This window comes from Streptomyces sp. M41, assembly GCF_043673425.1.
GTDB lineage: Bacteria > Actinomycetota > Actinomycetes > Streptomycetales > Streptomycetaceae > Streptomyces.
In genome coordinates this window covers 1-56375 of sequence record NZ_JBIMKE010000034.1, presented here as the reverse complement: position 1 = coordinate 56375, position 56375 = coordinate 1, and the positions used below count along the sequence as shown (strand labels likewise).

Here is a 56375-nt window from a genome sequence, read left to right as displayed (position 1 = left end):
ATGCAGCTCCACGTCGTCGACGAACACGCCGTAGCCGCCGCCGTGGTGCTGGTGCGCGTCACCGGAGGCCGGCCGGCCCTGTATCCGGCGGCCCTTGTAGACCTCGTCGAAGGAGGCGGGGGCGTGGTGGTCGTGCCCGGAGGCGGACGCGGCCGAGGCGGTCGAGGTGTTCTTCGTGCTCGTCGTGGTCGACGCGGTGGGGGCGACGACGGCCTGGACGCCGGCCGCGGTGGCGAGTGCGCACGCCGCGGTGAGCGCGCGGCGACGGGTGAGTTCCGGCATGCGGACCTCCTGGGTCGGTTGGTTCGGATGAGGACCCGGCATGACTATCGGGCTGGAGGACCGGTGAAGAAATCGCGGGGGATTGGTGGCGCGCGATCCGGACAAGTGGCCACATGTCATGCAGAGTTGAACCAAGATGATCTTGCCGACGCTGGGGTACGGCGCCACCCGGAACGGGAAATTCCTCCTCCGGGAGGCGGTATTCGGGGTGGTACTTCGCCCACGGTGGCGCCATCAGTGGTCTGCCTCACCCGCTGAAGCTGACGCGATCCGGAGTGTGTCGCGGCATGGCGCGCACACCCTGGTACGCTGCGAATCCGAAATGACCGATTTACATGTTTTCAAGGGGTATGTGTGAAGGTCGCCTGCGTCGGCGGCGGGCCCGCCGGTCTGTATCTCTCGATCCTGCTGAAGCTCCGGGACCCCTCCCATGAGGTCACCGTCCACGAGCGCAATCCGGAAGGCTCCACCTACGGCTGGGGCGTCACCTACTGGCACGGCCTGCTCGACCAACTGCGCTCACACGACCCCGAAACGGCCCGCGCCGTCGCCGAGAGCTCGGTCCGCTGGCGCGAAGGCGTGGCCCATGTACGGGACCTGACGACCCGTCGGCCCGGCGACGAGGGGCACGGCATCGGCCGTCACCGACTCCTGGAGATCCTCGCCGCCCGCGCCCGCTCGCTCGGCGTACGGCTGGAGTACGAGCACGAGATCACCCCGGCCGACCCACCCGACGCCGACCTGGTCGTGGCCGCCGACGGCGTCCACAGCGCCCTGCGCGCCCAGCACGCCGACCACTTCGGCACGCTGAGCACACAGGGCCGCAACCGCTACATCTGGCTCGGCACCAGCAAGGGCTTCGACGCCTTCACCTTCGCGTTCGTCGAGACCGACCACGGCTGGATCTGGTGCTACGGCTACGGCTTCGGCCCCGATGCCGGCACCGTCGTCGTCGAATGCGCCCCCGGCACCTGGACCGGCCTCGGCCTCGACACCGCGAGCGAGCCCGACGGCCTGGCCCTCCTGGAGAAGCTCTTCGCCGGCATCCTCGACGGCCACCCCCTCATCGGCCGCGCCGGCACCGGCGGCCGAGCCCAGTGGCTGAACTTCCGCACCCTCACCAACCGCACCTGGCACCGCGGCAACCTCGTCCTGCTCGGCGACGCCGCCCACACCACGCACTACTCCATCGGCGCCGGCACGACCCTCGCCCTGGAGGACGCCATCGCGCTGACCGGCGCCCTGCACGAGCACGCCGCTCTCCCGCAGGCCCTGGCCGCCTACGAACGGCGGCGCCGGCAGGCCCTGCTGTCCGCCCAGAGCGCGGCCCGCTACAGCGCCCAGTGGTACGAGCACCTGCCCCGCTACATCGACCTGCCCCCGCAGCAGATGTTCGCCCTGCTCGGCCAGCGCCACTCACCCCTGCTGCCCCATGTGCCGCCCCAGCTGTACTACCGGATCGACCGGGCCGCCGGGCAGCTGGAGACGCTGCGCCGCCTCAAGCGCTGGCTGGGTCCCAGGGTCGCGCGCACGGTGCACGCACGGACACTCGCCGCCCGGGACACCACCCCGTGCTGAGCACACCGGTCACGCGGCCGGGCCGGAGACCGGCCAGGCGAATGACACACTGACGCCATGGACGAGCGTGTGATGGGCAGGTCGGGCCTGCGGGCATCCGTCGTCGGTCTCGGGACCTGGCAACTGGGCGCCGACTGGGGAGACGTCGACGACAAGGAAGCCCTGGCGGTACTGGACGCGGCGGCCGAGTCGGGCGTCACCTTCTTCGACACCGCCGACGTGTACGGCGACGGCCGCAGCGAGCAGACCATCGCCACGTTCCTGCGCGCGAGGCCCGAACTGGACATCGTCGTGGCGACCAAGATGGGCCGCCGCATCGACCAGATCCCCGAGAACTACGTCCTCGACAACTTCCGCGCCTGGAACGACCGTTCCCGCCGCAACCTCGGCGTTGACCGTCTCGACCTGGTCCAGCTGCACTGCCCGCCGACGCCGGTCTACTCGAGCGACGAGGTGTTCGACGCCCTGGACACCCTGGTGGCCGAGGAGCGCATCGGCCGCTACGGCGTCAGCGTGGAGACCTGCGAGGAGGCCCTGACGGCGATCGCCCGCCCGGGCGTCGCGAGCGTGCAGATCATCCTCAACCCGTTCCGCAGGAAGCCCCTGCGCGAGGTGCTGCCCGCCGCCCGGGAAGCGGGCGTCGGCATCATCGCCCGCGTCCCGCTGGCCTCCGGTCTGCTGTCGGGCAAGTACACCAAGGACACCGTCTTCGCGGCCGACGACCACCGCTCCTACAACCGGCACGGCGAATCCTTCGACCAGGGGGAGACCTTCTCCGGCGTCGACTACGAGTCCGGCCTGGAGGCAGCCGCCGAGTTCGCCGGCCTCGCCCCCGAGGGCTGCACACCGGCCCAGCTGGCGCTGCGCTGGATCATCCAGCAGCCGGGGGTCACCACCGTGATCCCGGGCGCCCGCTCACCCGAGCAGGCCCGCGCCAACGCGGCAGCCGCCGCCCTGCCGGACCTGTCCGCCGAGACCCTCACCGCGATCAGGGACCTCTACGACCGGCGCATCGCGGACCAGGTGGAGAGCCGCTGGTAGCCGCCCGGAGTGCCGCCGCGCGCCCGGCGGGACACAATGCCCGCCGGGCGGGGTACTCGAAAGGCGGAGAACTCACGTTCGTGCTAGCTCGGGAGGACACGGTGACGGAGACCGAAGGCGGTGCCACCAGACGCAGGGGGCGCAACGAGACCGAGGAGGAGAGAGCCGACCGCATGTGGGGCGAGCTCCTCCAGGAGGTCCGTGTGGCGCAGATGGGCGTGCAGATCCTCTTCGGATTTCTGCTCACCGTCGTGTTCACCTCGAAGTACGACGACCTGGAATCCACGGACCAGACCATCTACATCGTGACCGTCGTCCTCGGCGCCGCCGCCACCGGCGCCCTCATCGGACCGGTCTCCCTGCACCGGCTGGTGTCCGGGCGGCGCATCAAACCCAAAGCGGTGGAGTGGGCGTCCCGGCTGACCCTGCTCGGCCTCGTCCTGCTCCTCGTCACGATGGCGGCCTCGCTGCTGCTGATCCTGCGGGTCGCCACCCACGACGGCTATGTGCCCTGGCTGGTCACCGGCATGGTCGTCTGGTACGTCGTGTGCTGGTTCGTGCTACCGCTGTGGACGCGCCGCCGCTACACCGAGTGAGCGGCGGCGCGTCCACAGTCGTCGGCACGAGACCGGCTACCCGGCCGGCGTCGAGCCGCCCCGGGCCCCGCGCAGGGCCTCGATGCACGTGGCGATGGCATGCTGGAGATCCTCCAGCTGCTGCACCATGTCGTCCTCGACGAACTCCTGCACGTCGTCGAAGGTCAGCTCGTCGAAGACCTTCGTCGCGCGTTGAAGACTGTTGTAGAACTTCGTCCGCCGCTCCTGCACCCGCAGCTCGGGGTCGGCCTCCACGGCCTCGACGACCAGGGACTTCATGGCGCCGTATGCCTCGGTGGCCCACTCGCCGGGGTCCTCGTCGCCCTCCAGCTCGTCGATCAGCGACAGGTGCCGCTCGGCCTCCTGACGCAGATCCACGGGTGCGTCCACGGTCTGCCCCGCCGGGGTCTTGATCTGGCCGGACTCGGCGATCTGACGGACGTAGTCGATCCGGTCGGCCGCGCGGTTCTCGCCCGCGACGGCCTTCTTCAGCTCCTCGGTGCGCACCACGTCACGCGCCAACTCCGCCTGGAGGTCCAGGTCTTCACGCACCCGGTCCAGCAGAGCCTGGCGGGCCGCGCGGGCCGTCGACGGGTCGGCGAGGATCGCGGCACGCAGCGCGGTGGGGTTCTCGGCGACCTCCAGGGCCTTCGTCGGGCGGATGCCCTCGGCCTCGGCGGCCTCGACGATGGCGGTGCCGCGCTCGGAGGTGGCGCTGTTGCGGGAGACGTAGTAGCCGAGCCACACCTCGGCGTCCGGCAGCTCCACCTCCTGGCCCGGCACGAGGGCCTCGAAATGAGGGACGAGACCGTCGTCGGCGGCCCGGTCCCACGCCTTGTAGAAGCGCATGACCCGCTCCGGGGAGCACCCGGCGAGCGCGGCGAACTCCTTCGCGGACACCTTGGGTGTCTCCTCCGCGCCCTGACCGCCGGGACGTACGCTGCGCGCCACCATCAGCCCGAAGGCCCAGCCTCCGGTCCGCGCGTAGACGCCGAACTCGCGTGCGTCACGCGCGATGAGATCGGACAGCGGTGCGGGGGAAGCGGGGGACGTCTCGGGCGGGAGGAACGCCAGGGTCACGGATGACTCTCCTGTACGGGGTACGGGCTGCCGGCAGGCAGAAGTGCAGACCGGCAGCTTATGGCACCCGAGGCAGGCCATCGCGCGCGTTCTGCGCGGATCCCTGCACGGCGGCGCGCGTACGTCAGCCGAGGGCGCTGCGCAGCGCGGGCAGCAGCGTCTTCTCCGACCAGTCGAGATAGGCCGGCTGCGAATCGCCGCCGATCTGCACCAGGGCGATCTCGGTGAAGCCCGCTTCGGCGTACGGGCGCACGGCCTCGACGAAGGTGTCCGGGTCGTCACCGCAGGCGATCGCCTCGGCGACGTCGTCCTGGGTGACGAACCGGGTCGCCGCCTCGAAGGAATCGGGGTGCGGCAGCTCGGAGTTCACCTTCCAGCCGCTGGCGAACCAGCGGAACTGCGCGTGGGCGCGCTCGATCGCGGTGTCCCGGTCGGGGTCGTAGCAGATCGGCAGCTGCCCCACGCGCGGCTTGCCCCGCCCGCCGTGCCGGTCGAACGCCTCCAGCAGATCCGCCCCGGGCTCCGTGGCGATCACCAGGTCGCCGAGCCGGCCCGCGAGCTCGCAGGACTGCTCACCGGACACGGCGATGCCGATGGGCGGCGGCTGGTCCGGAAGGTCCCACAGCCGTGCCGACTCCACGTCGAAGTGGGTGCCGCGATGGTTCACATGGCCGCCCTCGAAGAGCGCCCGGATGATCTCGACCGCCTCCTCGAGCATCTCGTGCCGCACATCCACGGCCGGCCAACCACCGCCCACGACATGCTCGTTGAGGTTCTCGCCCGAGCCGAGCCCCAGCCGGAACCGGCCCTCGGACAGCAACTGCATCGTGGCCGCCTTCTGCGCCACCACCGCCGGGTGATAGCGGACCGTAGGACACGTCACGTAGGTCATCAGCGGAATCCGCGAGGTGGCCTGGGCGGCGGCGCCGAGCACACTCCATGCGTACGGGGAGTGACCTTGCGAACGCAGCCACGGAAAGTAGTGGTCCGAGGTCACGGAGAAGTCGAATCCCGCCTCCTCGGCGCGGACCACATGGTCCACCAGCTCACGGGGGCCGGCCTGCTCGGTCATCATCGTGTATCCGATCTGCACCATGCGCCCCGAGTCCCCGGACCCGGGTCACCGAAAACGGGACGGAGGGGACAGGCTCACGGCGCGTCGGCGCACCGACCCGCTGCGGGACCGTCCCTGTGGGTGATGCGCGCGCCCCGCGCCGCCGTCCGGTCAGTCCTCGGGCACCCGGAAGGTGCGCAGAACGACATCCAGGGCCTCACGGTTGGCGGGGTCGTCCCAGTCGCCCTCGGGAGTCGTCCAGCGCAGCGAGTAGCCGCGGGGCTCGGCGACGACGAATCCGCGGCCCAGGGTGCGGACCTGGGTGCCGTCGTCCTCGGAGAGCCATTGCATGTCGGCGGCCTCGAACCCCTGGTACGTCGTCGCCTCGATGTCGCCGATCCGCCGGAACCCGTCCTGTCGCTCCAGATCGGGCTGGACGTCCTCGCGCCAGACGGTGACCGGATCCGGGCGGACGCGTTCGCTGTAGGTGACGGCCAGTCTGCGTGGATCGCCGTCGGCGCCGAAGGTCACGCGGTAGGCCAGGTCCGCGGCGCGCTGGGTGGCCTGCGCCTCCCAGCCGACGGGCAGCGCCACGGAGAAGCCCTCCGGTGACTTGTACGTCCGGTAGCCGGGAGGCAGGGCGCCGCCCGACGGCGACGCGGGGGGCGTCCCCGTCTCCGACCCCTCCGACCCTTCCCCGGTGGGGGAGGAGCCGGGAGCGGGAGCGGTGGAGGGGCTGGTGGGCGTCCCGGCCGAGGTGGCGGGGGCGGGCGCGGTGTCCTTGGCCGACGACGCGGAGTCGTCCGACTGCCCGCTGGTCACCACGAGGACGGCGGCGGCGACGGTGACGACGGCCAGCGCGGTGCCGACGACCATCGCGCGTCTGCTCCAGCCCGGCCCCACGGCGTACCGGTCGCGCACCCGGGGGCGGGGCGCCGGCTGAAGGGACGCCTCGGGGTCCTCGTTCAGGACGCGCAGGAACGCCTCGCGCACCACCGGCCTGCTCAGCCGCTCCCGGGAGTCCTTGCGCAGCAGCCCCTGCACGGCCTGGGTGAGCGGCCCGGCCCGCACCGGGGCGCGCAACGGAAGCCGGTCCACGCCCTTCAACGTGGTCTCGGGCCGGTCCCGTTCGCGGTACGGCGGGCGGCCCTCCACCATCGTGTACACGATCGCACCGAGCGCCCACAGGTCGGACGCGGGCCCGATGCGCTCGTCGCGGGCCTGCTCCGGAGCGGCGTACGACGGCGCCGCGACCCGGGGTGCGAGGGTCGCGCCGGCCATCCCGAAGCCGGTGACCACGACCGAACCCTCGCCGCCCACGAACACCTGGCCGGGGCTCAGCTCGCCGTGCGTGATGCCCGCAACGTGCGCCGCCTCCAGCACGTCGAGCAGTTCGAGACCGATGCGGGCGGCCCGCACATAGTTCAACGTGCCCTGTTTCTCGAGGAGTTCGCCGAGCGGCGTGCCCTCGACCCACTCGGTCACGATCCACAGGTTCCCGGACTCCTCGACCGCGTCCAGGACGGCGGCGACGCGGCCCGGACGCAAGAGTCCCATCCGTTCGGACGTGCGCAGGACCCGTGAGGTCGCCCGGCGCCTGTCGTCCGGGCCCATGTCGTCGGGCAGACCGATCTGTGTGAGAAGGCACGGACGGTCTGTTTCCGTGTCCTCGCCGGAGTAACTGACGCGATTCGTCTCACGATGGACGACATCGACGAGCCGGTACCTTCCGGCGACCGACTCGGCAGTGGAGACACGCGCCTTGACCATGGTCATCCCTCGCTGAACCCCTGATTCTCATTTCCCACAGGAAGTACGAGAGACGTGACGGGAAGCGTTCAACGAAATCCTCGACCAGAGCCGCTTCTTTTCATTTCTTTCTGACGCGTCAGTAAGCTGACGAAAATTTAAGGGAATTGAACAGAACTCGTTTCAGTCCAGATCGAAATCCGCCGCCCAGCGCAGTACGTCCGCGATCGTGGCGTTGCCCCCGCACACGACCAGTCCGAGCCGGGCGCCGTCCCCGACCCGCTCCAGCACCCGCCGGGCCGCGGGCAGCAGACAGCCGGCGGCCGGCTCGGCCCACAGCTTGGCGTGCTCGGCGAGGTCGAGCACGCCCCGCACCGCCTCCCGGTCCGGGACCACGAGCACCTCGTCGACCAGGGCGGACACATGGTCGTACGTCAACTGCGAGACGGCCGGGGCGCTGAGCGTGGACACGATCGACGACAGCGCCACCGGCACCGGCCCGCCCGCCGCGAGCGCCTCGGACATGGCCTCGGCTCCCTCGGTCTCCACGCCCCAGATCCGTACGTCCGGACGGCGGGCCCGCAGCGCCGCCGCGACGCCCGCGATCAGGCCGCCGCCCCCGATGCTGACGAGCACGTCCGTGAGGTCACCGGCGTCGTCGGCCAGCTCCAGCCCGACGGTGCCCTGGCCGGCGATCACCAACGGGTCGTCGAAGGGATGCACGAGCGTCAGGCCCTCGTCCCGCAGCGTGGTGACGAGCGAGAACGCCCCGTCCATGTCGTCCGTCAGGCGCACGTTCGCCCCCGCGTCCCGGGCGATCTCGACCGCGCGGGCCGGCGCCGAACGCGGCATCACCACGGTGGCCTTCACGTCCAGGACCGCGGCCGTCATCGCCAGCGCGATCCCGTGGTTGCCGCCGCTGACCGCCACCACCCCGGCGGCCCGCTGGGCGTCGTCGAGCGAGAGCAGCTTCGCCGTGGCGCCGCGGGCCTTGAACGAACCGGTGCGCTGGAGGAGTTCGAGCTTCGCGGTGACCGGCACACCGAGCAGGGCGGACAGCCCGGGGCTGGGGACGGTCGGGGTGTGCACGACGTGTCCGGTGATGAGGCCGGCAGCGGCTTCGACGTCCGAGATCCCGATCAAGGCACTCACCTCTCCGGCACGGGACGGTGATCCGCGCCGCTTCGCACCCTGACGCGGGACGGGCCGCAGGTCAACCCGGCTCCGCCGTAGATCCGGACCGGCGCCGGCCGACCTGCGCGCCGCGGAGACGTCGAGCCGGGTCGGCAGCCGCGCGGCAGCGGTGCCTTGCGCACGGACGGCCCCAAGACACGTCGGCTTCGAGACGTGTCGGCCTTGCGCGGCAGCGGCCTTGCGGCGGCGCGCGCCGAGCCAGGTCGGTCCCGGGCGACGTCGGCCCGGCGGCGGGCGGCCCGGCTCATGCCTTGTGGCCTTGTGGCCTTGTGGCCTCGTGTCGGTCGGGTGCAGTGCTGCGTCGGCTGTGGTCGGGCCGGTCTGGTGCGCGCGGCCTCGCGCCCTCGCGACGGGTCGGACCTGCGCTGCTCCGGCCCGGCGTCGCTCCGGCCCGGCGTCGCTCCGGCCCGGCGTCGCACCGGCCCGGCATCGCGCCGGCCCTGCCTCACAGGTCAGGCGTCGCCTCGGGCTCGCGCCCAGCCGCCGATGGTCGGCGGCGCCGCCCGGCGCCGTGGCGGCCTCGGCCCCCGCCGACACGGCACCGCCACCTCATCGCCGTACGGCCTCGGACCCCCCGCTCACAGATCCCGCCGCACGAGAAAGTCCAGCAGCGACCGCAGTTCCGTGACCGCGCCCGGCGTCAGCGGTACGGCGCTGAGGGCCGTGTCGGCGGCTCGTATGTGGCGCCGTGCCGCGGCCAGGCCGGCCGCACGGCCACCCGATTCCTCGATCAGCGTGGCTGCGGTGCCGGGGTCGGTGGCCGACTCCAGCAGAGCGGGCAGCCGGCCGTCGGCGGGGGAGTCGAGCGCGGCCAGCACCGGGAAGGTCTTCTTCCGTTCCCGCAGATCGCCGTGCACGGGTTTGCCGGTGACGGCCGGGTCGCCCCAGATGCCCAGCAGATCGTCGACCACCTGGAAGGCGATGCCCAGATGGCGCCCCGCGCGGTCGAGGGCCGAGATCGTGGCGGGCGGTGCGCCGCCGAGCAGAGCGCCCAGCGCCGCCGCACAGCCCAGCAGGGCGCCCGTCTTGTGCTCGGCCATCCGCCGGTACTCCGCCGGCCGCACCCGCTCCGGGCCTGTCCACGGCCGCGTGGTGAACAGCAGGTCGTCCGCCTGCCCGCGCACCAGGTCCTGCAACGCCCCGGACAGCAGCCGCACCGCCTGCGGCCCGCCCGGGGCAACGGCGAGCGTCTCGACGGCGAGCGCGAACAACGCGTCCCCGGCGAGGACGGCGGGTCCCGTGCCGTACGCCTTCCACACGGTGGGGCGCCGCCGCCGGGCCGTGTCGCCGTCCATGATGTCGTCGTGCAGCAGGGAGAAGGCGTGCACCAGTTCCACCGCGACCGCGCCGGGCACCGCGGTCCGCCCGGGCGCACCGGCCGCCTCCGCCCCGAGCACGGCCAGCGCCTGCCGCACCCCCTTCCCGCCGGAGCCGTCGGCCGGTGTGCCACCCACCTCGCACCAGCCGAAGGAGTACGCGGCCATCTCGCCGACCCACGGATGCGTGCGCCCCACCGCCTCCCGCAGCGCGGGCCGTACCAAGGCACGGCAGCGGTCGAGGACTTGGCGGGCGTCGACGTCCGACGGGGTGCCCACCGGTGCGGCGGCGTCGTGGGCGTCGCGGGATTCCCGAACCGCCGAGGGGAGGGCCGTCACCGTACGCCCACCGCCTCGACGCCCGCGACGAGATGGTCCGCCGCTGCCTCTCCCCGCTCAGCGGACGCCCCGGCCAGGCCGAACTCGTCCTGCGCCCGCGCCACCATCTCCCGCGCGTGCCGCAGCCCGATCTGCTCCAACACCCCGGCCAGTTCGGCCAGTTCGGCGGCGGTCTCGGCACGGTCGCGCCCCAGCCGCGCGCGGGACTTGGCCAGCCCCAGCCGGGACAGCGCCTCCCCGCGCGGCTCGCTCATGTCGCGGAACTCCGAGAGGGCCAGCTCGTACAGCTCCCGGGCCTCGGCGTAACGCCCGGCGCGGTAGCAGACGTTGCCGCGCATCTTGTGGTTGTAGGCCAGCGCACTCGACAGCTTCATCGCGCGGCAGCTGGCCTCCGCCTCGGAGAGCAGCTCCAGCGCCCGCTCCACGTCACCGTCGCGCACGGACACGATGTCGGCGAGTCCGCGCAGCGCCCAGGCGTGACCACGCCGGTCCTCGGCCCGCGCTGCGATCTCGGCGGCCTCCTCGAACAGGGCGTACGCCGTGTCGTAGGACCCGGTGTTGCGATGAATCTGGGCGATGCCCTCCAGCGCCCACACCGTGTGCCGGGCCTCGCCGCGCCGCCGGGCCTCGGCCAGCAACTGCTCGTGCAGTCGTCGGACGGCCTCGTAGTCGCCCTGGATCCGACCGGTCTCGGCGAGACCGGCGAGCGAGTAGCCGCGTACGACGATGTCGCCGCCGTGCTCGCCGAGGTCGGCCGCGAGCTGGAGGAGCCGCCGGGCCAGCGGGAAGGAACCCCGCTGCCGGGCCAGGGTGCCGCCGCTCCACAGCGCCCAGGCCATCGCCGCGGTGTCGCCGGCCTGCCGGGCGGCGCGGTAGCTCGCCTTCCAGGCCCGGTCCGCGTCCCTCACCTGCCCCAGCCGGCGGTGCGCCTCGGCGACCGCGAGGCCCGATCGCGCCGCCTCACCGTGCTGCCCGGCCCGCTCGGCGGCCCGCAACTGCTCGGTGCCGGCGGCCAGTACGTCGGTGAGCGACGAGTTGACGGACAGTGTGGTCAGGGCGCCCTGGTATTCGGGGGCGAAAGCCTTGCCGTACATCGATCCCTCTCGGTTCCTGTACGCACGATGTATGAGCTGTGTGTATACGCTCTGTGTATACGCCGTGTGTATAGAGCGTCGAAAACCCGCCCTGGCCAAGGGGCCAGGGCGTCACCTGTTGTCGATCAAGACGCGGACACGAGAGGCAGGGTTGCCCGTGAGGCGCAGATCACCTCACGAACGGTCAGTGCTGCTGCGGTTTCTGCGGCGTCGCCTCACTCGGTCGTACGACGACATGGCCCTGCCCTTGGAGCATCAGCTGGACGGCCTCACCCGAGCCGCCGCGCAGCATCGAACCGAGCGACTGCGAGCGGTGCAGCGAGGTCTGGAGCCCGGCCGTCCAGCCGACCACGGCGTCCGTGTCGACGTACACCGGGAACTCCGGCGAGACCGGGATCACGAGCGGACTGCCGTCGCACACCAGCCCCAGTCGGCCGTGCCCGCTGAAGACGCTGTTGAACAGGCCCCCACCGGTGATGCCCGCCCCCTTGACCGTCGCTATCCGGTACGTCAACGTCGCGTCGAAACACAGGACGTTGCGGCCGTTGACCGTGAACTCGTCGCCGGGGTCGACGTCGACGATGAAACAGCTCTGCGCCTCGTGCGCGAACCAGGCCTCGCCCTGCCCGCGCACCGCCATCAGCGGCAGGCCCTCGCCGGTCATGGCCCGCTTGAGCATGCCGCCCACGCCTTGGCCCTTGCGTTCGAAGTGGAGGTTGCCGCGGTAGGCGACCATCGCGCCCTGCCGGGCGTGCATCTCGCCGTTCACCACGTACTTGATGCATTTGGCGTTCTCCATGGACATGCCCGGCGCGGTGGCGGGCTGGACCATGTGCTCACTGGAAAAGAGGTCACCCTTCATGCGGGCATCCTGTCCCGGACGGCCTCGTTCCGACCAGATCCGGTCCGCCCGCGTTTCGGCCGTCATGCGCCGAAGAGCTGTGTCCAGTACGTGCCGGCCGGGCCGCCGCCCGCGAAGCCGATGCCTATGTGGGTGAAGTCCCGCTTGAGGATGTTGGCGCGATGCCCCGGGCTGTTCATCCAGCCCTCCACCACCTCGGCGGGGGAGCGCTGACCGCACGCGATGTTCTCGCCGATCGAGCGCATGCCCGAGCCCGCGGCGGCGGCCCGGTCCCAGGGCTGTGTTCCCTCGGGCGAGGTGTGGGAGTAGAAGGCGCGGGCCGCCATGTCGGCGCTGTAGGTCTGCGCCGCATTGCCCAGCGCGGCATCGACGGCCAGCGGGCGCAACCCCGCGCCGGCCCGCTCGCGGTTGGTCAGCTCGACGACCTCGGTGGCGGTGCGGGCCAGGTCGCCCGGCGTCAGCGGCCTGGCCCACAGCGCCGTCCAGTAGATGTCGCCCGAGCACTCACCCGTGGCACGGGCCAGGGCGGCGTGGGTGAAGCCCGGGTCGTGCAGTGTGCGGCGCGGCTGCGGGGTGCGCAGGCAGTACGCGATGAACTCGGCGGGTGTGCGGGGGCCGGAGACCAGATGCTCGCCGACCGTGACGTACGCGTACCCGGTGGCCGTGATCCGCTGGTACACGGACACGCCGTCGGGCCCCTCGACGCCGAGCCGCCCCGCCGCGGCCAGCGCGCAGGCGTGTGCCTGCGCTGCCGAGGCGAGGCGCGGGTCGAGCGTCACCGCGGGTGAACCGGCCGTGGCACGGGCGGGGTTGACCAGATCGAGGAAGCCGTCGGAGTCGGGCGAGGGCAAGCCAGGGGCGGTGACGGCGGCTCGTGTGTGCATCGTGGGCCGGGCCGCCGGCGGGGCGGCGGCGACCGGCGCGGACCCGGCGAACGGTGTCGGAGGAACCGGGGGCGAGGGCGTCGGGACCGACGTGGCGTCCTCGATCACGTCCACGCCGAAGTCACGCGCGATACCCGCCAGCCCGTCGGCGTACCCCTGCCCCAGAGCCCGCAGCTTCCAGCCGGCGCCCCGCCGGTAGATCTCCGCGAGCAGCAGCACGGTCTCCTGCCGTGGACGCGGCGGGGTGAACCGGGCGATCGTGCCCCCGCCCCGGCCGCTGACCTGGAGCGTCGGGGCGGGCAGTCGTCCCAGCCGAGTGCCGGGGTCGGCCGGGCTGACCATCACCGTGACCCGGGTGGCACCCTGGCGCAGTCGCGCCGGGTCGACGGTCATGCCGTCGCCGTGGAGGCGGGCGCCCGGGGCGGACGGCTGGTTGTAGAAGACGAAGTCGGCATCCCCCAGGACCTTGCCGCTGTCGTCGGTGACGAGCGCGGACACGTCGAAGGGGCCGGGGACCCGGACGGTCACGCTGCCGCCCGGGAGGGGCACATTGCCCCCGGGAACCAACTCGCTCATCGCGCCGTCCTGGTGGGTGGTTCGAGATCCGGTGGAGACGACTGGAGAACGTCCACCGGATCCCGCGGGTTCCCACCCGAGGCGCGCCCTCAGCGCGCGTCGCGGTTCACCGGGACCCCCGGAGCGACGTCCTCGTGCCGTTCGACCGTCGCGGGGCGCTTGCGCGCCTCGGCCTGCTTGCCGCAGAACGCGGACTCCAGCGTGCGCAGCATGGTGTTGTGCAGCGTGCCGTTGTTGGAGGCGTTGGCGACCGCCGCGAGGCTGCGCTTGCCGTCCTTGGACGCGAACGCGTAGGAGTAGTAGCCCTGCACGGCACCCGTGTGACCGTAGACGGAGGTCCCGCACGACAGATCGCGCCGCCGCAGCCCCAGCCCGTACGCCTGGGTGCTCCCGGCCGGCACCCACCGCTGCATCTGCGCGAGTTGCGCCGGGGAGGTCAGCCGGCCGCCGAGCAGGGCCGACAGGAAGGTGTTGAGGTCCCGTGTGCTGGAGATGACCGCGCCCGCGCTCTGCGCCCAGGACACCGTCTGCTCGGTCGCGTCGACGAGGGCCGCGCCGGCCGTGTCAGGGGTGAGGTAGCCGCGGGTGTGCCGTCCCGGGATCTTCTTGCCGGGATGCACATAGAACGTGTCTCGCAGCTCCAGCGGCTTGATGATCCGGTTCTGGTACTCGGTCCGCACCGCACGGCCGGTGAGCTTCTCGATGAGCATGCCTGCTACGACGAAGTTGGTGTTCGAATACGAGTACGCGCCGCCCGGCTCGGTGGTGCGTGGCTTGCCCAGGGAGCGCTTCACCAGCTGCCGGTAGGTGAACACCTTCGAGCGGACCGCCTCGAAGCCGGGCACCGTCCGCGCGAACATGTCGTTCGTGTAGTCGTACAGACCGCTGCGATGACTGAGCACATGGCGGACCGTGATGCGGTCGTCGGGCAGCAGCCCCGGCAGATAGCGGTTGACGGGGGCGTCGAGCTTCAGCTTCCCCTCGTCGGCCAGTTGCAGCAGCACCACCGCGGAGAAGATCTTGGTGACGCTCCCGATACGGAACCGGTCCGAGTTGCTGATGGTCCGTCCGGTTCTGCGATCGGCGACCCCGGTGGCCGCCCAGTACACCGCGCCGCGGTCCTCCAGACGGGCCATCGCGCCGGGCGCGCCCTGCCGCCGCGCCGTACGCAGCACCTCCCACAGCCCGTCGACATCGGGCTTGGGCAGCGCGCGCGCCGACGGGGCGGCTGTGGTGGCGGCCGCCCGCTGGGGTGCGGCGTGTGCGGGAACCACCAGAAGCGACATCAGGGCCGCCGTCACCGCCGTACCCCTGACCACAGTTGCTGAGACCATCCGGCTTCCTCTCGAGTCAATGGACCTGCCGCCGACGCCTGCTCGGCCGACCTGGTGCGGGGCCACCTTCTCGCATCCCGTCAGATCCCCGCGGAAGGCGCACAGTTGGCCGGCCCCGGATCACCGGGTGGGAGTCCCCTCGGCCGGTCGCCGAACTCGCTGCGGCGACCACCGGACTTCCGGTCACCGTCGCGACTCACGCGCCCTCACCGTCGCCGAGCAGAGTCCGCTCGACGCCAAGGGCATCACCTATGCTCGGGAACTGGTGTGGGCGCTACCGGTCGGCTGGAGGAGTGGATGTCCCCCGACGACCTGGGCGAGACCACGCGCCGGCACCCGTCCCCGCTGGTCGGCCTGTTTGCCGGCGACCGCGCCTCCGTCACGCTGCGGGACGTCTGCCGATGAGGGCCCGACTCCCCATGGCCGTCGTGCTGTTGACGCTCGTCGCCTGCCAGGGCGCGCCCGCCGGGGCGAAGGGCGACCCCGGCGAAGTCGTCACCTGGGCGGCGAGTGCCGACCGTATGGGTGCGGGCGTCGCCGACCGCAGCTATCGGCTCGTCGTGCACACCAGCGTCGGCGGCACCGCACCGCGCATCCGGCTCACCAACGCCTTCGGGGACCGGCCGATCACCTTCGACAGCGTCTACGCGGGCATCCAGAAGCAGGGCCCCGAACTGCGGCCGGGCAGCAACCGGCGGCTGACCTTCGACGGTGAGCGCACGGTCACCGTGCCCGTGGGCCGCACCGTGTGGAGCGACCCGCTGACCCGCAGGCTGCCCGCCGCGACGAACCTGGTCGTCAGCCTGCACAGCCCGGACGCCGGCGGCCCGGCCAGCGGCCACTGGATGGCCATGCAGACGTCGTACGCCGGCCAGGGTGACCACACCGCCGAGGAGAGCGGCGCGGCCTGGACCGTCCCGACCGGGTCCTGGTTCCATCTCGACGCCGTGTCCGTACGCACCCCCGCGGGCACCGCAGCGGTCGCCGCCCTCGGCGACTCCGTCACCGACGGCTGGCAGTCCACCACCGACCGGAACCGCCGCTGGCCCGATTACCTCGCCCGCCGGCTGCGACGGGCGGACACGGCGGTGAAGGGCGTGGCCAACGCCGGAATCTCCGGAAACAAGGTCCTCACGGACCTCCCCGCCCCGAGCACGCTGAACCGGCTGGACCGGGACGTGCTGTCCCTGCCCGGAGTGCGGACCGTCTTCCTCTTCCAGGGCGTGAACGACATCAAGGCCCGCACCGGTGTCACCGCCGGCGACCTCTTCGAGGGCTACCGCGAGATCGTCGACCGCGCGCACGCGGCCGGCAAGTGCGTGGTCGGCGCCACCATCGGACCCTTCAAGGGCTGGCACGAATGGGACCCGGCCGCCGAAGCCGTACGCCAGGAGGTCAACGAGTTCGTCCGCAGCAGTGGTGAGTTCGACGCCGTGACGGACTTCGACCGCATCCTGCGCAGCCCCCACGACCCCGAGCGGATCCGTCCCGTCTTCGACGGCGGCGACCAGCTGCACCCCAACGACCAGGGCATGCGGGCGATGGCCGACGCCGTCGACCCGACCGCCCTCGACTGCGACACCACCGGCTGACGTCAATCGCCGCTGTCGTGCCCGGCGGGCAGCCGGCCCACCGTCTCCTCCCGCGCGACCAGGCCCTCCCGGTAGGCGACCGCCACCGCCTCCGTACGGCTCGCGGCACCCAGCTTCGCCAGGATGTTGGAGACATGGACGCTCGCCGTCTTGCCGGTGATGTACAGGGCCTCGCCGATCTGCCGGTTGCTGCGGCCGAGGGCGAGCAGGCGCAGCACGTCCTGCTCACGGGCGGTGAGCGGGGCGGCGCCCCCGGCGGTGGCCGATGTACGGGCGGCGGTGGGGTCCTTGAGACGGCCACGGCGGATCAGCGCGTCCACCCGGTCCAGGAGCGGCGTCGCGCCGAGTCGGACGGCCGTCGCGCGAGCCGCGGCGGCCTCGGCGGACGCCGTGTCACGGTCGTCCGCCGCCAACAGCGCCTCGGCGTGCCGGAGCCGGCACCGCGCCCGCTCGTACTCGTCGCCGTAGTCGAACGCGGCCACCGCCTTCGCCCACGCCCCCGCGTGCGGGCCGGACACCGCGCGCGTCCACTCCGCTTCCGCACGGACCAGCCACGCCATGCCTTCCGGACCCTGCGGCATGCCGTGCTTGCCGCGGGCAGCCGTGGTGCGAGCCAGCTCCACCAACTCCGTCGCGGTGTCCGTCCAGCGGCGCAGCCCCGCCTCGTCGCCGGCCGGCCGCAGTCCGGCGGCCCGGTCGGCGACCGCGGACAGCGCGAGGGCGGCGAGCCGGACCGTGACGTCGGGCAGCGTTCCCGCGTCGTCGGTGAGGGCCGCGACCGTGGACCGCAGCCGCTCCACCGCCCCCTCGGGGTCACCGCGCAGAGCCGCGGCGTCGGTGAGCGTGATGCCCGCGATCAGCGTGCCCATCCAGTCGAAGTGGCCCTCGAGCAGGGCGCGGGCCTCCTCGACGGCCGCGAAGTCACCGCGCGCGAGAGCGACATACAGCGCAGGGCCGGCCGTGAATCCGGCCGCCGCGGGCAGCACCTCGGCATCGGCCCGGGCGAGGCTCACGCACTCGTCCCAGCGGCCCAGCGTGTACAGCACCAGCAACCGCAGATACCGCATCTCCAACGGATACGGCGACGACAGCAGCCCGGCCCGGCGGGCCCGGTCCAGCCCCTCCGCCAGCCAGGCAGCGACTCCTGGAGATCACCGGACTCGAAGGAGCCGACGGCGAGATTGAACAGCGCCCGCATCTCCACCGGCGCGTTGCCCGAGTGACGCGCCAACTCCCGTGCCTCACTCAGTCGTTCACGGCCCTCGGGCGTACGACGGCCGCCGCCCTCGAGCGCGGCGAGTGAGATGAGCAGGTCCGCCCGGGCGTCGGTCACCCGGAGCTCCTCGGCGACGCGCAGCGCCTCGCGGGCCACCCGCAGCGCCGTCTCGCTCTCCCCGACCTGGCGGGCCGCCATGACATGGGTGGCCGCCGCCCACACCCATGTCCGGGACGGGGGCTCGGCCGGGATGAGGGCGAGTGCCTCGCTGCTGTGGGTGAAGGCCGCCGTGAGGTTGTCGACGCTGAGCAGATTGCCGGCCAGCGTGTATCGGACCCGTGCGGCGAGCTCGGTGTCCGTCTCCTGGCCGACGCCCGCGAGCGCGGAGCGGGTGAGGGCGACCGCGCGGTGCGCCTGGCCGGCGTGCGCCGCCGCCGAGGACGCGCGCAGCGTGAGCGTCACCCGGTCATGGCCCTCACCGGAGGGGCGTGCCGAAGGCTCCACCGACGCCCACAGGTCCAAGGCCGTCTCCAGATGCCGCAGTTCCTCCGCGGGCGCGCCGACCTGGTGTGCGTGCGCGGCGGCCTCCAGCGAGGCGGCCAGCGCCTCCGCCAGGTCGTGGCTCTCGCGGTAGTGATGGGCGCGCTCGGCCGCGGTCTCGGCCGCACGGCTCCGACCGGCGAGCAGCCGCGCGAACGTGCCGTGCAGCCGGGCCCGTTCACCCGGCAACAGGTCGGCGTACACCGCCTCGCGGGCGAGCGCGTGCCGGAACGCGTAGGTGTCGCCGTCCCGGGGCACGAGCAGCTGCCGTCCGACGGCCTCGCGCAACGCCGACTCCAGCTCCTCCTCCGGGATGCCCACGGCGGCCAGCAGCAGATCGTGTCCGACCCGCCGCCCCGCCACGGCCGCCGTGCGCAGCACCTGCTGTGCGGTGTCCGACAGCTGCTCGAACCGGATGAGGAGCGCATCGGCCAGCCCGCTGGGCACCCCGCCCGCCTCCGAGTCCGTGGCCGCGACCAGCTCCTCGGCGTAGAAGGCGTTGCCCTCGGCCCGTTCGACGATGCGCCGGACGGTGGTGTCCGTGAGCGGCCGGTCCTGCACGGCCCGCACCAGCTCGGCCACCTCGGCGTCGGCCATGGGCCGCAGCTCCAGCCGCTCGACCGCGGGCAGCCGCACCAGCTCGGCGAGCAGTGGCCGCAACGGATGCCGCCGGTGCAGATCGTCGGCCCGGTACGAGGCGAACACAGCCGTCCGCTGCCGGGCCGCGCCACCCCCGGACCGCTGGAGGACGCCCCGGCTCAGCAGGAACCGCAGCAGATCCCTGGACGACTGGTCGGCCCAGTGCAGATCCTCCAGCAGCAGCAACACGGCCGCGGTTTCGGCCAGATCGGCCAGCAACGCCGCGAACCCCTCGAACAGCCGCAGCCGATCCCGTACGGCGTCCGTGCCGCCCCCCAGCAGCCCCTCCACCACGGGATGAGCCCCGAGCACGGCCGCGAAACGCTCGTCCCCGGCGAGCGCCCCGAGCACCTCGGTGAACGGCAGATACGGCAGCCCGACATCACCGAGATCGACACAGTGCCCGGTCAGCACGATCATCCCGTCCCGAGCCGCCCGCCCCGCGACCTCGTCCAGCACCCGGGTCTTCCCGACCCCGGCGTCCCCGGCGACCAGCACGGCCCGGGCGTCCCCGCCACGGGCGCGTTCCAGCACGTCGGAGAGACGGGCGAGCTCGGCGTCCCGCCCGATGATCGGCGTGGCGAATGGATTCTGCAGCACAGGTCCATCCTGCCACCGTCGATCAACGGGCCAGGGCTCGCCCGATCGGGCCCGCCACGCTCGCGTGGGCCAGGTATTCGGCGATGTCGTGCGCCCTGTCAGTGCCGTTGGCGACCTCCGGCTGTTCGAGATCGCCCCAGTGCCGCCCGGGCAGGGGGCAGCCGATGGCGACCGCGTCCGCCGGGGACCAGGCGTTCCACCACGCCCGGACTCTCTCCGGCCGGTGCGGTCCCCGGACCAGAAGCCTCCCATTGACGGCGTCCAGCCCCAGTGGACTGCCCAGGGTGACGAGCACGACCTGGTCGATCCCCGGGGGCAGCCGTTCGATCAGATCCATGCCGACGACGGTGCCCAGGCTGTGCGTCACGAAGACGAGTTCGCCGGCCTGGGGCATGGTCGCGGACACCGCTTCGAGCACCTCGTCCCGGATGTCCGGCTCGCTCAGATACTTCGCGACATCGCGGAAGACCGCGTCGATGGTCCATCGGTCGAGATCCGACCGGGCCGCCACCCAGCCGAGGGCCCGCCGGAATCTGCGGACGGCGGCGTCGAGGCCCTCCTCGGCCGCCAGGGCGTCCTCGCCCCCGGCCGCGCCCTCCGGCATGCCCGTCCTGGCCGCGGCTTCGAGGAGCAAGTCCATGTGGGCCTGCGAGTCCGGTCCCGGCACACCGGGGGCCCCGTCCGAGTAGCCCTGGGCCTGCGGGACCCCTCCGAGGGACTCCTTCGCGCCCATCAGCTCGGCCAGGCGGTCGCCGTAGTACGGGAACCAGGCGTCGGCCGGATCGACCGTCGGCAGGCCCGCACGGGTCAGGCCCTGGTTGAGGCCGGCGGCCCATTCGCGGCGGAGCGCCTCGGGGTTCTTCCCCTGCTGGCTCCTGCCGTGCAGGTACGCCAGGTGTCGGTGGCCGCCGAAGGCCCCGCTGCGGGCGGGCAGACCGGTCGCAGCCACGCGTTCGGCCAGGGCCGCGCCGACCGGCTGCCGTGCACGGACAGGAGCAGCCATGGTGCCGGCCGCCCCGTTCGGCGCGGCCGCTGTCGATTCATGGGGGGCGATGGTGCCGAGGCCGGACTCGGGCCCCATCTCCCCCAGCAGCGCGCGCTGTGCGGGCGTCGGCCGCACGGAGGCCACATGGCGCAGGACGGAACTGATGCGTACGCCCTCGTTGGCGACCCAGGACAGGGCGCCGTCGCCATCCCTCGGCTCCCACACCGCGCCGTCCCTGCGCAGGGGCCGCCCGTTCGGGTCCGTCTCCGGCACACCCATGTGGTGCAGGGCCACCACCTCCCACTGGTCGTTGAAGACCGGGGAGCCGGAGTTGCCCGGTTCGGTGTCCGTCTGGTAGTGCAGGAAGTCGTCCAGCCGTGTGAGCAGCCTGTTGTCGCGCAGCGCGACCTCCTTGAGTCGGCCGTTGGGGTGACCGACGATGTTGACCAGTTCCCCCTGGACCAGCTTCCCGGTGCGGGCACTGAGCCGGTTCCAGCCGAACACCCCACCGGGTGGCTCGTCGCCGTCCACCGGGGCGAGCGCCACCAGGGCGTAGTCCAACGGCTCATGGGCCAGGAACAGCGCATCCGGGGCGAACTCCACCCGGACGACGTCCTCGGGCACGTTGTCGACGCCGACCTGCGCCTCGAACTCCGCGAAGCAGCTCCCGGCGAACTCCGCGTCCGGCAGTACATGGTGATTGGTCATCAGCAAGCGAGGCGACACCAGGAAGCCGGTCCCCATCGGGAGCTCCCTGCCTCCGCGCCGCAGTGTGATCCGGGCGACCGTGCGGGCCGCGCGGGCGCCGCGCTGCAGGAAGTTCGCCGCCTGAAGGTCGTTGGACAGGCCGATGATCCGCTCGTGGGCCTGCGGGAGATCCAGCGGCTCGGCGTGTATCTGTTCGACGACGGCCGAGGCGGGCACTCCGCTCCTGCTGAGGATCCGCTCGGCCCGCTCGGCCAGCGCCTGCGGAGTGTCGGGGAAGGCCACACCCTCCGCCGTCCGCGCCTCGGCCCGTTCGCGCGCCGGCGCCGACTCCCGGTAGCGCCGCGCCGCGTCGGCGACCTGCCGGCCCTGTTCCTCGTACGACCTCTCGACGTCTCGTGTGTCCACCATGGGCATGTCTCCCACCTCCATGGGCTCCGGACAGGGAGCGGCAGGCACGGCACCGCAGGCTCGGCCGCCATGCCTGCCGCTCGGATGGTTGCCGCCTAGACGATCCCGGTCCACACACAGGGACCGGCGGGCGGACAGCTCCAGCCGCGTGCGTCACGGCCGGGGGAGGGGGCGGGGTCCGCGACGACGTGGCCGAACATGGACTTCGGCGGCGGCTCCTCCAGGAACTGCCCTTCCGCTCCGGGATTGTCGACCGGCTCGTATGTGCCCGTCACCTGCATATAGGGCTCGTAGAGGTCCCATCGGCGCTCGATTGTCGGCCCCTGGATGGGGAGATCGAGCCGTATGCCCGGGGGACCCGCGGCACCGCTCTCCGCACGTTCCAGGGCACTGCCTCGCCGACCGCCGGACCCGCTCCTGGCTGCCTGGCTGCGTCGCGCGGCCGGCTTCTTCTTCCTGTCGGGTTCCTTGTTCATCCTGATGTCCTTTCAGCGGCCCCACCGGCAGCGGGCCATGAGGGCCGCGCCGCCGGGAGACGGAACTCAGCCGAACAGGGAGCCGATTGCGGAGCCTGCCAGGCCGAGCAGGGGCAGGATGGGCAGGTTGGGCTCGACGCCGTCGGTGTCGTCCCGCTGCCCTTGGAAGCCGGCCGGGGTGCGGTCGACAGCGGGCGTCTGGTAAGGCGTCCGGAGCGCGGTGACCGGCCCGGGGCCGGGGAGCCGCGGCGTGAACTCGTCGTTCATGGCGCTGTCCTCTCAGTGTGTTGCTGCCGGAAGGCCCAGGGGGCCTACAGCACGGCGTCCAGGGCACCCCGCGCGGCCTTGCCGATGTCGTGCCACGGGATGTCGGACCAGCTCAGGTCGGGCTCGACACCGTCGACGTCGCCGCGCCGGCCGCAGGTTGCCGCGGGCGTCCGGTTGATCGCGGGTGTCTGGTGAGGGGTCCGGATCGCGATGGCCGGTGAGGGCGAGCCCTCATCCCACCTCTTCGTCCTTGTCATGTCATTGTCCCTTCGGTCCGGATGCCGGCGGGCGGGGCGCGCACGGCCCCGCTCGCCGACGTGCCAGGGGTTTTCTCGAGTTCAGAGCAGGAAGTTCGCCGCTGTCTTCAGGATGTCGCCGAAGCCGAAGTCGGCCTCGACGCCGTCCGTGTCACGGCCGTCGGCACCCCGGGCGACGGTGGGATCCCGGTTGATCGCGGGCGTCTGGAACGGCGTCCGCAGTGCCGGGGGCCGCGTGGGCCTCTCCTCGCGGGTGAACAGTGTGTCCTGCATGGTTTGCTCCTCTCACCTGTTGGGGTGGGCCGGCGAGCGGTCGCCGCCGGACTTCTGTCGGCTCTAGCCGTTCTGCATGGCCCGGCACATCTGACGCGCCGTGCCGACCAGGTCTCCGCAGACGGACTTGGCTGCTTCCACGCCCCGGTCGGCGGCCCGGGCGGCCGATGCCTCCCGCTGGTCGCGATGGACCGGCGGGGCCTGTACGGGAACGGTGAGTCCCGGGTGACGCGGTGTCTCGTGCATGAGGTCTCCCTGGTACCTGGTGTGCGGTACGGCGGCTCAGAAGTCGCCGATGAAGGTGTGGGTCGGCGCGAGGCTCACCGGGAGCTCGTCGCTGACGTCGAAGGTGTACAGCTGGGAGAACTTCGCCCTGCGGTCGTTCTCCGGGTCGAAGAAGGTGAGGATGACGTCCTGGCAGTCGGAGCCCGGCCGGCAGAACGGACTCTTGGAGACCCGGATGGTGTCCAGGGAGTAGAGATGGTGTTCGTCGTCGGTGGCGCCCGGGAGCTGCTCGGCCGCCAGCATGCCGGTGGCCATTCCCTCGGCGATCGAGAAGGCGTTGGTGCCCGCGTAGTTCAGCGCGCGGTCCGCGGAGCTCTGCCCGAGGTTGCGGAACTGCCAGTAGATCTTGTCCAGGATGGTGAGGACCGTCTTCTGCATGTCCGCGAGTCGACTCGGTTCGATATCGATGCTGCGGGCCTCGAAGTTCTTACGGACCGCCTCCACCACGGCCTTGACGAAGAGGCGTTCCTCCCAGGCGTACAGTCCGCGGCTCTTGACCTCGACCACGGGGACGACCTGTCCGGAGAACAGGCGCACCGTACGGTCCGTCAGGACGCCCGGTATCGACACCCGCGAGACATAGCTGTCGTTCCCGCGTTCCCTGATCTGCGCCACGATCGCGTCCCGGAAGGTCCGGTAGACGGTGGAGACCGGGGGATAGGAGAGGGTGTCGATGATGGCCGCCAGTCTGGCGCTCTTGTCGCTCCCGGACACGGCATCCTCCGCATCGCGCTTCACCTGGTCGGGCGCCGCCGCGGGGTCCTCGATGATCGGCTGCGTCCAGTCCATCCCCACGGGCGCCTCCGCCTCCAGGGCGTAGATGGGCGTGGCGTCCATGTTCAGCGTCCAGGTGAGCTTGTCGCACGCCCACGGGTTCTTCGCCAGGTAGGCATGGAGCTGCTTGGGGTCGTAGACGTTCGGCTGGACCTCTTGCTCCGGGTGCTCGGCGGTGGCCGGCCTGAATTCAAGCGGCATCTGCTGCCGGAAACTGTCCCGGCGGGCCTCGGTCCGGTAGTCGAAGCCGATGGTGCCGATCGCGAAGATGAGCTGGTGTCCCTCGCCGCTCGCGACCGCCCCCATGTTCGCCGACGTACCGCCGCTCGGCCGCCCGCCGCAGGTGCCGCCGCAGTCCGGGCACGAAGGGCGCACACCTTGCTCCACCGGGACGGCCTGGGCCGGGGCCGGGTGGGGCTGCTGCGCGACCGGGGGTGTGGAGGGGGCGTACGGCTGCGGCGTGGGCGGTGGTGCCGGCTGGGCTGCGGCCTGTACTCCCGCCTGGGGGAAGGGCTGCTCGTAACCCGACGGCGCGAGCTGTTGGGGTGCCTGAAGCACCGCGCCGGACCAGGAGGGCGGCGGCGGAGGCGGGGACTGCGGGGCGGGCGGCAGCTGGCCGACGGCAGGGGGCGCCGGCGGAACCGGCGGAAGCGCCGGCGCCTGAGGCTGCGGGGGAGGCGGCGCTCCGGTCGCGGCGGCGGGCTGGGCCGCGGGGGCGGGGGGAGGCGGGGCAGCGGCGGCGGACAGACCTTCGGCCGCCTCCCCGGCGTGCGCGTGTACGGCGTTCGTGTCCATGACGATGGCTGTTCCTTTCGGTTCGGCGTGCGTTCTCCGGGGCGTCGCGATGCCGCCGGTGATGCTCACGGAGTCACTCCGCACTCCCTGGGGCACGAGCGGGTCCCCCGCCCTGATCAGGTCGAAGGCCTGCGCGGCGGCGAGTCGGCCGCCGAGGAGGCGACGGCACTCGGGTGCGTCGTCGGGTGCGCACGGCGGACGGCTCGCGGCGGCGAGGATGGCCCGGCCGGCGGCGAGCGGGTCCGGCTCACGGCCTTCGGCGATCTGCTGGGCGACGAGCAGCGCCGCGACGCCGGTCACCGCCGGGGTGGCGAAACTGCTGCCGGTCAGCGCCGCGAGGCCACCGCCCGGCACCGCACCCTCGATCTCCCGGCCGGGAGCGAGGACTCCGTTCGTCCGGTAGGCGGGCCCCCAGTTGTTGATGTCCAGCGGCGTGCCGGCGGCGTCGGTGGCGCCCACGGCGAGCACGGACGGCGTGGCGGCCGGAGCCTGGAGACAGTCGCAACCGTCGTTGCCGACCGCCGCGACCACCAGCACCCCGTTGTCCGCGCACAGGCGCAGGGCCCGCTCCAGCATGGCTTCGGCCTTGCCGTCCGCACTGCGCTCGCCGCCGCTGATGTTGATGACATGGGCCCCCGCCGCCACGGCCTGTTCGACGGCCCGGGCGAGGTCGAGCTGCGGGACTCGGGCCACACCTCCATCCGGGGACTCCCGGAAGACCGGGAGGATGAAACCGCGGCACCGCGGCACAAGACCGGTCACCGCGGATCCGGGCTGCCCGAACAGAAGACTGGCCACATGGGTGCCGTGCAACGACATCGGGCCGGAACCGGCGCCGTCCGGCACAAGCGTGGCCAGACGGGTCAGATCCGCTCCCGCGAAACACGGATGCGCGAAGTCGACGGGTCCGTCGAGCACCGCGACGCGGACTGCCGGAGTGCCCACAAGCCCGGCCTCCCCGGGAACCGTGCGCAGTACCGAGCGGACGTCCATCCGTTCCTCCCGTCCGGACCTGGCGGTCCTTTTCGGCTACGACTCCGGTTTCCCACAGAGATGTTCCGTAGATATTCGACGGAATGTGAATTGTTTATCGATAATGCATCTCTGATGCGTTCCGGGAGCGTTCAAGAAGCGTTTTCGATGTGTCGCGTAATTGTTTCCGCGGTGCCGTTTTGATGATTCTTGAAGTATCTGACGTGCCAGGCATGCCTGGTCCGACGGGGTTACAGCGGTTGCAGCAGAAAAACGCGTCGCGCACAGTGTTAGCTGTGATGAACGCAGTCCATCTCGAAATCCTGGGACCATTTGAATTAATCCGGGGCGGCCGTACGGTCGCAGTCCCGGCGGGGGCTCAACGTCTGCTGGCCCTGCTCGCCGTGCGCGGCGAAGGGATTCACCGGCGCGCCGCCGCCGAGCAGCTTTGGCCTGAGTGCACCCCGCTGCGGGCGGCGGCCAACCTCAGATCGGCCTTGTGCCAGAGCCGGAAGATCAGCCCGAAGACCGTCGTCGTCAGTGATGCGCAACGGCTCGCGCTCTCCCCGGGCATCTCCGTGGACCACGGGGAGGTCTGCCGGTCGGCCCGGCAGTTGTTGGAGCGCGACGACGGGCCGCAGGCCAAGCCGGGTGACCTGGTCAGGCTCGTCGAGGAGCTCGGCCGGCCACTGCTCCCCGGCTGGGACGACGAGTGGCTGATACTCGAACGCGAACGATGGGACCAGATGCGTCTGTACGCGCTCGAGGGCCTGGCACAGCACTTCCTGGCCCTGGGCAGGTATCTGGCGGCACATCAGGCCGCCTTCACCGCCACCGCCGTCGACCCCTACCGCGAGACCGCCCACCGCATCGCCATCGAGGTCCACGCGGCCGAGGGAAACGTCGCCTGCGCCGTCAAGCACTACCTCGAATACCGCAGGCTTCTGCAACGCGAACTGAGGGTTTCGCCGTCCCCGCGCATGACCGAGCTGATCCGGGATCTGACCACGGCCTGACACCACGGCCTGACGGGGAACGCGCACGCAAACGCTCAGCCGTGCAAACGCTCAGCCGCGCAGGCTCTCAGCCGCGCAGTGTCTTCGCCCAGTCGGCGGGCACCCGCCCCCGCGGTCCCGGCGCCGGCTGCTCCGTGGGATGGCTCACGGGCGGGGCGAGTTCAGGACCCGACTCGTACAGCTCGTTCGTCGCGTAGTCCCAGTACCAGCTCTCACCTGGCTCGAAGCTCTGCACGAAGGGATGCCCGGTCTCCCGGAAGTGCGCTGTCGCGTGCTTCGCCGGTGAACTGTCACAGCAGCCCACGTGCCCGCACTGGGCACACCGCCGCAGATGGAACCACCAGCCACCCGCCGCGTCGCACTCCACGCAGCCGCTCCCGCTCGGCGGCACGCCCGGGTCGATTCCGTTGTCTCCGGTCATGCGGGATCCTCCTCGGCCGATCTGAGCGGCAGCAGCACCTGGAACCGGGTGTCACCCGGCTCCGACTCCACCTGGATGCTGCCGTGATGCTTGTTGACGACGATCCGCCAGGAGATGTCGAGGCCGAGCCCGGTGCCCTCGCCCACGGGTTTCGTCGTGAAGAAGGGATCGAAGATCCGCCCCCGGTCCTCCGCCGGAATACCGATCCCCGTGTCCCGGAACTCCACCAGCAGCCGGTCGTGGTCCGGTGCCGTCCGTACGGTCAACGTGCCTTCCCCGCCCGCGCTCTTGATGGCGGAGACCGCGTTGTCGACGAGGTTGGTCCACACCTGGTTGAGCTCCGCCGGGTACGCCGGAATCCTCGGCAGCGTGCGGTCGTACTCCTTGACCACTTTGATCTGCGGGCCGATCTTGCCCGACAGCATCAGCAAGGTGCTGTCGAGGAGTTCGTGGACGTCGGCGTTCTGGAAGGGCGCCCGGTCGAGCTGGGAGTACTGCTTGGCGGCGTCGACGAGATGGGAGATGCGGGTCGTGGAGTCGTTGATCTCGTCCATCAACAGCTCGGTCTCGACGGTGTAGTTGAGCCATCCGATCGCGCTCGGCAGGATCTCCTCGGCCACCGCGGCCGCCACCTCGTCCAGCCAGTCCGCGTCGAGACCGGCCTGCACGAAGGTGGGCGCGATGCGCCAGCCCTGCGGGATGCCGTGGTCGTCGAGCCAGTCCGTGACGGCGTCCTCCCGGTCCGACGCCTCTAGCGGGCTCAACGACGGTGCCTTCGCGACCCGTTCGGCCGTGCGTTCCTGGATCTCGATCAGGTTGGCGATGGTCTCCGGGGAGTACGAGCCCTGCGCGATGACGGCCAGCTTGTGCCGCATCTTGCCCACGCGCTCCCGCAGCGTCGAGGTCGCCCGTACGGCCGCCGCCGCGGGGTTGTTGAGTTCGTGCGTGAGACCGGCGGAGAGCGAGCCGAGCGCCAGCAGCCGTTCGCGCTGGTTGACGGCGACCTGGGTGCTCTTCTGCCCGAAGAAGAGACCCTCCAGCAGATGCAGGGCCATCGGGAACCACTCGCGGATCACCTCCGCGAACGTCTCGGCCGGCAGCACGAAGAACCGCGTCGGCTCCGTCACCCGCATCGAGCTGTTGTACACCTGCGGCACCCGGTCGCCGAGATAGGCCTGCCAGGCCCCGGAGTACACCCCGCGCTGGGAGGTGCGGTTGACCTCCACGTCGTCGCCGCCGACCCGCCGGGACAGCACGACGGTGCCCTCGATCATCACATAGAAGCAGGTCGCCGGCTCACCCTCGGTGTACACCGGGCCGGGCTGGAACAGCTCCACCCGGCCCTCGCCGCACAGCCTGCCGAGCTGCGCCGGGCTGAGCTTCTCGAACAGGAACAGCGCCCCGATCTCCCCGGGGTTGCAGGGCATCGACTGTCCGCTCATGACTGCTCCAGATAGCGGTGGACGAGCATCACGGCCATGGCTCCCTCTCCTACGGCGGACGCGACCCGCTTGGCGGACTCGGCGCGGGCGTCGCCCGCCACGAACACGCCGGGAACATTGGTCTCCAGGTGGTACGGCGGCCGGTCCAGCTCCCAGTCGGCGGGTGGACGCCCGTCCGCGGTGAGGTCCGGCCCGGCCAGGATGAACCCGCGCTCGTCGCGCAGCACCGTCCCGCCCAGCCAGTCGGTCAGGGGCGCCGCGCCGATGAACACGAACAGCCACTGGGCGTCCACGAGTTCGGTCCGCTCGCTGTCCACGTCCCGCAGCGTCAGCTGCTCCAGATGGCCGGAGCCGTGCGCCGACTCGACGACCGTGCGGGTGCGTACCGAGATGTTCGGGGCCTCGCCGATCTGCTGGATCAGATAGTGCGACATGGACGCGGACAGATCGGGGCCCCGCACCAGCAGGGTCACCGACTTGGCGCCCCGCGACAGATACATGGCCGCCTGCCCCGCCGAGTTGGCGCCGCCGACGATGTACACGTCCTGCCCCTGGCAGGCGGGCGCCTCGGTCAGGGCCGAGCCGTAGAACACCCCGCACCCCGTCAGCTCGTCGCACCCCGGCGCCGCCAGCTGCCGATAGGACACCCCGGTCGCCAGGATCACGCTGTGCGCGGCGACCGCCGAACCGTCCGAGAACCGTACGACCCGGGCGGCACCGCAGACCTCCAGCCCGGTCACCTCGCGCGCGGTGAGGATCTCGGCGCCGAACCTCGCCGCCTGCCGCCGGGCCCGTTCGGTGAGCTGCGCGCCCGACACACCGTCGGGGAAACCGAGGTAGTTCTCGATCCGGGAGCTCTGACCGGCCTGCCCACCGGTCGCCGAGCGCTCCACCAGCACGGTCCGCAGACCCTCCGACGCCCCGTACACGGCCGCGCCCAGCCCGGCCGGGCCGCCGCCGATGACGACCAGGTCGTAGAAGTCGGCCGTCGGTGTCGTGGCCAGCCCCACCTGCGCGGCCAGCTCGGGCACCTCGGGCGCCACGAGGGGCGTGCCCTCTGCCGTGATCACCAGCGGCAGGTCGTGCCCGTCCTGGCCGGCCGCGGCCAGCAACCGCTGCCCCTCCGGCTCGTCGGCCGAGTACCAGCGGTACGGCAGCTGGTTGCGGGCCAGGAACTCCCGCACCTGCGAGGAGCGCGCCGACCAGCGGTGCCCGACCACCTTGGTGCTGGGCACCGGCCGGTAGTCGCTGCGCCGCCACGCCTCCAGCAGTTCGTCCAGGACCGGGTACAGCTTCTCCTCGGGCGGGTCCCAGGGCTTGAGCAGATAGTGGTCGAGGTCGACGACGTTGATCGCGTCGATCGCCGCGCTCGTGTCCGCGTACGCGGTCAGCAGCACCCGGCGGGCGCCCGGGTACACGTCCAGGGCCTGTTCGAGGAACTCGATGCCGTTCATCTGCGGCATCCGGTAGTCGGCCAGGATCACGGCGACCAGGTCGCCGCGGAGTTTCAGTTCACGCAGCGCCTCCAACGCGGACGCCCCCGACTCCGCGCGCACGATCCGGTGCGACTCGCCGTAGCGCCGCCGCAGATCACGAGCGACCGCCCGGGACACCCCCGGGTCGTCGTCCACGGTCAGGATGACGGTCCGCGCTGCGTCGGCGGCCTGTGCCATAGGTCTCCCACCCCGAGGGTCTCGGTCGCGGCACGGCGGGAAACGACCGGACGGGGCAGCCGCCGCGCCGACTCGGCCCCATCGTATGTTCGATCCGCCCCCTTCGCTCGGGTATGCGGGCCGCGGACTCCTCGCGCGCGAGGGCGGTTCTCGGACAGGCCGGCCCGGATCTCAGCTCCTGCGCGGGCCGAGCACACAGAACTCGTTGCCCTCCGGATCGACGAGCACCACCCACGGCTGATCGCCCTGCCCGACGTCCGCGTGCCGGGCGCCGAGCGCGAGCAGCCGGGCGACCTCGGCGTCCTGCTCGTCCGGACGGAAGTCGAGATGGAGCCGGTTCTTGATGGTCTTGCCCTCCGGGACCGGCGTGAAGATCAGCCCTGGCAGGCGGTCCTCCCGGGGACGGATCTCGTACTCCTCGGCCGAGTCGTTCAGCACGACCCAGCCCAGCGCCTCGGCCCACCAGCGCCCCAGGGCCACGGCGTCGGCCGCGTCGACATTGACCTGTTCCCACTCCAAAGCCATGGGGGCAGGGTAGTGAAGACTGGACCCGATCGACGTGACCACGACATAAGGAGGCAGCCGGAATGACGCGCCCGATCACGGCAGCGGTGGACGGATCCGAGGAGAGCCTCGCCGCGCTGGGCTGGGCCGCCCGGGAGGCGGTCCGCCGGGGGCTCGCCCTGCGAGTGGTGCACGCCTGGCGGTTCCAGCCGCACGAGGCCATCGACGCCGACGCGGACTCCCAGGCCCAGTGGGTGCAGCAGGGGCTGGAGCAGACGGCCCGGTCCGTCGCCGAGCGGCACCCCGGCCTGCGGGTGACCACCGACGTGCTCGAGGGCGGTGCCGTCGAGACGCTGGCCGCCGCCGCGGCGGACGCCGAGATGCTGGTGCTGGGCTCACGCGGACATGGCGTGGTCGTCGGGTTCCTGCTGGGCTCCGTCGGTCAGCAGGTGATCGTCGAGGCCGCCCGGCCCGTCGTCCTCGTACGCGCTGGTGACCAGCCGTCCGCCGAGGCCGCCGGGCGCGAGATCGTCGTGGGTCAGCAGGGCGACGAGCAGGACAGTGCCGCGGCACTGCGGTTCGCGTTCGAGACGGCCGCGGCGCGCGGCGCGCACGTGCGCGCCGTACGGGCCTGGACCTTGCCCCCGCTGTTCGCCTACAGCCCGGGCTCCCTCAAGCTGCTCGACGAGGCCGGCGGCCTGGAGCCGTACGAGAAGAAGGCGCTGGCGGAGGCGCTGCGGCCGTGGCGGGAGCGGTACCCGGACGTCCATGTCGTCGAGCACGTCGAGATGGGCAGCGCCGGGCAGGTGCTGCTGTCGGTGGCGGGGCGGGCCCAGCTGATGGTCGTGGGGCGCCGCGCCCGCCGTACCGCCGTGGGCGCCCGCATCGGGTCGGTGGCACACGGCGTCCTGCACCACGCGGACTGCCCGGTGGCCGTCGTCCCGCACGACTGAGGGCACCCCGCGGGTCAGTCGGCCGCCGTGCCGAGCGAGTCGGCCGTGGGCTGAAGCGTCTCGCGGGCCTTGGGCAGGACGGTCTCGATGTAGTCCTCGACCACCGCGTCCAGCGCGATGTCGTGCTGCGCCCGCTCGGACAGATACCAGCGGTGTTCGAGCAGCTCGTGGTAGATCTCGGCCGCGTCCATGGAGCCGCGCAGCGCCCGTGGTACGGCCCGCACGGTGGGCCGGAAGACGTCCCGCACCCAGCGGTGGGCGAGCACCTCGGGGCGGGCGCCGAGGGGGTCGCCCGGGGCGTGGTCGTCCTGGGTGGCCATCCAGCTCTCCAGGTCGTTGAGCAGCCGGCGGGCCTGGTTCTCCTCGGTGTCCAGGCCCGTCAGGCGCAGCAGCTGCCGCTGGTGGTGGCCGGCATCGACGACCTTGGGCACGAACGTGACCGTGTCACCGTTCGTGGCGTGCTCGATCTGCATCTCGGCCACGTCGAAGCCGAGCTCGTTCAGACGGCGTATCCGGCGTTCTATGTAGTGGTACTTGCCCGCCGGATAGACCGAGGTGCGGGTCAGTTCCTGCCACAGGCCCTGGTAGCGGGCGCAGATCTCCATGCCGAACTCGATCGGGTCGACCGACGGATGCAGCGCCCCGGACGCCTCCAGGTCCAGCAGTTCGCCGCTGATGTTGACGCGGGCCAGCTCCAGGTCGTAGTCGCGCTGACCGGTGCTGAGCCGGGCGTGCAGATCGCCCGTCTCGGCGTCCACCAGATAGGCCGCGTACGCGCCCGCGTCCCGCCGGAACAGCGTGTTGGACAACGAGCAGTCGCCCCAGGCGAACCCGGCGAGATGGAGCCGGACCAGCAGCACGGCCAGCGCGTCCATCAGCCGGTGCATGGTCGCCGGGCGCATCGTCGTCTCGAACATCGACCGGTACGGCATCGAGCCGCCCAGGTGCCGGGTCACCAGGACCGACTCCAGCGGCCCGCCGGCGGTGTCGGCGCGCCCGGTGACCACGGCCAGCGGGTCCACCGCGGGAATGCCGATGCGGTCCAGATCCCGCAGCAACTCGTACTCGCGCAGAGCCGGGCGCTCGGCGAGCTCCTTGACGGCGATCACCTCGCTGCCGGCCCGGGCGTACCGCACCACGTGCCGTGAGATGCCACGCGGCAGCGGGACCAGGACCTCCTGCGGCCACTCCGCCAGGGGCATCTGCCAGGGCAACTCCAGCAGGAGTGCGGGATGCTCCGGATTCGTCGCGCTGATCTGGAGTGCCATGGGCCGTTCGTCCTCGCCTCGCCGCTGATCGTCACCTCACCTTAAAGTGCCCGCTCCCGGGCCTGAAGAGCAGCTTCGCCCAGCGCTCCCCGGTGCACGGGGCCGTGCCCGGGCAACAGCACATCGGCGTCGAGCACTTCGAGCGCCGCGAGGGAGGCCACGGCACGGGCGCGCTCGCGGTGGAACATGTCCGGCAGCAGCTGCGGGCCCTTCAGACGCGAGGTCGGGTGCCCGCTCACCAGGGCGTCGCCCGCGATCAGCACACCGGCTTCCGGGAGGTGGTAGGAGCAGTGCCCGTCGGTGTGACCGGGCGTGTGCACCGGGACGGGGCGGCCGGGCAGGTCGAGCGGGACGGCCGGGGGGAACGGTTCGGGGGAGGAGACCGGGACGTGCGCGGTGCCGCCGGAGCGCAGGGCGTGGATCGCCCAGGGCAGTACGCCCGGCCGCCAGCCGTTCCTCAGCACCGTGCCGATGCTCACCTGGTGCAGGAACTCCCGGCGGGCGTGCGGTACTTCGGCCGGGTGGAGGTATATGGGTGTGCCGTAGGTGGCGCGCAGATGCTCGGCGTTGCCCAAGTGGTCCGTGTGCGCATGGGTGATCAGTACGGCCGTGACCGCCTCCGGCGCGCTCCCCACCTCCTGGAGCGAGGCGAGCAGCCGGGCCCGGTCCCCGGGGTAGCCGGTGTCGATCAAGGTGACCGCGTCCCCTTCGGACAGGATCACCCAGTTGGTGTCGCTGCCGTACACCAGGTAGGTGCCGTCGGCCACTTGCTGCACATCTGTCCGCATGATCGCCCCGCGTGATGAGGTCCTTGCCCGACGCGGACAGCAAAGCAGATCAGGAGCCCGGTCGTGTGCGCAGGGCCGCATCTTCGCCGCAGGGGCGCATCCTCGCCTCAGCGCACACCGGCCGGGCGGAACTGGATGCTGATGCGCGGTCCCGTGGCACGGGTGCTCTTCGGTATCGAGTGCTCCCAGGTCCGCTGGCAGGAGCCGCCCATCACGATGAGGTCGCCGTGCCCCAGCGGCCGGCGCAGGGTCGCGCCGTCGCCCCGCGCGGGGCGCAGCAGCAGATCGCGCGGTGCGCCCACGGAGAGGATGGCGACCATCGTGTCCTCGCGCGCTCCCCGGCCGATCCGGTCCCCGTGCCAGGCGACACTGTCGCGTCCGTCACGGTAGTAGCAGAGCCCGGCCGTGACGAACGGCTCACCCAGTTCCTCGGCGTAGTGCGCGGACAGCGTGTCGCGTGCCTCGTCCAGTACGGGGTTCGGAAGCGCGTCGTCCGTGCCGTAGAAGGAGAGCAGCCGGGGCACGTCGACCACGTTGTCGTACATCTTGCGTCGCTCGGCACGCCAGGGGACCTCGGCGGCCAGCTGCTCGAACAGGGCGTCGGCGCCGCTGAGCCAGCCGGGCAGGACGTCGATCCAGGCGCCGTCGTCGAGCCCGGTCCGGCGGATCCCGGCGAGGGATCCGAGCCGCAGCTCGTCGGTCTGGTCGAACAGGGAGCCCTGGAGGTGCCTGGTCATGGGGACAGCGTACTCCGAATCGAAAATCTGTTCCTATGAGGATCTCTGGCCGCCCGTTTCTGTGCCCGTTTCTCCTGACTTTCCGCCCCCCGTTTCTCCTTCTCCTTCTCCTTCACCTTTGGTCAGGCCCTATGGATACATCGCTGTATCGGATACATTCCCGTATCGAACGGAGGGCTGGACATGACGGGGCAGACAACGGCCAAGCGCGTCACCAAACGCCGGGTCCGCACACGTGCCAATCTGCTCGACGCCGCGTTCGCGGTGTTCGCTGCGAAGGGGTTCGGCCGGGTCTCCATCGAGGAGGTCTGCGAGGCCGCCGGTTACAGCAGAGGCGCCTTCTACTCCAACTTCGACAGCCTGGACGAGCTGTTCTTCGCCCTCTACCGGGAGCGGGCCGACCTGATCGCGGAGCAGGTCTCCGGGGCCCTCGCCGTGGACGGGCCCGATCTGGACGTGCCCGCCGCCGTGGACCGGGTGACCGAGGTGCTGCTCCTGGACCGGGACTGGCTGCTCGTGAAGACGGACTTCCTGGTCCACGCGGCCCGTGAGCCGGCCGTTGCACAGACCCTGCTGGAGCACCGGGCCCGGCTGCGCGGCGCGATCGCCGACCGGCTCGCCCGTGCCCGGGGTTCCACCGCACTGCCCGCCGTGCTCGGCGACATCGACGGCGCCGCCCACGCCGTGGTCGCCGCGTACGACGGTGTCACCACCCAACTGCTGCTGGACAAGGACGTCGAGCGGGCGCGTGGCTGGCTGAAACAACTGCTCACCGCACTGCTCACCGACGCCCTCTGAAAGCCCCCGAAAAGGCCATAAGCAGGCAGGCCACCATCGAATGAGGAAGGGACGGTCGCCATGGATGCCGACGTCATCGTCGTCGGAGCGGGACTCGCGGGCCTCGTCGCCGCGCACGAACTGACCAGCCGTGGCCGCAAGGTCGCGCTCGTCGACCAGGAGAACGCCGCCAACCTCGGCGGTCAGGCCTTCTGGTCGTTCGGAGGGCTGTTCCTCGTCGACTCCCCGGAGCAGCGGCGCCTGGGCATCAAGGACTCCTTCGAGCTGGCCTGGAACGACTGGCAGGGCAGCGCGCAGTTCGACCGGGTGGACGACGAGGACTCCTGGGCGGTGCGCTGGGCGCGCGCGTACGTCGAGTTCGCGGCCGGTGAGAAGCGAGGGTGGCTGGACGGGCACGACATCAAGTTCCTGCCCACGGTGGGCTGGGCGGAGCGCGGCGACCTGCGCGCCGACGGCCACGGCAACTCCGTGCCCCGCTTCCACGTCGCCTGGGGCACCGGCACGGGCGTCGTGGAACCGTTCGTCCGGTACGCGCAGCAGGCCGCGCGTGACGGGCTGCTGACCTTCCACCACCGTCACCGGGTCGACGAGCTGGTCGTCGAGGAGGGCGCGGCGCGCGGGGTGCGCGGCACGGTCCTCGCCGAGGACAACTCGCCCCGCGGTGTCGCCTCCAACCGCGACCACGTGGGCGAGTTCGAGCTGACCGCCCAGGCCGTCGTCGTCACCAGCGGCGGCATCGGCGCCGACCACGACATCGTCCGCCGCTACTGGCCCGAACGGCTCGGTACCCCGCCCGCCGAGATGGTCACCGGCGTGCCCGCGTACGTCGACGGGCGGATGCTCGACATCAGCGCGGAGGCGGGTGTACGCCTGGTCAACCGCGACCGTATGTGGCACTACACCGAGGGCTTGCGGAACTGGGATCCCATCTGGCCCGGCCACGGCATCCGCATCCTGCCCGGCCCGTCCTCGATGTGGTTCGACGCCCTCGGCCGCCGGCTCCCCGACCCGTGCCTGCCGGGCTACGACACCCTGAGCACCCTCAGGCATCTGCGCACCGACGCCGACCTCGCCGGCCACGACCACTCCTGGTTCATCCTCAGCCAGAAGATCATCGAGAAGGAGTTCGCGCTGTCGGGCTCCGAGCAGAACCCCGACATCACCGCCAAGGACCGCGCCGGCTTCCTCAAGGAGCGCGTGCTCGGCAAGGGCGCCCCGGGGCCGGTGGCGGCGTTCGTCCGCAACGGCGCGGACTTCGTGACCGCTCCCGACCTGGAGCAACTGGTCGCGAGGATGAACCAGTTGACGGACAAACCGCTCCTCGACGCGGACGCCGTCCGGCGCCAGATCGAGGCCCGCGACCTCCAGATCGCCAACCCCTACAGCAAGGACGCCCAGATCCAGGGCATCCGCAACGCCCGCCGCTACATAGGCGACCGCCTCGGCCGCGTCGCCACCCCGCACCGCATCCTCGATCCGGCGGCCGGCCCCCTGATCGGCGTCAAGCTGCACATCCTCACCCGCAAGACCCTCGGCGGCATCCAGACCGACCTCGACTCCCGGGCACTCACGGCCGACGGCACTGTGATCGACGGCCTGTACGCGGCCGGCGAGGTGGCGGGCTTCGGCGGCGGCGGCGTCCATGGCTACAACGCCCTGGAGGGCACCTTCCTGGGCGGCTGCCTCTTCTCGGGCCGGGCAGCGGGCCGGGCCGCCGCCCGGCAGACCGCCTAGGCTCCGAGGCGCCGGGGTGGTCCGAACTACCGGGCCCAGCTCTCGCCGAGCACACGGGCGAGCACGGAAGCGTGGCTGCGCTCCGGGTTCTTGACCGCGGTCACCAGTGTCACCGGGCCCTTGCGGGACAGTTCGCGCACGTGGTCGAGGAGCTCGGCCGCCTCCGGGGCGGCGAGCTCCGCCTCGTACCGCTCGCCGAACTCCTCGTACGAGCCCTCGCCCGCGTGGTACCAGCGGCGCAGCTCGGTCGACGGGGTGATCGCCTTGGGCCACTCGTCCACGTGCGCCGCGTCCTTCGACACACCGCGCGGCCACAGCCGGTCGACGAGCACCCGGACGCCGTCGTCCGGCTCGGGCGGTTCATGGATCCGGCGGACCCGTACGCTCATGATCGGACCTCTCCTGGGCGGGACGTGTTCGCGAGCGTACTTCCGCGATCCGGTGCACGCCGGTCGTCCGCTTCCGTTCGTGTCCAGCGGCCCCGTGAGCACGCGGGTCAGCCGGCACGGCGGCCGACGGCCGTGCGGCGCCTGAGCGCACGCCGTTCCGTCTCGCTCTTCCCGCCCCAGACCCCGATGGACTGCCCCGAGTCCAGCGCGAAGTCCAGACACTCCTGCTGGACGGGGCAGCGCCGGCACACCGCCTTGGCCTGCTCCGTCTGGAGCAGGGCCGGGCCGGAGGTGCCGATCGGATAGAAGAGGTCGGGGTCCTCATGGCGGCAGGCCGAGTGGTCTCGCCAGTCGTCCATCAAAGTCACCTGCGATCGTCGTACGTGCCCTCGGTGGATGCATTACTCGTTTTCGAGTCGCCTGTCGATGCGCAAGTGAAACCCCGTGGAGGCCCGGCGAATTCGGTCACTGTTCGCGCATGCCCCACGGGGAGCCGTACGCGGTCAGCAGGTCCAGGAAGGGCCGGGCCGGGAACGCCTCAGGTCCCAGCACACCCGCACCGGACCAGGCGCCGCCGGCGAGGAGTTCGAGGGCGACGACCGGGTTCACGGCGGTCTGCCACACCACGGCCTGGGAGCCGTACTCCTTCATGGACCACTGGTTGTCGACCACGTGGTACAGGTACACCTCGCGCGGCTTGCCGTCCTTGACGCCCCGCACCCAGGTGCCCGCACAGGTCTTGCCGTGCATCCGTTCGCCCAGCGTCGCCGGGTCCGGCAGACAGGCGGCGACGACGTCCCGAGGAGAGACCTGCACCGGCCCGGCAGCGCTCGGCACGGTCACCGGCTCGGTGCGGTCCAGTCCCAGCAGGTGCAGCGTCTTCAGCGTGGCGATGAACTCCTCGCCCAGGCCGTACTTGAAGGTCACCCGGCGTGCGCCGACCCAGCGCGGCACCAGGAGGACCTCCTCGTGCTCCACGTTCACGCACTCGACCGGGCCGATGCCCTCGGGGAAGTCGAACACCTCGGGCTCGCTGAACGGCTCGGTGGTGAACCAGCCGCGGCCCTCCTCGTAGACCACCGGCGGGTTGAGGCACTCCTCGATCGTCGTCCAGATGTTGAAGGACGGCGCGAAGTCATGGCCGTCGACGGTGAGGTTCGCGCCGTCGCGCACGCCGATCTCCTCGATCTCGTCGAAGAGCTCGTCGGCCGCGTGCCGGGCGAACACGTCCGACAGGCCGGGCTCCACGCCCATGCCGACGAGAGCGAGCACCCCTGCCTCCTCCCAGTCCTCGGCCTCCTCGAACTGGGAGTCGCCCAGCTTCACCCCGCACTCCTCGTACGGGCGTTCCGGGTGCGGCCGGGACAGTGACATCGCCATGTCGACATAGGTGGCCCGGGCGGTGCGCGCGGCCCGGAACAGCGGCATCACGAAGCGCGGGTCGGTCGCGTTGAGCAGTACGTCGCAGCTGTGCCGCTCCAGCAGCGCGGCCACCGCTGCCCGGTCGTTCGCGTCGATGCGCTCGGCCCGGAACCGGGCGTCGCCGCCGAGCGCCGCCACGGCCGCCTCGGCCCGTCCGAGGTCGTAGTCGGCGACCACCATCGACTCGAAGAAGGGACGCCGGGCGGCGATCCGGGTGATGGCGGTACCGACTCCGCCGGCTCCCACGAGCAGTACACGCATGACAAGACTCCCTGGGCTTGAAGGTCTGCGACGAGCTTGAACGTCCACGACGTGATGGGGCCCCGCCGGAGATACAACGCGGTCCGTCCACGTAAGGTCAATGGCGTTGGCATAAGGATGGAAGGATGGAAGGCCATGGTGCCGAAACCGGTCATTCCGGAGGAGAAGCGACGCCGACGCCGTCCCACGAAAAGCGGCACGGTGCTGTCGGAGCGTTTGATCGTCGAGACGGCGCTGCGCATGCTGCGCGAACACGGCAGCGCCGGCCTCACCGCCCGCCGCCTCGGCCTGGCCCTCGACGCCGACCCGAGCACGCTGTACCGGTACTTCCGCGGCATGGACGATCTCACCCTCGCCATCGGCGACGCCCTACTGGGCCAGGCGCTGGACGGCTGGGAGGCGACGGGGGAGTGGCGGGAGGACCTGCGCGCCGTCGGGCTGCGCATCCATGCCGCGTATGTGGCCCATCCGCAGGCCGCCCTGCTGACCACGAACCGGGTGACCGGCCGGCCCCATGAACTCGCCGCCGACGAGGCCGTGTTGGACGTCCTGCGCACCGCCGGCTTCCCCCTGCCGGACACCGTGCGCATCTACCACGCCTTCATCGACCAGACGCTGGCCTTCGCCGCGCTCGACGCGGCGTCCCTGGCCCTGCCGAGCGACGCGCTGCGCGCGGACGAGGAGATGTGGCGCTCGACGTACGCCCGGCTGCCCCGCGCCACGCATCCCCGGATCGCCGAGGCGGCGCCACTCCTGGCGACCCGCATGGTGACCAGCGCCTATCCGACGGCGCTGGAGATGCTCCTGGACAGTGCCGCGGCCCGGCTCGAGTGCCTGTCCGAGCCCCGGTCCTGAGCGGCGGCGGCTGCGCACGAGGGAGCGAGCAAAGCGTGGGCGCACTCGGTCGCGCTCAGTCGCGCAGTGCCTGCGCCGCCGTCGCCGTCACCGCGTCCGTCACCGCCACCAGCGCCGGTGAGTGCAGCTTCCACTGCTGCCAGTACAGCGGGACGTCGACCGGCCGGTCCGCAGCGAGCTGCACCAGCCGGCCCTGCCTCAGCAGCGGCTCCAGCTGGGCCTCGGGGATCATGCCCCAGCCGAGTCCGGCGACCACGGAGGACAGAAAGCCCTCCGAGGTGGGCACCTGGTGCCGTACGGCGCTCGCGCCGGTGCGGCTGCGGCGCAGACGGCGGACGAAAGCGTCCTGGAGATCGTCACTGCGGTCGAAGATCAGCACCGGCGCCCGCGTCAACGCCTCCCCCAGCGGTTCGCCGAGGTGCCGCTCGGCGAACTCCGGGCTCGCCGCGGCCAGATAGCGCATCCGGCCGAGCGGACGCACCGAACATCCCGCCACGGCATCCGGCGACGAGGTCACCGCGGCCATCACCAGGCCCTCCCGCAGCAGCGTCGCCGTCCGGCTTTCGTCCTCCCGCCGCAGCTCGAAGGAGAGCCGCAGCCCCTCCGGTACGCGCGAGAGGGCCGCGAGGAACCATGTCGCCAAGGAATCGGCGTTCACCGCGATCGAAACCCGGGTCGTGTCTCCCGTGCCGCTCATGCCCAGCTCGGTCCGCGCATCGCGCTCCAGCCGCGCGAGCTGGCGGGCGAACCGCACGACGACCTCACCCGACTCGGTCGCCCGCACCGGCTTGGTGCGCACCAGCAGGACGCGGCCCGTGCGCTGCTCCAGCGCCTTCACCCGCTGGCTCACCGCCGACGGCGTCACATGCAGGGCGGCGGCTGCCGCGTCGAACGTGCCCTCATCGACCACCGCGAGCAGGGTCCGCACCTGGTCGAGCGGCAGCTCCGTCAGCTCTGCCCGCACCGTCCCCGCCTCACCGCACCGTCCACCTGTCCACCCGCCTGTCCGCGCCTGGCTGCTGTTGGATGTCTGCTGTCTGATGTCTGCTGCCTTCAGCTGTGCTAAGGATACGTAAGAATCTTTAGCTGTACTTGCACAGATCGCTTCCCTAGCGTCGATGTCATGACCAACGCCCTGACCACCGCTGCCGCAGGCTTCGGCACCGGCCTGTCGCTCATCGTCGCCATCGGCGCCCAGAACGCCTTCGTCCTGCGCCAGGGAATCCGTCGTGAAGCGGTCCTCGCCGTCGTCGGCATCTGCGCCCTGTCCGACGCGCTCCTGATCACCTTGGGCGTGGCCGGCGTCGGCGCGGTGGTCGTGGCATGGCCGGGGGTGCTGACCGCCGTGGCCTGGGTCGGCGGGGCGTTCCTGCTCTGCTACGGCGCGCTCGCCGCCCGCCGGGTGTTCAAGCCGGCCGGCGCCCTCATGACGGACGGCGACCTGGCGGGCTCCCGGCGGCGGGCGATGCTGACCTGCCTGGTGATGACCTGGCTCAACCCGCACGTCTACCTCGACACCGTCTTCCTGCTCGGCACGGTCGCCGCCGACCGCGGCCCGATGCGCTGGACCTTCGGCCTGGGCGCCGTGCTCGCCAGCCTCTGCTGGTTCGCCGCCCTGGGCTTCGGGGCCCGGCTGCTGAGCCGGCACCTCGCCAAGCCGACGGCCTGGCGAGTCCTGGACGGTCTCGTGGCCGTCACGATGATCGTCCTGGGCACCACCTTGATCGCCGGAAGCTGAGATTCGGATCCCAACGCCCGTACACAGCTGCGATAGTGACCCCGGACGAGAAAGATGTAACGAGCATCGAGGAAGCGCGTGGACACCAGCGAGAGCGACACCGAAGCCCGGGAGAAGGACGAACCCTCTGCCCCGCCGGCCCAGCGGCGCGGCCGTCGCCGCTGGGCCATGGACACCCGGCCGCTGAGCCGCCCCGCCTACCGCCGCCTGTGGTCCTCGACCATCGTCACGGCCGTCGGCAGCCAGCTCACCGCGGTCGCGGTGCCCAAGCAGATCTACGACATCACCGGCTCCTCGGCATGGGTGGGTGCCGCGAGCCTCGCCGGCCTGCTCCCGCTCGTGGTGTTCGCGCTGTGGGGCGGGGCGATCGCCGACGCCATGGACCGGCGCAAACTGCTGCTGATCACCAACATCGGCATCGCCGTCACCTCGGTGCTGTTCTGGCTGCAGGCCGTCACCGGACTGGAGTCGGTGGGCACACTCATGGTGCTGCTCGCCGTGCAGCAGGCGTTCTGGGGCCTCAACTCCCCGGCCCGCAGCGCCTCCATCGCCCGTCTGGTGCCGGCCCACGAACTGCCCGCCGCCAACGCGCTCGGCTCGACCGTCATGCAGACCGGGCAGGTGCTCGGGCCGCTGCTGGCCGGTGTCCTCATTCCCGTCATCGGCCTGGCCGAGCTGTACCTCATAGACGCCCTCGCCCTGTGCGTCACGGTCTGGGCGGTCGCACGGCTGCCCGCGCTGCCTCCCCTGGCCGCCGGGAGACGCCGCGCGGGCATACGGGAGATCGCCGAGGGCTTTCGCTACATAGCCCTGCACCAGGTGCTGTTGCTGTCCTTCCTCGCCGACATCATCGCGATGGTCTTCGGCATGCCCCGCGCCCTCTTCCCGCAACTGGCGAGCCAGACCTACGCCCCGTACGGCGAAGGGCTCGCGCTCGGCCTGCTGTTCGCGGCGATCCCGATCGGGGCGGTGGCCGGCGGGCTGTTCTCCGGCACGTTCTCCCGGGCCCGCCGACACGGCTGGATGCTGATCGGAGCGGTCGTCGCATGGGGCGCCGCCATCACGGGATTCGGGCTGAGCGGCAGCCTCTGGCTCGCGGTGGCGTTCCTGGCCCTGGCCGGCATCGCCGACATGGTCTCGATGGTGTTTCGCGGGGCGATCCTGCTGTCGGCGGCCGACGACGAGATGCGCGGGCGGATGCAGGGCGTCTTCACGGTCGTCGTCGCGGGCGGCCCGCGCCTCGCCGATGTCCTGCACGGCACGGCGGGCTCGGCCTTCGGCGCCCGTACGGCCACCGCGGGCGGCGGACTGCTGGTCGTCGTCCTGATGCTGGTCCTGGCCGCGGCGGTGCCGGCGCTGCGCCGCTACCGCGTCTGACGTACGCAACGCCTCGGCTCAGAGCACGCTGCGCCGGCGCTGCCCGTACTGCTCCATCAGCCTGCCCCGGGTCAACTCCAGCCGGTGCGCGAGGATTTCGGCGACATGCCGTACCAGGGACATGCCGAGCCGGGGGTCCTCCTCGCACAGCTGGAGCACCTGCGCCGCGTCGAACTCGTAGGCGCGCACGGGGCTGAAGGCCTCCGCGCCGAAGTCCCACCGGTACGGCGGGAACAGCCAGGACCAGCCGAGCAGATCGCCCGCGCCCAGGCTGGCGACGGTGACCCGCTGCACCGGCGACACCCGCTGGTCGAGGGAGACCGCGCCGGAGCGGATGACCCAGAAGCGGTCGGCCGTGCCGCCCGCCTCGAAGATCCGGTTGTCCTCCGGAAAGGAGGTTTCCCGGGCGAGCGACATCAGACGCTCGCGCTGCGGTGGCGGAAGGGCGGTCAGCAGTTTGATCGCTTTGGTCATGACACGGGGCTCCTCACGGACGACCGAGGTTCCGTTGCTTCCCTGCGTCCATTTCAGCGGCTGCCGGCCGGGTGAGCACCTCGGCGGAGGACGGTTTCCGCCGGGAATCTTCGTGCGGTGAGCCGCTGAGGGCATGAAAAAGCCCTGGCCGGACGGGGGAGGCCGGCCAGGGCCGTAGGCGGTGGTTCAGGGGGACGGTTACGGTCTACCCCATGACCACGTATGTATGAACCGTAAACCATCTGGTCTGCTCCCGCGTAACCAGGAGCGGGGTACGTGACCCGTTTCACGCCCGTTCTTGATCCCGCCGCACCCGGCTCGCCCTTCAGGTCCGCTCATGGTGGCGGCCCGGCGTCAGGATCTCGTCCAGCACCGTGAGCACGGCCCCGTAGGCCACGGTCCGTACGGTGGCGTCACGGGCGCCCTCGGGGTCGGTCGACCTCAGCTCCTCGCTCCGGGCCTGCCAGGCCCGCTCCTCCTGCCGGGCGCAGGTCCTCGCGCGCTGCATGCGCCGCAACAGTTCGTCTGAGTCCACGACATCGGTCATGTCTTTCGCGTACCCCGCTTTCGCCCCGGTGAGCCGTCTCCTTCCGGTGTCTTCACGGGCACGCCCAGCGGACGCGCCAGACCGGCCACGCCCTCGTCGAGGCGTTGGAGATGCCGCAGCACCCGGTCGGTGACCCGGCCGTAGCGCGGGGCGTAGGGGGAGGCCGGGCCCAGCAGCGAGGCGATGCTCGGGCCGGTCTCGATCTCGGCTGCGGCGTGTTCGTCGGTGACGTGTGCCGCGATCGCCTCGATGTTGTGCGCGATGCGCCCCGAGGCCCGGCGCAGCCGGGGGTCCGCCGCGATCGCGGGGTGGGTGGGCAGCAGATCGGCGGTCGCGGCCAGCGAACGCGCGTGATAGGCACAGGTCTCCAGGAGCGCGACGACATAGCGGGCGGTGTCCCGCCGGGCCCGCAGCGGTGTCACCGGGTGGGTGAGCGGCTTGGTGGCGGCCCGCAGGTCGGCCAGCGCCTGGTCCAGATCGCGCGCCTGGTCGATCAGATCGACCGGGGGCCCGCCACTGAGCTGCTCGACCGCGCCTCGGGTGACCTCACCGAGCCGCTCCAGGACGGTGGCGAGGAGTTCATTGGTACGCCGGTCCGTCTGCACCGGCAGCACGAACGCGGCGGCGACGATTCCGCAGGCCGCGCCCAGCGCCGTCTCCCCGATGCGCAGCACCAGCACCGAGAGGCTGTAGGTGTGCAGCAGGGTGTACAGCAGGCCGAGCGCCGCGGTGACGAAGAAGGACATCAGCGTGTAGGACACCGGCGCCGAGTAGAACATCAGGAAGACGAACACCAGCACCAGTGCGAACGCCGTCCAGGTGTGCCGCCCGACGGCACCCGCCAGCACGATGCCGGCCAGGACGCCGAGCACGGTGCCCAGCAGCCGACGGTAGCCCTTGACCAGGATCTCACCGGTGGACGCGGTGTTGAGGAACACGATCCAGCAGGTCAGCACCGCCCAGTACCAGCGGTCCCGGCTCAGCAGCTCGCCGCCGACCATGGCCAGCGCCGACCCCACGGCCACCTGCACGGCGGCACGTGTGGTGGGACGCCGCAGCCCGGTGGCCTCCGGGGAGGGCTCCTCCTCCTCGGCGTCGAGCACGGCGTCCTCCGCGTCCAGCTCCTCGCGCGAGCGGGCCGTGGCCGGGCTGTCGTCCGCCTCGTCCGGGGCGCTGCCGAGGGCGATCCGCAGCCCGAGGACCGCCCGGGCCGTCTCGCCGATCCGCCGGAAGACGTCCTGCACGGCCGGGGCGGCATCGGGCAGGTTCTCCTCGTCGCGGTAGCCGAGCAGCCGGTTGCGGAGGTGGGCCAGCCCCGTGCCGCCGGCCCCGTCGACGGGCCGCAGCACGAGCAGGCGCAACGCGCCGAGATCACGGCGCAGCATGACCGTCGCCTCGTCGCGCACGGGATGCCGCCCGCCCGAAGGCACCGGCGCGCCGGGCAGATGCAGGGCCAAGGTGTCCACGCGTTCGGCGCCGCGTGCTGCGAGCAGCGCCAGCCCGAGCCGCTCGGCGGCGATCTCGGCGTCGGCGACCCGCCGCTGGACGAGCCGGGCCACCGCCTCGTCGGCAGTCCCCTCCTCCAGCCGGCCCTGGATCAGCAGCGCCGTGTCGTGCAGGCGCGCGGTGCCGTCGCGGACCCGCTCCAGGGCCCGGTCCACCTCCCGGGGCCCGGCGTCGAGCAGGTCGAGCTGCGCGGAGAGCAGCTGGGCCAGCCGGGCCCGGAATGCCTCGCGCAGCCGCTCCAGCACCCCCGCGGGCGTCTCGGGAACGACCGCGAACCGCACCAGCGCGCTGCACGCGAAGGCCACGGCGACCGCCCCGCACAGCTCGGGCAGCCCGGAGACGGTGGTACCGACGAAGAGGGAGACGAAGTAGATCTGGAAGCCGATCAGGCCGAGCGCCGTGCCACGGTCGCCGAACCGGCGGCTGTAGACCGCACAGAAGATGAGCGCCACGAAGAACAGGTCGCCGGCCAGGAGATGCTCGTGCAGCAGCGCCGCCAGCGTCATGGAGGCCAGCGCCACCGGCAGGCCCAGGGCGAGCGTGACGGCCTGCGGCCCGCGCTGCTTCTCGCGGATGGCGAAGGTGGCGGCCATCGCCGCCATGGCCCCCGTCACCAGAACGGTCACCTCGCTGCCGAGCAGGGCGAGCACGGCGACCGCGAGGGCGATGGCCCCCACGGTGCGCAGCCCGGCTGCCAGCCGCAGCAGCCCGGGGTCCGACGCCGCGGCCCGGTCCCGCAGCCGCGCCCGGACCGGCCGTCCCGCTGCCCTCACGCCGCCGTACTCTCTCTCGCGCCCTGCTCGTCCTTCACGCCCCGCACCGCGGCCCGGCCGGGGCCCTCACCTCACTCCGCCGTCCCCGCGGGGCCGCCCTTCCCGGCGACATGCGCCTGGAGCTGCTCCGGTGTCAGATACGCGTTGCTGAACTCGAAGTCCTTCAGCTTGGCCGGCCTTCGCGCCTGGAACCCGGTGCGTACGAAATCGTCCCCGGCGACGGCGTTGAGCAGCCAGTTCGTCATCACGCGCGTCTTGGCGACGTTGGTGCGCAGCGCCGACCAGTGATAGCCGCGGGCGACGGCCAGCGCGGGCAGACCCTTCAGCTCCACGCCGAGGGGCTTGGAAACGGCGTCACGGCCACCGAGGTCGACCACCAGGCCGAGATCCTTGTGCTCGTACGGCCGCAGCGGCTGATGACGCAGGGCGGAGATGACGTTGTCGGCGACCACCTTGCCCTGGCGCATGGCGTGCTGGGCGGTCGGCGGGCAGACGGCTCCCTCCTCGCCCTTGGCCACGTCCGGCACCGCGGCGGCGTCGCCGAGCGCGAACACGCCGTCGTGCCTGGGCAGGTTCATCTCGGCGGTCACCGCGAGCCGGCCCTTCACCGTCTCCGCGCCCAGCGTGCCGATCAGCGGGCTCGCGACGACACCGGCGGTCCAGATCAGCGTATGGGTGGGGATCACCCGGCCGTCAGTGAAGGTGACCTCGTCGGGGCCCGCCTTGGCGATGGAGACGCCGAGGGAGATGTCGATCCCGCGCCTGCGCAGCACCTGCTGGGCGGTGCTGCCCAGCTTCTCGCCGAGCTCGGGCATCAGCCTCGGTGCGATGTCGATGAGATGCCAGCGGATCAGGTGCGGGTCGAGCCGCGGGTAGCGCTTGACCGCGTTGTGCGTCAGCTGTTGCAGGCACGCCGCGGTCTCGGTGCCCGCGTAGCCGCCGCCGACCACCACGAACTGAAGCCGTGCGGCGCGCTCCTGCGGGTCCTGGCTGGCATCGGCGAGGTCCAGCTGGGAGATGACGTGGTCGCGCAGGTAGGCGGCCTCCGCCAGCGTCTTCATGCCGTACGCGTGGTCGACGAGCCCGGGGATGTCGAAGGTACGGGTGATGCTCCCGGGGGCCAGCACGATGTAGTCGTACGGCTCGTTGACGATCTTGTCGGTGATGGTGCGCACGACGCACACCTTGGCCGCGAGGTCCACGCCGATGGCGCCGCCCGGAATGATGCGGGTGCGGTACCTGCGGCTGCGGCGCAGCGAGAGGGCGATCGACTGAGGGGTGAGGACGCCGGAGGCGACCTGGGGCAGAAGTGGCAGATAGAGCTGGTAGGAGGACGGCGTCACCAAGGTGATCTCGGCCTCGTCGGGGGCGAGTTTGCGTTCCAGGCGGCGAACGCACCCCACTCCGGCGAAGCCTGCGCCAACCACCAGGATCCTGGGTCGTGTCACGGTGATCATCCCTTCTGCGGCTCCAGGCGGTCTGCCTCGACGTCGTTCGCCTGCCCCTGAATCGCTGCTTCGCACGCATCGATCCCACCGCGCCACCGGTCGTTCCGCCAGCCGGGAGCAGCAGGCAGATGAACCCGTCGACAGCCACCTTGCCCCGGCCGGCCCAGGGGCACACCGGTTCGGAGCTGAAAGACGTGTACGCGCGATCCCTTGACGGCCGATTGGTCTGAACCTAACGTCCGTATCGATCGTCCAGATCGGCGACCGTTGTTCACTCCTGTGAACGCGGCAGGTACCTCATGTCCCGCTGAGTGGCCGGCGGTCACCCCCCACATCCGACAGGAGGCAGGATGCTCGCATCCCTGCGCACCCTCACCGTCACCTCCGCGCTGTTGGCCACCTCGTTGCTCTCCACCCCGCACGCCTTCGCCGAAGTCGAGCCCGGTGGCTGGCAGTCGACGTCACCTGGCTTCACCGTGCAGGAACGCGGCTGCGGCCAGGTCGACGGACTGACCTTCCGGCTCACCTGCTCCACCGCGAGCGGCGACCAGCGGGCTGAACGTCGCTACGCCACCTACACCGGCGGAACCCGCCAGTTCGAGGGCTACTTCCGCATCACCAGCCTCAGCGGCACCCGCATCAGCCTCAAACAGACGTTCCACGAGTCGGGCTCCGGCCCCTACTTCATGCTGGCCGTCGAGCGCGGCGGCAGGCTGTACGCGGTGCACGGCGGCACCACGCTCTCCCACGCCGGCACCGTCGGCGCGACCGTCCGCGTCAACACCGTCCACCAGGTGGGATTTGAGCACCGCACCTACATCAACGGCTCACTCAAGCACACCTACGCGAGCCCCGGCGGCAGCTTCTACGACAAGTTCGGCGCCTACCGCACCAACAGCGGCAACGGGACGGCGACCGTGGAGTGGAGCAACGTCCGCTTCTGGCGGAAGTAGCGGCCGTATGCGAGGAAAGGCGCGCATCGCGGTGTCGGCAGCGCTGCTCCTGGCGCTGCCGGCCTGTTCCGCAGACACCGGACAGGCGCTGACCGGTGTCCTCACCACGCCCACCGACATCGACCTGCGCTGGCGGGACACCCCGCCCGAGGCCGCGGGCCACGTCCTGGAGTTCGCGACCGAGGAGGCCGGCCGCTACACCGTCCTCCAGTACCTCGCACCCCAGGTGACGGCCTACCGCCACCCCGACCTCATGCCGCACACCACCTTCCACTACCGCCTGCGCACCTACACCGGCCCCACGGTGCGGCCCGACCAGGCCGAGCGGCCGGACGGCCTCCGCCTCACCTGGACGGACACCGCCTCGGACGAGGACGGCTTCCTCCTGGAGCTCCGTAGGACGGACGGCGACCGGTACGACCCGGTCGCCGTGCTCGCCCCGGACACCGAGGCCACCGACTTCGCCCCCCTGCCCGACGAACGCCACGCCGCCTACCGCGTCCGCGCCTTCGTCCTCGGGGAGCCCTCGAACGTCGTACGGCTGACCACGGGGGAGTAGACAGCCCGTTCAGTACGCGCCGCCCCCTCAGCCGAACACGTTGTCCGCGTCGTCCCAGTGCGCCTGCTCGTCCGACAGGTGCTCCCGGGGCGCCCGCGAGCGCGCCTGGTACATCGCGTCGATCTGCACCGCGTAGTGCCGCACGATCGCGTCCCGGCGCAGCTTCATCGACGGCGTCAGCAAACCGCTCGCGACGTCGAACGGCTCCGGCAGCACCCGGAACACCCGGATGGACTCCGGGCGCGACACCGCGCTGTTGGCGGCGGCCACCGCACGGGCGATCTCCTCGCGCAGCGCGTTCTCCTCCCGTGCCTCCCGCATGCGCGCGTCGCTGCGTGCCGCGAGGGAGTCGCGCCAGAAGGCCAGGAAGTCCGGGTCCAGGGTGATCAGGGCGCCGACGCAAGGCCGGTTGTCGCCCACCACCACCGCCTGGTGGACCAGCGGATGTTGCCTCAGGCGCTGCTCCAGGAGCGCGGGGGAGACGCTCTTGCCGCTGCTCGTGATGATGACGTCCTTCTTGCGTCCGGTGATCGTCAGATAGCCGTCGGAGTCCAGCCGGCCGAGGTCCCCGGTGGCCAGCCAGCCGCCCCGCAGCGCCGAACGGGTCGCGGCCTCGTCGTTGACATAGCCCTGGAAGACCGACGGCCCCCGCACCAGGATCTCCCCGTCGTCCGCCACCCTCAGGTCGACGCCGGGCAGCGCCTGCCCGACCGTCCCCGACATCTCCCGGCCCAGCGGCTGCGCGGTGACCCCGCCACAGGTCTCGGTCAGGCCGTACCCGTCGTTCACATAGATGCCGATGCCCTCGTAGAACAAGGAGAGTTCACGGTTCAGGGGCGAGCCGCCGGAGGTCGCCCGGCACACCCGGCCGCCCAGCGCGGCCCGCAGCTTGCGGTACACCGTCCGCTCGTACAGGGCGTGCTGCAACCGCAGATCGAAGCCCGGCCCCGGCCCGCCGCCCAGCCGGTGCCGCTCCAGCGCCGCCGCGAAGTCCCGCGCGGTGTCGGCGGCCCGCTCGAACAACGCGCCGCGCCCCGACTGCTGGGCCACCCGCAGGAAGTTCTTGTAGATCTTCTCGAAGATCGACGGTACGGCGCAGAAGTACGTGGGCCTAAAGGTGCGCAGGGCCGACGTCAGCGCGGCCTCGCTCAGGTCGGGCTCATGCCCCATCAGCATGCCGCCGCGGACGCACAGGCTCTGCACCAGCAGGCCGTACACATGGGAGAAGGGCAGAAAGGCGAGGACCGACCCCTGCTCCTCGCCGGGCGGGATCACCGTGTGGCCCCAGCCGGCCAGCAGGGTGTCGCATGGGCTCGCCAGACTGCGGTGGCTCAGCGCGCAGCCCAGGGGGCGGCCCGTGGTGCCCGAGGTGTACATGACGGCGGCGGTGGAGTCCGGCAGCACGATGCGGCGCAGCGACTCGACGGTGGCGAACGGGATGAACTCGCCCCGCTCGACGAGCTGCCCGAGACCTCCCGCGTCCAGCTGCCAGACGTGGCGCAGCCGCGGCAGCGATCCGCACACGGAGCCCACCGTCATGACCGTCTGCTCGTCCTCGACCACCACGGCCACGCACTCGGCGTCCCGTAGGATCCACTCGACCTGGTCGCGCGACGACGTCGGATAGATCGGTACGACCTCCGCGCCCACCGTCCACAGCGCGTAGCTGAGCACCGTCCACTCGTACCGGGTGCGCGCCATGACGGCCACGCGGTGGCCCGGCGAGATCCCGGACGCGATCAGCCCCTTGGCCAGATCGGTCACTTCGTCCCGCAGCTCCACCGCGGTCACCTCCTCCCAGACCGGGGAGGCGGGGTCGGGACGGCGCGCGAGCATCGGCAACGTGGGGTTGCGGGCCGCCGTCTCGAAGACGCTGTCGGCGAGCCCGCCGGTCAAGGCCGTGACCGAAGGGGGAGCGAGGCCGAGGTCGCGCATGCGCTGCTCCTGCTGTGTACCGGGTGTGACATCACCGATGAGTTCTGTTATCGGCGGTGCCCGAATCTAGCCCAGCTGAGAGCGCCTGGTGTCGAGAACTGACAATTGACCCCGTTCGGTGATCTCGGCCCGCTCAGGGCGACAGCCACACCGTGGCGAGCGGAGGCAGCGTCAGCCGGATGTGCCCGTCCTCCGGCTTGACGGGATCGGGGTTGGTGACACCGCTGCCGCCGTAGTGCGCGGCGTCGGTGTTGAGCGTCTCCTGCCAGACGTCGACGTGGTCCGGCACCCACAGCCGGTAGTCGTGCCGGACGACGGGGGAGAAGTTGGAGACGGCGAGCAGGACGTCACCGTCGGCGCCGTACCGCAGGAAGGCGAAGACGTTGTCGTCGGCGGCGTCCCCGAGCACCCACTGGAACCCCGCGGGCTCGGTGTCCCGCTCCCACAGGGCCGGACTCGCCCGGTAGATCGTGTTGAGGTCACGGACCAGGTCCCGCACACCCCGATGGTCGCCCGCGGACGCGTACCCCGGATCCAGCAGCCACCACTCCGGACCGTGCGCCTCCGACCATTCGGCGCCCTGCGCGAACTCCTGCCCCATGAACAGGAGCTGCTTGCCCGGATGGGCCCACATGAAGCCCAGGTAGGCGCGATGGTTGGCGCGTCGCTGCCACCAGTCGCCGGGCATCTTGGAGACCAGGGCCTGCTTGCCGTGGACCACTTCGTCGTGGGAGATGGGCAGCACGTAGTTCTCGCTGTAGGCGTACACCATCGAGAACGTCATCTCGTTGTGGTGGTACTTGCGGTGCACCGGCTCCTTCGCGATGTACTCCAGCGAGTCGTGCATCCAGCCCATGTTCCACTTCAGCCCGAAGCCCAGCCCGCCGCTGTCGGTCGGCCGCGTCACCCCCTCCCAGGCCGTCGACTCCTCGGCGATCGTCACGACCCCCGGGTTGCGCCGGTACACCGTCGCGTTCATCTCCTGGAGGAACCGCATCGCGTCCAGGTCCTCGCGCCCGCCGAAGACGTTCGGCGCCCACTGCCCCGAGTCCCGTGAGTAGTCGAGGTAGAGCATGGAGGCCACGGCGTCCACGCGCAGCCCGTCGATGTGGAACTCCTCGCACCAGTACGTCGCGTTGGCGACGAGGAAGTTGCGCACCTCGGTGCGTCCGTAGTCGAACTCGAACGTCCCCCAGTCCGGGTGCTCGGCACGCCGCGAGTCCCCGGGTTCGTACAGCGGGTCCCCGTCGAACCGGCTGAGCGCCCAGTCGTCCTTGGGGAAGTGGGCCGGCACCCAGTCGACGATCACCCCGATGCCGGCCTGGTGGAGGGCGTCGACCAGGTGCTTGAAGTCGTCCGGGGAGCCGAGCCGGGCCGCCGGAGCGTAGAAGCCGGTGACCTGATAGCCCCAGGAGCCGGCGAAGGGATGCTGCGCCACCGGCATGAACTCGACATGGGTGAAACCGAGGTCCCTGACATACGCGGGCAGCTCGTCGGCGAGTTGCCGGTACGTCAGTCCCGGCCGCCAGGACGGCAGATGCACCTCGTAGACCGAGAACGGGGCCTGGTGCACGGGCACGTCGCCCCGGTGCTCCATCCACCGCGCGTCGCCCCACTCGTAGTGCGAGGCGTGCACGATCGACGCCGTGTCCGGCGGGACCTCCGCCCGGCGCGCCATCGGGTCGGCCTTGAGGAAACGGCCGCCGTACCGGGACGTGATCTCGAACTTGTACCGGGCGCCTTCGCCGATGCCCGGCAGGAACACTTCCCACACCCCGGACGCGCCCAGCGACCGCATCGGGAACGCCGTGCCGTCCCAGTGGCAGAAGTCCCCGGCGACCCGCACGCCCTGGGCGTTCGGCGCCCACACGGTGAACCGGGTGCCCGGCACACCCTGGTGGGACATCGGCTCCGCACCGAGCGCCTTCCACAGCTCCTCGTGCCGGCCCTCGCGGACGAGGTGCAGGTCGAACTCGCCGAGGGCGGGCAGGAAGCGGTACGGATCGTGGACCTCGCGCTCGTCGGACTCGTCCTCGGCGTACGCCACCAGCAGCGTGTACACGGGGATCGCGGTCATCGGCAGCACGCCGGAGAACAGCCCGCCTCCCTCGGAGACGAGCCGGGTGCGCTCGCCTTCGACGACGACACTCACCGCCCGCGCGAACGGACGCAGCGCGCGAAAGGCGATCCCGCCCGGCACCGGATGGGCGCCGAGCAGGGCGTGCGGATCGTGGTGCGCGCCCGCCAGCAGGCGATCCCGGTCGGCGGGGTCCAGGGGCGGCGCGGCGGCGCACCGGCCGGGGCCGGCCGACTCGGGGCGCGAGGTCTCGTGCAGGGCCATGGGGTCAGGCTCCTCTCACGGCGAGGCGTTCGATCGCCGCCATCGGTACGGGCAACCAGTCGGGTCGGTGCCGGGCCTCGTACAGGACCTCGTACACGGCGCGGTCGGTTTCGTAAGCACGCAGCAGGCCGTGCTTCTGGCGCGGGTCCCACCCGGCCGAGGCGGCATAGCCCGCGCAGTACGCCTCCCGGCAGCGGCGCGCCCACTCCGGCCGCCACGGCCGGCGCTGCCGGGCGGCGTAGTCGAAGGAGCGCAGCATGCCGGCGATGTCCCGCACCGGCGAGTGGACGGCCCGCCGCTCGGTGAGCGGGCGGGACGGCTCGCCCTCGAAGTCGATGACGAACCACTCCCGGCCGGCCCGCAGCACCTGCCCCAGGTGCAGGTCGCCGTGGATGCGCTGGGCGGGCGGCCCGGGATCGCAGGCGGCGAGGGCGCCGAAGGCGTTGCGCAGGTTGGGTACATAGGGCTGGAGGGCGGGGACGAAGTGCGCGGCGTTCTCCAGCCGCTCCGTCATGGCCGCCGCCGTACGGCCGTTCTCGCCCCGGGACAGGGACGGGAACGCCGACGCCAGGGCCACATGCACCTCGGCTGTGGCGCGTCCCAGCTGACGGGCCTCCGCCGTGAAGTCGCCGCCGGAGCCCAGCGCGTCCAGCGCCAGCGTCCAGCCGTCGGTGGCGTCCCGCAGGAAGGGCTGGAGGACCCCGAGCGTCGCCTTCCAGGGATGCGTGGTGCGGAACCAGGCCACCGGAGCCGGCACCCGCCGGCAGTCCTGCCTGGCCAGCGCGACCGGCACCTCGAGATCGGGGTTGACGCCCGGCTGGATGCGCCTGAAGAGCTTCAGGATGAAGCAGTCGCCGTACACCAGCGAGGAGTTGGACTGCTCGGCGTCCAGCAGCCGTGGCACCAACCCGGCCGGGACCGGCACCGAAGGGTCGCCCTCGAAGCACAGCGGGCCCGCCGCGCCGGGATGCCGCAGCCGCTCCAGGAGCAGCTGGGCCGACCGGGGGTCCTGAAGCGCGTCGAACACCGTCAGACCGGCCAGCGGGCCTTCCTCGGCACGGCCGATCAGCGCCCGCCCGAGCCGCGGCGACGGATGCTGGCGTACGCCGAGGAGCAGCTGGTAGCAGTCACCGGCCGGGGGAGCTCCGCCGGGCGCGGGCACCGCCGAGTGTCCGGCGTGCACCAGCAGATGCAGACAGCCCGGGAACAGCTCCGTCATGGACAGCAGCGCGAGATCCGTGACGGGGCGGTCCTTGCCCGCGAACCAGCGCTGCCGTGGCAACCACTCCCGCAGCAGCCCGGCGAGTGAGGCCATGGGGCTCGCGTCGACCGTGCGGCTCGGTCGGACGGATGCGGTCTTCTGCATGGTGACGCGTCCTTTCCTCGGCGCCTGCTCAAAGCTCACGCTGAGAGTCGTCGGCCGATGCGGGATGCGACTCGGGAGAGCCGGAACCAGTAGAAGCCGTGGCCCCCGAGGGTCAGCAGATAGGGCAGCTCACCGATGGCCGGGAAGCGGACCCCGCCGAACAGCTCCACCGGGTGGCGTCCGCTGAACTCGCGCAGATCGAGTTCGGTGGGCTGTGCGAACCGCGCGAAGTTGTTCACACACAGCACCAGGTCGTCCTCGTACTCGCGCAGGAAGGCCAGCACCGCCGGGTTGGAGGACTGGAGTTCGGTGTAGGTGCCCAGGCCGAACGCCGGATTCTGCTTGCGGATCTCGATCATGCGGCGGGTCCAGTGCAGCAGTGAGGACGGCGAGGCCATCGACGCCTCCACGTTCGTCACCTGGTAGCCGTAGACCGGGTCCATGATCGTGGGCAGGGTGAGCCGGCCCGGATCGCAGGCGGAGAAACCGGCGTTGCGGTCCGGGGTCCACTGCATCGGAGTCCGCACCGCGTCACGGTCGCCGAGCCAGATGTTGTCGCCCATGCCGATCTCGTCGCCGTAGTAGATGATCGGCGAGCCGGGGAGCGACAGCAGCAGCGCGGAGAACAGCTCGATGGTGTGCCGGTCGTTGTCCAGCAGGGGGGCGAGCCGGCGACGGATGCCGATGTTGGCACGCATGCGGGGGTCCTTGGCGTACTCCGCCCACATGTAGTCGCGCTCTTCGTCGGTGACCATCTCCAGGGTCAGCTCGTCGTGGTTGCGCAGGAAGATGCCCCATTGGCAGCCGGAGGGGATGGCCGGGGTCTTGGCGAGGATTTCCGAGACCGGGTAACGGGACTCCCGCCGGACCGCCATGAAGATGCGCGGCATCACGGGAAAGTGGAAGGCCATGTGGCACTCGTCGCCGCCGCTGCGGAAGTCGCCGAAGTAGTCGACGACGTCCTCCGGCCACTGGTTGGCCTCAGCCAGCAGCACGGTGTCCGGGTACATCGCGTCGATCTCGCGGCGCACGCGCCTGAGGAAGTCATGGGTGGCCGGGAGGTTCTCGCAGTTCGTGCCCTCCTCGGCGTACAGGTAGGGCACCGCGTCGAGCCGGAAGCCGTCGATGCCGAGGTCCAGCCAGAAGCGGAGGGCGGCCAGGATCTCCTCCTGCACGGCCGGGTTCTCGTAGTTCAGATCCGGCTGGTGGGAGAAGAAGCGGTGGAAGAAGTACTGCTGCCGCACCGGGTCGTACGTCCAGTTGGAGACCTCGGTGTCGACGAAGATGATGCGGGCGTCGCCAAAGGCTTTGTCGTCGTCGGCCCAGACGTA

50 protein-coding genes and 1 pseudogene (1 of these 51 running past the window's edge) are annotated in these 56375 nt (G+C 71.6%); 14 read left to right on the top strand and 37 right to left on the bottom strand.

Translation table 11 applies throughout. From position 1 onward, the window contains the following. A protein-coding gene (locus tag ACHBTE_RS30675; protein ID WP_394728035.1) for a tyrosinase cofactor crosses the window boundary here: on the bottom strand, positions 1-282 show its 5' portion. The gene continues 135 nt to the left of window position 1, outside the view; 282 of the gene's 417 nt are visible here — the first part of the coding sequence; it begins with the start codon at positions 280-282; its stop codon lies off the left edge, out of view. A gap of 354 nt (positions 283-636) precedes the next feature. On the opposite strand from ACHBTE_RS30675, the gene ACHBTE_RS30670 reads away from it, so the two are divergent. The 3 genes from ACHBTE_RS30670 to ACHBTE_RS30660 all read left to right on the top strand — a co-directional run bounded on the left by ACHBTE_RS30670 (position 637) and on the right by ACHBTE_RS30660 (position 3497). Next, positions 637-1860 carry an FAD-dependent monooxygenase gene (locus ACHBTE_RS30670; RefSeq protein WP_394728033.1) on the top strand — a complete coding sequence of 408 codons (1224 nt, stop codon included), beginning with the start codon at positions 637-639 and terminating at the stop codon, positions 1858-1860. Positions 1861-1917: 57 nt separating this feature from the next. Then, positions 1918-2901: an aldo/keto reductase gene (locus ACHBTE_RS30665; protein ID WP_394728031.1), complete on the top strand. Its 984-nt coding sequence runs from the start codon at positions 1918-1920 to the stop codon at positions 2899-2901. 101 nt (positions 2902-3002) lie between these two features. Continuing rightward, entirely contained in the window at positions 3003-3497 is a 495-nt protein-coding gene (locus tag ACHBTE_RS30660) for a DUF6328 family protein (protein ID WP_394728029.1), read from the top strand. A 36-nt stretch (positions 3498-3533) separates the two neighbouring features. Here ACHBTE_RS30660 and ACHBTE_RS30655 read toward each other — a convergent pair whose 3' ends face one another. The 9 genes from ACHBTE_RS30655 to ACHBTE_RS30615 all read right to left on the bottom strand — a co-directional run bounded on the left by ACHBTE_RS30655 (position 3534) and on the right by ACHBTE_RS30615 (position 14979). Next, complete coding sequence (locus ACHBTE_RS30655; protein WP_394728027.1) at positions 3534-4577, bottom strand: hypothetical protein; 1044 nt, start codon at positions 4575-4577, stop codon at positions 3534-3536. 124 nt (positions 4578-4701) lie between these two features. Continuing rightward, entirely contained in the window at positions 4702-5673 is a 972-nt protein-coding gene (locus tag ACHBTE_RS30650) for an LLM class F420-dependent oxidoreductase (RefSeq protein ID WP_394728025.1), read from the bottom strand. A gap of 129 nt (positions 5674-5802) precedes the next feature. After that, complete coding sequence (locus ACHBTE_RS30645) at positions 5803-7407, bottom strand: serine/threonine protein kinase (RefSeq protein WP_394728023.1); 1605 nt, start codon at positions 7405-7407, stop codon at positions 5803-5805. Between the two features lie 156 nt (positions 7408-7563). Further along, positions 7564-8523, bottom strand: a complete 960-nt coding sequence (locus ACHBTE_RS30640; protein WP_394728021.1) for a threonine/serine dehydratase — start codon at positions 8521-8523, stop codon at positions 7564-7566. A 629-nt stretch (positions 8524-9152) separates the two neighbouring features. Continuing rightward, a complete protein-coding gene (locus ACHBTE_RS30635) occupies positions 9153-10229 on the bottom strand; it encodes a polyprenyl synthetase family protein (protein WP_394728019.1) in 1077 nt (358 codons plus the stop codon). After that, positions 10226-11323 carry a tetratricopeptide repeat protein gene (locus ACHBTE_RS30630; protein WP_394728017.1) on the bottom strand — a complete coding sequence of 366 codons (1098 nt, stop codon included), beginning with the start codon at positions 11321-11323 and terminating at the stop codon, positions 10226-10228. The genes ACHBTE_RS30635 and ACHBTE_RS30630 overlap by 4 nt, the downstream gene beginning before the upstream one ends. Positions 11324-11507: 184 nt before the next feature. Further along, complete coding sequence (locus ACHBTE_RS30625) at positions 11508-12185, bottom strand: AIM24 family protein (RefSeq protein ID WP_394728015.1); 678 nt, start codon at positions 12183-12185, stop codon at positions 11508-11510. Positions 12186-12247: 62 nt separating this feature from the next. Continuing rightward, complete coding sequence (locus tag ACHBTE_RS30620) at positions 12248-13645, bottom strand: CAP domain-containing protein (protein ID WP_394728013.1); 1398 nt, start codon at positions 13643-13645, stop codon at positions 12248-12250. Between the two features lie 89 nt (positions 13646-13734). Then, positions 13735-14979, bottom strand: a complete 1245-nt coding sequence (locus tag ACHBTE_RS30615; protein ID WP_394728011.1) for a serine hydrolase domain-containing protein — start codon at positions 14977-14979, stop codon at positions 13735-13737. 267 nt (positions 14980-15246) lie between these two features. Here ACHBTE_RS30615 and ACHBTE_RS30610 point away from each other — a divergent pair, with 267 nt between their 5' ends. Together ACHBTE_RS30610 and ACHBTE_RS30605 are read left to right on the top strand one after the other, a co-directional pair. After that, on the top strand, positions 15247-15384 hold the full coding sequence (locus ACHBTE_RS30610; RefSeq protein ID WP_394728091.1) for a hypothetical protein: 138 nt from the start codon (positions 15247-15249) through the stop codon (positions 15382-15384). Continuing rightward, a complete protein-coding gene (locus ACHBTE_RS30605; protein ID WP_394728008.1) occupies positions 15381-16571 on the top strand; it encodes an SGNH/GDSL hydrolase family protein in 1191 nt (396 codons plus the stop codon). The genes ACHBTE_RS30610 and ACHBTE_RS30605 overlap by 4 nt, the downstream gene beginning before the upstream one ends. Before the next feature lie 2 nt (positions 16572-16573). Here ACHBTE_RS30605 and ACHBTE_RS30600 read toward each other — a convergent pair. From ACHBTE_RS30600 to ACHBTE_RS30565, 8 genes and pseudogenes are all read right to left on the bottom strand, one after another. Next, positions 16574-19566: pseudogene (locus tag ACHBTE_RS30600) on the bottom strand (ATP-binding protein). 22 nt (positions 19567-19588) lie between these two features. Continuing rightward, a complete protein-coding gene (locus ACHBTE_RS30595) occupies positions 19589-21667 on the bottom strand; it encodes a trypsin-like peptidase domain-containing protein (RefSeq protein ID WP_394728006.1) in 2079 nt (692 codons plus the stop codon). Positions 21668-21762: 95 nt separating this feature from the next. Beyond that, positions 21763-22143 carry a hypothetical protein gene (locus ACHBTE_RS30590; RefSeq protein WP_394728004.1) on the bottom strand — a complete coding sequence of 127 codons (381 nt, stop codon included), beginning with the start codon at positions 22141-22143 and terminating at the stop codon, positions 21763-21765. A 66-nt stretch (positions 22144-22209) separates the two neighbouring features. Next, complete coding sequence (locus ACHBTE_RS30585) at positions 22210-22410, bottom strand: hypothetical protein (protein WP_394728002.1); 201 nt, start codon at positions 22408-22410, stop codon at positions 22210-22212. A gap of 44 nt (positions 22411-22454) precedes the next feature. Beyond that, on the bottom strand, positions 22455-22667 hold the full coding sequence (locus ACHBTE_RS30580; RefSeq protein ID WP_394728000.1) for a hypothetical protein: 213 nt from the start codon (positions 22665-22667) through the stop codon (positions 22455-22457). An 81-nt stretch (positions 22668-22748) separates the two neighbouring features. Then, complete coding sequence (locus ACHBTE_RS30575; RefSeq protein WP_394727998.1) at positions 22749-22940, bottom strand: hypothetical protein; 192 nt, start codon at positions 22938-22940, stop codon at positions 22749-22751. Positions 22941-23003: 63 nt separating this feature from the next. Continuing rightward, on the bottom strand, positions 23004-23186 hold the full coding sequence (locus ACHBTE_RS30570; protein WP_394727996.1) for a hypothetical protein: 183 nt from the start codon (positions 23184-23186) through the stop codon (positions 23004-23006). Between the two features lie 36 nt (positions 23187-23222). Then, entirely contained in the window at positions 23223-25787 is a 2565-nt protein-coding gene (locus tag ACHBTE_RS30565) for a S8 family serine peptidase (protein ID WP_394727994.1), read from the bottom strand. Between the two features lie 278 nt (positions 25788-26065). On the opposite strand from ACHBTE_RS30565, the gene ACHBTE_RS30560 reads away from it, so the two are divergent. Continuing rightward, positions 26066-26782 (top strand): BTAD domain-containing putative transcriptional regulator, encoded by a 717-nt coding sequence (locus ACHBTE_RS30560; RefSeq protein WP_394727992.1) that lies wholly within the window; start codon positions 26066-26068, stop codon positions 26780-26782. 67 nt (positions 26783-26849) lie between these two features. Here ACHBTE_RS30560 and ACHBTE_RS30555 read toward each other — a convergent pair whose 3' ends face one another. The 4 genes from ACHBTE_RS30555 to ACHBTE_RS30540 all read right to left on the bottom strand — a co-directional run bounded on the left by ACHBTE_RS30555 (position 26850) and on the right by ACHBTE_RS30540 (position 30843). Beyond that, positions 26850-27203, bottom strand: coding sequence for a UBP-type zinc finger domain-containing protein (locus ACHBTE_RS30555; protein ID WP_394727990.1), 354 nt, complete (start codon positions 27201-27203; stop codon positions 26850-26852). Beyond that, on the bottom strand, positions 27200-28645 hold the full coding sequence (locus ACHBTE_RS30550) for an ATP-binding protein (RefSeq protein WP_394727988.1): 1446 nt from the start codon (positions 28643-28645) through the stop codon (positions 27200-27202). Before ACHBTE_RS30550 ends, ACHBTE_RS30555 begins: the two co-directional genes overlap by 4 nt. After that, positions 28642-30318, bottom strand: coding sequence for an FAD-dependent oxidoreductase (locus ACHBTE_RS30545; protein WP_394727986.1), 1677 nt, complete (start codon positions 30316-30318; stop codon positions 28642-28644). Before ACHBTE_RS30545 ends, ACHBTE_RS30550 begins: the two co-directional genes overlap by 4 nt. A 171-nt stretch (positions 30319-30489) precedes the next feature. Continuing rightward, positions 30490-30843: a VOC family protein gene (locus ACHBTE_RS30540; protein ID WP_394727984.1), complete on the bottom strand. Its 354-nt coding sequence runs from the start codon at positions 30841-30843 to the stop codon at positions 30490-30492. 62 nt (positions 30844-30905) lie between these two features. Here ACHBTE_RS30540 and ACHBTE_RS30535 point away from each other — a divergent pair, with 62 nt between their 5' ends. Then, positions 30906-31775: a universal stress protein gene (locus ACHBTE_RS30535; RefSeq protein WP_394727982.1), complete on the top strand. Its 870-nt coding sequence runs from the start codon at positions 30906-30908 to the stop codon at positions 31773-31775. Between the two features lie 14 nt (positions 31776-31789). Here ACHBTE_RS30535 and ACHBTE_RS30530 read toward each other — a convergent pair whose 3' ends face one another. The 3 genes from ACHBTE_RS30530 to ACHBTE_RS30520 form a co-directional block, all read right to left on the bottom strand. Beyond that, on the bottom strand, positions 31790-33043 hold the full coding sequence (locus tag ACHBTE_RS30530) for a DUF4032 domain-containing protein (protein WP_394727980.1): 1254 nt from the start codon (positions 33041-33043) through the stop codon (positions 31790-31792). Between the two features lie 41 nt (positions 33044-33084). Then, positions 33085-33831, bottom strand: coding sequence for an MBL fold metallo-hydrolase (locus ACHBTE_RS30525; protein ID WP_394727978.1), 747 nt, complete (start codon positions 33829-33831; stop codon positions 33085-33087). 107 nt (positions 33832-33938) lie between these two features. Next, positions 33939-34568, bottom strand: coding sequence for an alpha-ketoglutarate-dependent dioxygenase AlkB (locus ACHBTE_RS30520; protein ID WP_394727976.1), 630 nt, complete (start codon positions 34566-34568; stop codon positions 33939-33941). A 183-nt stretch (positions 34569-34751) separates the two neighbouring features. Here ACHBTE_RS30520 and ACHBTE_RS30515 point away from each other — a divergent pair, with 183 nt between their 5' ends. Both ACHBTE_RS30515 and ACHBTE_RS30510 read left to right on the top strand, forming a co-directional pair. After that, entirely contained in the window at positions 34752-35366 is a 615-nt protein-coding gene (locus tag ACHBTE_RS30515) for a TetR/AcrR family transcriptional regulator (protein WP_394727974.1), read from the top strand. 60 nt (positions 35367-35426) lie between these two features. Continuing rightward, entirely contained in the window at positions 35427-37100 is a 1674-nt protein-coding gene (locus ACHBTE_RS30510; protein ID WP_394727969.1) for an FAD-binding dehydrogenase, read from the top strand. Between the two features lie 26 nt (positions 37101-37126). Here ACHBTE_RS30510 and ACHBTE_RS30505 read toward each other — a convergent pair whose 3' ends face one another. The 3 genes from ACHBTE_RS30505 to ACHBTE_RS30495 all read right to left on the bottom strand — a co-directional run bounded on the left by ACHBTE_RS30505 (position 37127) and on the right by ACHBTE_RS30495 (position 39172). Next, positions 37127-37489, bottom strand: a complete 363-nt coding sequence (locus tag ACHBTE_RS30505; protein ID WP_394727967.1) for a DUF488 domain-containing protein — start codon at positions 37487-37489, stop codon at positions 37127-37129. Positions 37490-37596: 107 nt separating this feature from the next. Then, positions 37597-37848 carry a WhiB family transcriptional regulator gene (locus ACHBTE_RS30500; RefSeq protein WP_394727965.1) on the bottom strand — a complete coding sequence of 84 codons (252 nt, stop codon included), beginning with the start codon at positions 37846-37848 and terminating at the stop codon, positions 37597-37599. 106 nt (positions 37849-37954) lie between these two features. Next, a complete protein-coding gene (locus tag ACHBTE_RS30495; RefSeq protein ID WP_394727963.1) occupies positions 37955-39172 on the bottom strand; it encodes a saccharopine dehydrogenase family protein in 1218 nt (405 codons plus the stop codon). A 138-nt stretch (positions 39173-39310) separates the two neighbouring features. On the opposite strand from ACHBTE_RS30495, the gene ACHBTE_RS30490 reads away from it, so the two are divergent. Continuing rightward, positions 39311-40027, top strand: a complete 717-nt coding sequence (locus ACHBTE_RS30490; protein ID WP_394728087.1) for a TetR/AcrR family transcriptional regulator — start codon at positions 39311-39313, stop codon at positions 40025-40027. 55 nt (positions 40028-40082) lie between these two features. Here the strand turns inward: ACHBTE_RS30490 and ACHBTE_RS30485 are convergent, their stop codons facing one another. After that, on the bottom strand, positions 40083-40991 hold the full coding sequence (locus ACHBTE_RS30485) for a LysR family transcriptional regulator ArgP (RefSeq protein WP_394727961.1): 909 nt from the start codon (positions 40989-40991) through the stop codon (positions 40083-40085). Between the two features lie 159 nt (positions 40992-41150). Between ACHBTE_RS30485 and ACHBTE_RS30480 the strand changes: the two genes are divergently transcribed. Both ACHBTE_RS30480 and ACHBTE_RS30475 read left to right on the top strand, forming a co-directional pair. Further along, positions 41151-41765 carry a LysE/ArgO family amino acid transporter gene (locus ACHBTE_RS30480; RefSeq protein WP_394727959.1) on the top strand — a complete coding sequence of 205 codons (615 nt, stop codon included), beginning with the start codon at positions 41151-41153 and terminating at the stop codon, positions 41763-41765. Between the two features lie 78 nt (positions 41766-41843). Further along, positions 41844-43142 (top strand): MFS transporter, encoded by a 1299-nt coding sequence (locus tag ACHBTE_RS30475; protein ID WP_394727957.1) that lies wholly within the window; start codon positions 41844-41846, stop codon positions 43140-43142. Positions 43143-43160: 18 nt separating this feature from the next. Here the strand turns inward: ACHBTE_RS30475 and ACHBTE_RS30470 are convergent, their stop codons facing one another. From ACHBTE_RS30470 to ACHBTE_RS30455, 4 genes are all read right to left on the bottom strand, one after another. Beyond that, complete coding sequence (locus ACHBTE_RS30470; protein WP_394727955.1) at positions 43161-43616, bottom strand: cyclic nucleotide-binding domain-containing protein; 456 nt, start codon at positions 43614-43616, stop codon at positions 43161-43163. A gap of 325 nt (positions 43617-43941) precedes the next feature. Then, entirely contained in the window at positions 43942-44163 is a 222-nt protein-coding gene (locus ACHBTE_RS30465) for a hypothetical protein (protein ID WP_394727953.1), read from the bottom strand. Beyond that, the gene (locus ACHBTE_RS30460) at positions 44160-46442 is read right to left on the bottom strand and encodes an FUSC family protein (protein WP_394727951.1); all 2283 of its coding nucleotides are present in this window, start codon (positions 46440-46442) and stop codon (positions 44160-44162) included. Before ACHBTE_RS30460 ends, ACHBTE_RS30465 begins: the two co-directional genes overlap by 4 nt. Positions 46443-46513: 71 nt before the next feature. Continuing rightward, positions 46514-47899, bottom strand: coding sequence for an NAD(P)/FAD-dependent oxidoreductase (locus ACHBTE_RS30455; protein WP_394727949.1), 1386 nt, complete (start codon positions 47897-47899; stop codon positions 46514-46516). A 341-nt stretch (positions 47900-48240) separates the two neighbouring features. Here ACHBTE_RS30455 and ACHBTE_RS30450 point away from each other — a divergent pair, with 341 nt between their 5' ends. Together ACHBTE_RS30450 and ACHBTE_RS30445 are read left to right on the top strand one after the other, a co-directional pair. Next, a complete protein-coding gene (locus ACHBTE_RS30450; RefSeq protein WP_394727947.1) occupies positions 48241-48843 on the top strand; it encodes a hypothetical protein in 603 nt (200 codons plus the stop codon). Between the two features lie 7 nt (positions 48844-48850). Beyond that, positions 48851-49402 carry a hypothetical protein gene (locus ACHBTE_RS30445; protein ID WP_394727945.1) on the top strand — a complete coding sequence of 184 codons (552 nt, stop codon included), beginning with the start codon at positions 48851-48853 and terminating at the stop codon, positions 49400-49402. Between the two features lie 27 nt (positions 49403-49429). Here ACHBTE_RS30445 and ACHBTE_RS30440 read toward each other — a convergent pair whose 3' ends face one another. The 4 genes from ACHBTE_RS30440 to treS all read right to left on the bottom strand — a co-directional run. Next, positions 49430-51337, bottom strand: coding sequence for an AMP-dependent synthetase/ligase (locus ACHBTE_RS30440; RefSeq protein WP_394727943.1), 1908 nt, complete (start codon positions 51335-51337; stop codon positions 49430-49432). 133 nt (positions 51338-51470) lie between these two features. Then, the gene (gene glgB / locus ACHBTE_RS30435) at positions 51471-53678 is read right to left on the bottom strand and encodes a 1,4-alpha-glucan branching enzyme (RefSeq protein ID WP_394727941.1); all 2208 of its coding nucleotides are present in this window, start codon (positions 53676-53678) and stop codon (positions 51471-51473) included. A 4-nt stretch (positions 53679-53682) separates the two neighbouring features. Further along, positions 53683-55044, bottom strand: a complete 1362-nt coding sequence (locus tag ACHBTE_RS30430; RefSeq protein WP_394727939.1) for a maltokinase — start codon at positions 55042-55044, stop codon at positions 53683-53685. A gap of 35 nt (positions 55045-55079) precedes the next feature. Continuing rightward, on the bottom strand, positions 55080-56375 hold a 1296-nt coding region (gene treS, locus ACHBTE_RS30425), incomplete at its 5' end, for a maltose alpha-D-glucosyltransferase (RefSeq protein ID WP_394727937.1).

Excerpts from the sequence above, each read along its gene's own strand:
- ACHBTE_RS30430 (WP_394727939.1), bottom strand. The coding sequence starts at position 55,044 with ATGCAGAAGACCGCATCCGTCCGACCGAGCCGCACGGTCGACGCGAGC.
- ACHBTE_RS30450 (WP_394727947.1), top strand. The coding sequence starts at position 48,241 with ATGCTCGCATCCCTGCGCACCCTCACCGTCACCTCCGCGCTGTTGGCC.
- ACHBTE_RS30530 (WP_394727980.1), bottom strand. The coding sequence starts at position 33,043 with ATGGCACTCCAGATCAGCGCGACGAATCCGGAGCATCCCGCACTCCTG.
- ACHBTE_RS30495 (WP_394727963.1), bottom strand. The coding sequence starts at position 39,172 with ATGCGTGTACTGCTCGTGGGAGCCGGCGGAGTCGGTACCGCCATCACC.
- ACHBTE_RS30555 (WP_394727990.1), bottom strand. The coding sequence starts at position 27,203 with ATGACCGGAGACAACGGAATCGACCCGGGCGTGCCGCCGAGCGGGAGC.
- ACHBTE_RS30665 (WP_394728031.1), top strand. The coding sequence starts at position 1,918 with ATGGACGAGCGTGTGATGGGCAGGTCGGGCCTGCGGGCATCCGTCGTC.
- ACHBTE_RS30575 (WP_394727998.1), bottom strand. The coding sequence starts at position 22,940 with ATGCAGGACACACTGTTCACCCGCGAGGAGAGGCCCACGCGGCCCCCG.
- ACHBTE_RS30440 (WP_394727943.1), bottom strand. The coding sequence starts at position 51,337 with ATGCGCGACCTCGGCCTCGCTCCCCCTTCGGTCACGGCCTTGACCGGC.
- ACHBTE_RS30605 (WP_394728008.1), top strand. The coding sequence starts at position 15,381 with ATGAGGGCCCGACTCCCCATGGCCGTCGTGCTGTTGACGCTCGTCGCC.
- ACHBTE_RS30520 (WP_394727976.1), bottom strand. The coding sequence starts at position 34,568 with ATGACCAGGCACCTCCAGGGCTCCCTGTTCGACCAGACCGACGAGCTG.
- ACHBTE_RS30565 (WP_394727994.1), bottom strand. The coding sequence starts at position 25,787 with ATGGACGTCCGCTCGGTACTGCGCACGGTTCCCGGGGAGGCCGGGCTT.
- glgB (WP_394727941.1), bottom strand. The coding sequence starts at position 53,678 with ATGGCCCTGCACGAGACCTCGCGCCCCGAGTCGGCCGGCCCCGGCCGG.
- ACHBTE_RS30510 (WP_394727969.1), top strand. The coding sequence starts at position 35,427 with ATGGATGCCGACGTCATCGTCGTCGGAGCGGGACTCGCGGGCCTCGTC.
- ACHBTE_RS30590 (WP_394728004.1), bottom strand. The coding sequence starts at position 22,143 with ATGAACAAGGAACCCGACAGGAAGAAGAAGCCGGCCGCGCGACGCAGC.
- ACHBTE_RS30505 (WP_394727967.1), bottom strand. The coding sequence starts at position 37,489 with ATGAGCGTACGGGTCCGCCGGATCCATGAACCGCCCGAGCCGGACGAC.
- ACHBTE_RS30545 (WP_394727986.1), bottom strand. The coding sequence starts at position 30,318 with ATGGCACAGGCCGCCGACGCAGCGCGGACCGTCATCCTGACCGTGGAC.
- ACHBTE_RS30465 (WP_394727953.1), bottom strand. The coding sequence starts at position 44,163 with ATGACCGATGTCGTGGACTCAGACGAACTGTTGCGGCGCATGCAGCGC.
- ACHBTE_RS30535 (WP_394727982.1), top strand. The coding sequence starts at position 30,906 with ATGACGCGCCCGATCACGGCAGCGGTGGACGGATCCGAGGAGAGCCTC.
- ACHBTE_RS30570 (WP_394727996.1), bottom strand. The coding sequence starts at position 23,186 with ATGCACGAGACACCGCGTCACCCGGGACTCACCGTTCCCGTACAGGCC.
- ACHBTE_RS30470 (WP_394727955.1), bottom strand. The coding sequence starts at position 43,616 with ATGACCAAAGCGATCAAACTGCTGACCGCCCTTCCGCCACCGCAGCGC.
- ACHBTE_RS30645 (WP_394728023.1), bottom strand. The coding sequence starts at position 7,407 with ATGACCATGGTCAAGGCGCGTGTCTCCACTGCCGAGTCGGTCGCCGGA.
- ACHBTE_RS30580 (WP_394728000.1), bottom strand. The coding sequence starts at position 22,667 with ATGACAAGGACGAAGAGGTGGGATGAGGGCTCGCCCTCACCGGCCATC.
- ACHBTE_RS30595 (WP_394728006.1), bottom strand. The coding sequence starts at position 21,667 with ATGGTGGACACACGAGACGTCGAGAGGTCGTACGAGGAACAGGGCCGG.
- ACHBTE_RS30560 (WP_394727992.1), top strand. The coding sequence starts at position 26,066 with ATGAACGCAGTCCATCTCGAAATCCTGGGACCATTTGAATTAATCCGG.
- ACHBTE_RS30515 (WP_394727974.1), top strand. The coding sequence starts at position 34,752 with ATGACGGGGCAGACAACGGCCAAGCGCGTCACCAAACGCCGGGTCCGC.
- ACHBTE_RS30620 (WP_394728013.1), bottom strand. The coding sequence starts at position 13,645 with ATGAGCGAGTTGGTTCCCGGGGGCAATGTGCCCCTCCCGGGCGGCAGC.
- ACHBTE_RS30525 (WP_394727978.1), bottom strand. The coding sequence starts at position 33,831 with ATGCGGACAGATGTGCAGCAAGTGGCCGACGGCACCTACCTGGTGTAC.
- ACHBTE_RS30480 (WP_394727959.1), top strand. The coding sequence starts at position 41,151 with ATGACCAACGCCCTGACCACCGCTGCCGCAGGCTTCGGCACCGGCCTG.
- ACHBTE_RS30585 (WP_394728002.1), bottom strand. The coding sequence starts at position 22,410 with ATGAACGACGAGTTCACGCCGCGGCTCCCCGGCCCCGGGCCGGTCACC.
- ACHBTE_RS30550 (WP_394727988.1), bottom strand. The coding sequence starts at position 28,645 with ATGAGCGGACAGTCGATGCCCTGCAACCCCGGGGAGATCGGGGCGCTG.
- ACHBTE_RS30540 (WP_394727984.1), bottom strand. The coding sequence starts at position 30,843 with ATGGCTTTGGAGTGGGAACAGGTCAATGTCGACGCGGCCGACGCCGTG.
- ACHBTE_RS30455 (WP_394727949.1), bottom strand. The coding sequence starts at position 47,899 with ATGATCACCGTGACACGACCCAGGATCCTGGTGGTTGGCGCAGGCTTC.
- ACHBTE_RS30650 (WP_394728025.1), bottom strand. The coding sequence starts at position 5,673 with ATGGTGCAGATCGGATACACGATGATGACCGAGCAGGCCGGCCCCCGT.
- ACHBTE_RS30615 (WP_394728011.1), bottom strand. The coding sequence starts at position 14,979 with ATGGTCTCAGCAACTGTGGTCAGGGGTACGGCGGTGACGGCGGCCCTG.
- ACHBTE_RS30445 (WP_394727945.1), top strand. The coding sequence starts at position 48,851 with ATGCGAGGAAAGGCGCGCATCGCGGTGTCGGCAGCGCTGCTCCTGGCG.
- ACHBTE_RS30500 (WP_394727965.1), bottom strand. The coding sequence starts at position 37,848 with ATGGACGACTGGCGAGACCACTCGGCCTGCCGCCATGAGGACCCCGAC.
- ACHBTE_RS30625 (WP_394728015.1), bottom strand. The coding sequence starts at position 12,185 with ATGAAGGGTGACCTCTTTTCCAGTGAGCACATGGTCCAGCCCGCCACC.
- ACHBTE_RS30630 (WP_394728017.1), bottom strand. The coding sequence starts at position 11,323 with ATGTACGGCAAGGCTTTCGCCCCCGAATACCAGGGCGCCCTGACCACA.